The following is a 57,671-nucleotide window of genomic DNA, read 5'->3' as shown; positions in this document are numbered from 1 at the left end:
GTACATTAAGCTTCAATGAATTCAATACTGCATTCATAAGAGCCCATTTCAAAAATCCTACAAACCCAAGGCCTGTTCTCATAGATAGTACACAGCTTTGTTTCTCGATCAACACAGATACACCAACCATCATCTAAACGTTTCATAGTTTCCCCACCCCATTGATCGCGCTTAATAAACCGTTCAGGCACACCTGTATCGGTAATTAACATGACCTCTAACTGACAACAAGCAGCTTTACATTTAGAGCAGGTTAAATCAGGGCTATTCACTTCTTTTATTGGGATCGGGTTGGTCATTTTTTCACAATTAGTTAACATCAAAGTGCTAAGCCTATAGGGCTACGTATGTAAAAGATAGTTTGATGTTTATTTTTTACTTTAAACACTCTGATTTTACGTTAAACATTCTGATTTTATATTATGCAACGATATTTTTAGTCGAAAGATCCTCTGTATTCAAGGCTAACCCTTTTTTTACAAAACCTGAAAAGTGCGCGAGTGTTTTTTCTGCCAATGACGGTAACTGTTCAAATTCAATATTATCCATTAAGTTTTTAACTTCTAACCCCAATTCTGTGTCACCTTCAATACTTAAACGGCGTTGAAAGAACAAAGTATCAGGATCTTCTTTTCTACCTGCCACTAAAATTAAATCATTCACAGTTGCGGTAAAAGAGACATCTGTCTGCGGTGCATTTTGCTTGATAATAATATGGTTATTTTTGAAACTTAAATACCAACTCAGATTTAGGTCACTAATGGTCACTTTTAGCCATTTTTGTTGTAAAAATTCAAGGTCCCCATCTTCAATAGCTTCTTTAAACACACAACTCACAATGCTACTTAAACACTTTTGTTGAACTGAAAAAGGTAAAAAACGACTCGGTAATGCTAATAAAGACGGTGTTTTAACTACCAATTGTTGCTGTATTTTATTGCGTAATGGAGTGAACATGGATTTCCTTATTAAATGCTGCCTTTTTCTAGGACAAACAACCATTAATTTTTAATTTGGCTGATTATAAACGTACCTCTAAAAGGACGACTTGGCTTAAATCAATTTAACGGTGATCAATTAGACGATTGTTTGTAAGTAATTTACTCAAAACAGAATAAAACAGGTCAACATAGCTAAATGAATCGTGTTTGCCTGCCCTATATCAATAAAACTATCATCACTTTTTTTACAATAACCCCATTGAAAATTACTAAAGGAAATAACATGGAGCTTTTATGCCCAGCAGGTAGTTTGCCCGCATTAAAAACCGCTATCGATTGTGGTGCTGATGCCGTCTATGTGGGATTAAAAGATGATACCAACGCGCGTCATTTTGCTGGTTTAAATTTTAACGATAAAAAGTTGGCTAAAGGGGCGCAGTATGTTCAAGACCATAACAAACATTTACATGTTGCCATTAATACTTTTGCGCACCCAGGTGAACAAAAACGATGGTTTAATGCTGTCGACAAATGTGTTGATTTAGGCGCAAATGCCGCCATTATTGCTGATATTGCGACGTTGGATTATGCGGTTAATAAATACCCTGAATTAGAGTTACATTTATCGGTACAAGCATCAGCCACTAACACCGCTGCCATCGATTTTTATCAAAAAAACTTTAATATCAAACGCGTTGTTCTGCCAAGAGTGTTATCCATTCATCAAGTAAAACAGTTATCACGTAATACCGATGTTGATTTAGAAGTGTTTGCCTTTGGTAGTTTATGCATTATGGCGGAAGGTCGTTGCTATTTATCCTCCTACTTTACCGGTGAATCACCTAATACGGTGGGTGCATGTTCTCCTGCTAAATATGTTCGCTGGCAAGAAACGGATAACGGCTTAGAGTCTCGTTTAAATAACATTTTAATAGATCGTTACCAAAGCAACGAAAAAGCCGGTTACCCAACCTTATGTAAAGGTAAATTTATCGTAGATGATCAGCTTTACCACGCACTAGAGGAACCCACCAGCCTTAATACTTTATCGATGATCCCTGAATTAATGGAAACCGGTATCACCTCAGTCAAAATTGAAGGCCGTCAACGTAGCCCTGCTTATGTTGAACAAATTACGCGCGTTTGGCGAGCCGCTATTGATAGCTATCAACAAGCTCCGCAACGTTACCAAGTTAAAAAAGATTGGGATGCGGTATTAGCGAATGTTTCAGAGGGCAGCCAAACAACTTTAGGTGCCTACCATCGTGACTGGCAATAGTGTGCTAACGGTTTAAAACAGGGAAATTTATGAAATTATCATTAGGGCCTTTATTATATTACTGGCCAAAACAAACCACTGAAGATTTTTATCAACAAGCACTAAACAGTGATGCAGATATCATTTATTTGGGTGAAACTGTGTGTAGTAAACGTCGCGAGTTAAAAGCACGTGATTGGATAAGCCTAGCTAAAGCCTTAAATAATCAGGGTAAAGAAATCGTATTATCAAGTATGGCGCTTTTAGAGGCGCCTTCTGAAGTAAAAGTATTAAAGCAACTTTGTGAAAATGGTGAACTTTCCGTTGAAGCAAACGATATTGGTGGGATTCAATTATTATCTGAAAAGAAAGTCCCCTTTGTTTGTGGTCCTGCCATTAATTGTTATAACGCACATGTGCTTAAATTATTTGTTAACCAAGGAATGCAACGTTGGGTTATGCCAGTAGAGCTTTCCCGTGACTGGCTACAAAAAGCATTAACTGATGCACAAGCGATGGGGATCCGCGAACTTTTTGAAGTGGAGGTCTTTGCCCACGGCCATATACCGCTCGCTTATTCTGCACGTTGCTTTACTGCTCGCTCAGAAAACAAAGCTAAAGATGACTGTGAGTTATGTTGTATTAAGTACCCGCAAGGTCGTATTACAAGTACCCAAGAAGGGCAACAAGTCTTTGTTTTAAATGGGATACAAACACAATCAGGTTATTGTTATAACTTATTAAATGATGTTGAAAGCATGAAAGGATTAGTGGATGTTATACGCGTTAGCCCAAGCTCGTTGGATAGCTTAACAACTGTACAGCAGTTTAAGCAGCAAATCCTAGGCGACCAGCAAATAATTAAACACGATAATTTACAATGTAATGGCTATTGGCATCAAATCGCAGGCCTTTCTTTACAGCAATAAGTATTCAACCAGAGTCCTCAGATTAGCCGTTATATATTAGTCGCCGCATTGCTGTGGCGGCTCTATGATGACATAGCTAATTAATGATACTCATGGTTTTTACATGCGCAAAAACGTTACTGCCGATAGCGAGATTAAGTTTGTTAAATGAGCGTAAGGTTATATAAGCATAGATAAATTGTGAGTTAATTTTTAACGTTAATATCACCGCTTTTTGTTGATCTTGAGAGAAATCTATCACCTGTGCGGCGATACAATTTAATAAGGAACTCCCCACAATCGGCTTAAGTGCAACGATCACATCTCGACTATTAATTTTCACCTGTATTTGCGTTGTTAATGGTGCTTGGTCAGCTGATATAAATAAGGTTTGTCCATCTAAACAGCCCTTTATCAACCCTTCGTCTGAATCGAATTTTTTAACTAATACGTTTAAAATCAAGCCTTGATGAGCAAACTTAATCAATGACAATTCACTGTCTAAAAACAGTTGTTGCGGCTCACCGATTGCTTCTATTTGGCCATTATTAACCAATACCATTTGTTTACTCAGATAAAATAGCTCATGTTCTGAGTGAGTAATATACAAAATCGGAATACGTTCACTAATTTGTTTAATAAAGGGTAATAACAGCTGTTTGCTACTTGCGTCTAATGATGAAAGAGGTTCATCCATCACCAGTAATTGCGGGTTAGTTAATAACGCACGCGCAATAGCGATACGTTGCTTTTGGCCTCCGGAAAGTTGTGTCGTCTGGTGATTTAGCAATTCCTTAAAGCCTAACTTTTCAGCCAGTTCTTGAATAGTAAAGGTACTGTTTTCGGATTTATTAACCGCCAGTTGTAAGTTTTGTTGTACATTTAAATGCGGGAATAATCTAGGCTCTTGAAAAACCACACCAATGTTTCTTTTCTCCACCGCCACCAGCAATGGTTTGTAAACCGCACTTTTAGACCTAGCATTATTGCTTTCAGGTTGATTCAACCAAATCTGTTGTTGAAAATGGATCTGCCCTGTGCATTGTTCTAAACCAATTAAGCAACGTAATAAGGTTGTTTTACCCGCACCTGAATCACCAAAAATAGCACACACACCGGATAAAATTAGCTCACCTTTAAAGTGCAATGTTCTGGTCTTATGGCTTGTTGCGCTGTTAATTTTGAAAGTTTTTTGAATATCGAACTTAAGCATTTAACACCCGTTGCTGACGCTTTTGTAAGAAACCATAAATGACCACCAGCAGTGACATTGAAAATACTAATAAAATAAATGAAAGTTGATGTGCAGAGCTATATTGTAAAGATTCCACATGGTCAAATAATAAGATAGATAAGACCTGTGTTTCCCCTGGAATGTTCCCGCCAATCATCAATACCACGCCAAATTCGCCAATGGTATGTGCAAAGCCCAATGCACCTGCAATAATAAAGCTAGGTAATAACATCGGGAAAATTATTTTGTATAACCGTTCATACTTTCCATAACCAAGGGTGGAACTAACTTCTAAATAGGTCTTATCGAGGTGAACAAAAGCACTTTGTAATGGTTGTACTACAAAGGGAAGTGAATATATCACTGAAGCGATAACTAAACCTGTAAATGAAAAAGCCAATGAGGTTTCATTAAAACTCAGCCACCACTGCCCTAAAAAATGTTCCGGCGAAAAGGCGATTAACAGATAAAAGCCAAGTACCGTTGGCGGCAAGATTAAGGGTAATGCCACCAACGACTCAATTAAAGGACGTAACTTTGCTTTGCTGCGTGCTAACCACCAAGCTAATGGCGGTGCCATTATCATCAACAAAATAGTGGTGAGTCCTGCTAACTTTAAAGTCAGCCAAATCGCTTGATAATCACCTGCGCTGAGCATCAATTATAACCTTGTTGTGCAACTTGCTTTTGTATCGTAGAGGACAGTAAAAATTGCTTAAACAACTCCGCTTGCTGACTTTTTTGATCATTGATGATCACACCGTATTGGGTAATAGGTTGGTGCCACTGCGGAGGAATCAATACATAATGTGTTTGCTGTTTTTGAATTACCGCGGCGTAAGATACTAAACCCGCGGCAACACTTTTAGAAGCAACAAACTGAAAAGCTTGATTAATATTATTACCTTTAACGTAAGGTTGCGTTTGCCATTTTTTAGTAAAATTTAGTGCTTGCTGGGCTGCGATGCCATAGGGGGCAAACTTAGGGTTAGCAATAGCAAGCCTATCTTGATAAGTCATAAAATCATCTAGCGTAGGTTGATGGTTAAGTGCTGGTTGCCAAAACACTAACCGTCCTTGAGCATAAATGAAACCAAGGTGCTGCGCTGTTTTATTCGCTTCAACCAATAATTGTACATGTTTTTGATCCGCCGATAAAAACAGGTCAAAGGGAGCGCCACGTAATATTTGTTGGTAAAGGGTCGCGGTGGAAGCACTGGAAATATTAACCTCAATCGCAAACTGTTCGGTGAACTGTCGAGCAATATCTAACGCGGCGACTTTAAAGTTACTAGCAACGGCAATATTTAAGGGTTCAAGATTAAGCGCTTTAATATTTTTAGCCGGTTTTTGATTATTCAGTGACTCAAGCGGCTTTACTTCTATCACAGCAGCTATCACATTTGCGGTTATTAATGAGCTAACAAGCAACATCACAAAACATAAAAAACGCTTATTTAATCTCTTTAACATTTATTTCCACCTTGGTATTACGTTTATATGTTATGCCACTTATAACTTCAATCTACTTTCAACAGTCTTAGGTTAAGTTTGAAAGACAGCTCACTAACTTGCGACTTAACTTTGCCACTTCGTCAGTGCATGTTGATCGTGTTCTCTTGCATCTACCCATTTAGTTTCACCGTTTGCCATGGTTTCTTTTTTCCAAAATGGAGCCTGTGTTTTTAAATAATCCATAATGAATTCACAAGCTGCGAAAGCATCGCCACGATGTTGGCTTGCAATACCAACAAACACAATTTGATCAGAAATAGTCAACTGCCCCACGCGGTGGATAATGGTAAAGTCAATGATATTCCAACGCTGCTGTGCTTGCTGAACAATATCCTGTAAACATTTTTCTGTCATCCCTGGATAATGCTCTAATGCGAGATCACTGACATCTTGACCTTCGTTAATATCTCGAACCAATCCAGTAAATGTTACGATAGCTCCTATTTTAGTGGTGCTTTTTAAGCGGTCGTACTCAACCTGTTGGTTAAAATCTAACTCCTGAACACTGATCATTTAACCTCCTGTAACGGGAGGAAAATAAGCCACTTCATCACCATCTTTTAAAGGTACGTCATTAGCTACCATCGCTTGGTTAACCGCTTTTAAACAAGGTTGGCTAGTTAAAATAGACGCCCATTCTGTTTTATGGTTTAGCAAGTGAGTAAATAATTGCTTAGTATCTTCAGCATTTTTTGCATCAACTTGTAATTCTCTAACACCTAGCTGTTCACTTAACTTGGCAAAAAATAGTACTTTAATCATCCTAGTTCCCTATTCCACGGCTTTGAAGTGGCCTGATTTCCCACCTGTTTTCTCTAATAATTTCACTGCGGAAATAACCATATCTTTTTGAATTGCTTTACACATGTCATAAATAGTTAATGCAGCAACTGAAGCGGCGGTTAGTGCTTCCATTTCAACGCCGGTTTTGCCAGATAATTTACATAAGCTTTCAATACGTACTCGATTCATCTCTGTTTCTGCTGTGATATTTACTTCCACTTTTGTTAATGCCAATGGGTGGCAAAGTGGTATTAAATCAGAGGTTTTTTTAGCAGCCATAATACCTGCTATACGGGCAGTCGCAAATACATCACCTTTATGGTGTTGACCATTAACAATCAAGGCAAGTGTTTCCGGTGACATATCCACATAAGCTTCGGCAATAGCTTGACGGACGGTCACTTCTTTTGCAGTAACATCAACCATATTCGCTTTGCCGTCTTGGTTAATGTGAGTAAAGGTTGCAGACATTATTTAGCTCCTAAATGCGGCATAAAGTTACATGGTTTATGCTGTGCGTTGATTTGCTCGACAATGATTTTTGTCCATGCCGTTTTACATGCCCCAGTTGAACCTGGCATACAAAAAATAACAGTATTATTAGCAAACCCAGCTAATGCACGACTTTGAATCGTTGAAGAACCAATTTCTTGGTAAGACACAGCGCGAAATAACTCACCAAAGCCTTCCACTTGTTTATCAAATAATACGGATACAGCTTCAGGCGTAGTATCACGAGCAGTGAATCCTGTTCCCCCCGTGATCATGATCACTTCGGTCTTATCATCTGCTATCCATTGCGAAACAACTGCCCGAATTTTATAAGGGTCATCAATCACTATTTGTTTATCTGTTAATTGGTGTCCAGCTGCCTTTAGCGCCTCAACTAAGTAACCACCTGAAGTATCTGTCGATTCGTTACGAGTATCTGAAACGGTTAATACTGCAATGTTAGCAGGCGTGAATTCTTTGCTTGAAAGATGGCTCATGTTAATCCTTATAATTTTTAAATGGTTGCTTTGTTCTGGGTAAATCAGAATAGCATTTGTCATAGTAGCTATCACACTCATTAATAGGCTTATTTTATCAAAAAATAACTGCATTAATGTTGTCTGTACCGATTTATTAAACCCTATTTTTTCTAAAATCGGTGTCACTGTAGTTTGTTTTTGTTGTATCAAATTGAGGAGTATTAGTGCTCAAATAACTTTTTAAAACTGTGTAAGACGACTTTTAAAGTGCTGTAAAACGACTACTTAAACTTGTCCGTCTGCATCTTACTATAGGTTGCCAAACAACGCTGCCATTGCTCCGGCGTGTTGGTATTTTCAAACCTAAATAGGTCAACTTGCTGTTGACTTATTGCCTCTATATTTAACGTTTCAATTAAACGATATAAAGAACGCTGTTTTTTATCTACAGCGCTGAGTGCCTGATCTAAATAGGTTAATAATGTATCATTCAGCGATAATAACATTGGAAACGTCGTTTCTTTGTAATATACGCCTTGTTTACCTGTAATAGATTGATTTGTAAATTGCTTTATAAAATGTTGCAGTAATTTTTTACAATCTTCTACCGCTAATAACGGCATATCCACTGGCATAATAAATAATGCATCATATTTTTTACTTTGTTGCGTGTTGCAATATTCTTGAGAGGAATGCTCTGATCTACTATGCAGAGAGTGATCAACCGATGCCCCCCCCTGCTTTTGTTCACTAAGTTGTGTCGCGCAAGCTGCTATGCCTGCAATGGGCCCCAACTCAGATTGTGTATCTACGATACAATTAAACCCTTGGTAATCACCGCTAACGTAACAATCCTCAAAACCTGCAATCTGCAATAAATTAACTGCACGCGATAATAATGTATGATCTTCAATAGTGAGTTTGGCTTTGTCCTGCCCCATTCTAGATGATTGCCCACCCGCTAATACGATACCCGCTATGTTCACATTGGTTCCTAATGGTGTTGTGTTTATAAAATCGATTTTGCCTAGCAACTATTATCCTTGTAACTATAATGCGATTCTAGGATGCGGATCTAGGCAATAAAAAAGGAGCTTAAAGCTCCTTTTTTATATTAGTATAACGTCTAATTTACCAGCCTTCTATGCCTTTCATATCAGGTAATTGATGCGCAATACCCTTGTGACAATCAACACAGGTTTTGTCGCCTGAAGCAAGTGCTGTTGAATGTTGACTCACACTACGTTTACCTTGTTCACTGAAATCCATATATTCAAACTGATGACAGTTACGACATTCCTGTGAGTTATTTTCTTTCATCCTTTGCCATTCGCGATTAGCTAAATGCGCACGCCGAGCTTTAAATTTTTCATCTGTATCAATGGTGCCCATTGCAAATGCAACCAACTCTTTAGATGCCTGTACTTTACGAACAATTTTATCTGTCCAATTATGTGGTACATGACAGTCTGAACAAATAGCACGTACACCAGAGCGATTTGAATAATGGATAGTTTCACGGATCTCTTTAACAATCGGAGCATGGCAACCAGAACAAAATGCTTCGGTATTAGTTGCTTCCATGCCGGTATTAAAACCACCCCAGAAGATGATCCCACCTAAAAAGCCAATCACTAGAATAAATCCAAATGAGGCGGTCGAAGGTGATTTCATGATCACCCATAAACGCTTTAATAGTTTAAGCATAATTTGTGCTCCCGCTTAGCGTAATGAATCTACCGGTGTGAATGTATTATCAACCAGAGGCTTAGCATCTGCTTGTGTCACATGACACTGTAAACAAAAGTAACGGCGAGGTGAAACATCAGACAATGTTGTACCTTCACGAGTAATAAAGTGAGTCACACTGACTTTAGTCGCTCCCATCGCACCTGCATTTTTAAAGCTATGACATGATAAACATTTGTTGGCATTTAAATTCACTTGATAACCACGAATAGAGTGTGGAATCATTGGTGGTTGCTGAACATAGTTACGATCCATAAGATGCTGTTCTCTTGGCACTTTTTTAAGTGCTTCCGATTGATTAACGTCTGATATTTCAACTAAACCACGTAGAGATGGCACACCACCATTATTTGACATAACAACATCATCGGCACTGTAAACACTAGGTACAGATAATGCGATCACTGATGCAGTAAAAATCGCTGTGATAAATTTTTTCATTGCTTTTCTCCATCTTGTTATATTTTTATAACAAAGAGTCCATTTAATAGAGTACATGTGTTGCTTACGCTACTTGCATCATCCAAGTAGCGCTCTTTTATTAGCGTTGCTTAATTACGCTTTTTTAGTAACTTTTACAGCACATTTTTTGTAATCGGTTTGTTTTGATAACGGATCAGTTGCATCAAGGGTTAACTTATTAGTTAACTGTTTGGCATCAAACCATGGCATAAATACCAACCCTTTTGGTGGACGGTTACGTCCTCGTGTTTCAACACGAGAGGTTAATTCACCACGTCTTGAAGCCATCACAATTTCATCTCCACGACGTAAACCACGTTGTTGTGCATCATCTGGGTGCATAAACACAACAGCATCAGGAAAGGCTTTATATAACTCAGGTACACGTCGAGTCATTGAACCTGAATGCCAATGCTCTAGTACACGACCAGTGCTTAACCATAAATCGTACTCTTCATCTGGAGACTCGGCTGCTGGTTCATAGGGTAATGCAAAGATAATCGCTCGTTTATCTTTATGGCCATAAAACTGATACTCAGTTCCTTTTTCTACGTAAGGATCAGAACCTTCACGGAAACGCCATTTCGTTTCTTTGCCATCAACCACTGGCCAGCGTAAACCACGTACTTCATGGTATCTGTCGTATGGTGCTAAATCATGACCGTGGCCACGACCAAAGCTTGCGTACTCTTCAAACAGCCCTTTTTGTACATAGAAACCAAAGTGACGCGCTTCGTCATTTAGTTGCTCGTCTTTCACTTCATCTAGACCAAATGCATCGACTTGACCATTACGGTAAAGTACGTCGTACATAGTTTTGCCTTTCACTTCAGGCATTTTTGCAATCAGGTCAGCATCCCATACTTCTTCAATTTTGAAGCGTTTAGCAAACTCCATAATTTGCCATAAATCTGATTTTGCACCTTCAGGTGACTTAACCTGTTGATGCCAAACTTGAGTTCGACGCTCAGCATTACCATAAGCACCTTCTTTTTCTACCCACATTGCCGTTGGTAAAATTAAGTCACCTAATTGTGCAGTCACGGTTGGATAAGGGTCAGATACCACAATAAAGTTATCAGGATTACGGTAACCCGGAATCACTTCTTCATTAATATTTGCAGCAGCTTGTACGTTGTTATTACACATTACCCAGTAAGCATTTAATTTACCGTCTTTTAACATACGGTTTTGTAAAGCAGCATGATAACCAGGTTTTGCTTCAATAGTGCCTTCTGGTAATTTCCAAATTTTTTCTGCTATTGCACGATGTTTAGGGTTTTTAACTACTAAATCGGCAGGTAAACGATGCGAGAAAGTACCTACTTCACGAGCAGTACCACAAGCAGAAGGTTGGCCCGTTAAAGAGAATGGACCTGAACCAGGTTGAGAAATTTTACCGGTTAATAAATGGATGTTGTACATCAAGTTATTAGCCCATACACCACGCGTATGTTGATTGAATCCCATGGTCCAGTAAGAGGTCACTTTAATTTTAGGATCTGCGTAAATCTTAGCTAATTTAATGAGTTTATCAGCTGGGACACCTGACATTTTTTCTGCATATTCGACATCAAATTCAGACACATATTCAGCAAACTCATCAAAGGTCATTGGTGTTGAAGCACCAGAATCCGGATTTTTAGCAGCTTGTTGTAATGGGTGTTCTGGGCGTAAACCATAACCAATATCGGTTGTTCCTTTACGGAAGTTAGTATGTTTGCTAACAAAGTCTTTATTTACCGCATCATTTTGAATAATGTAATTAGCAATGAAGTTTAATATTGCAAGGTCAGTTTGTGGCGTGAAAATCATACCATTATCAGCTAATTCAAATGAACGATGTGTGTAAGTAGATAACACATGTACGCTTACATCTGGGTTGCTTAAACGACGGTCAGCTAAACGAGACCATAGGATCGGATGCATTTCTGCCATATTCGATCCCCACAATACAAATGCATCCGCATTTTCTAAGTCATCATAACACCCCATTGGCTCATCGATGCCGAAAGTACGCATAAAGCCACCTACCGCAGAAGCCATACAATGACGTGCATTTGGATCAAGGTTATTAGTTCTAAAACCCGCTTTCATTAATTTACTAGCAGCGTAACCTTCCATTACAGTCCACTGACCAGAACCAAACATCCCTACTGCTGTAGGGCCTGTTTTTTTCAAGGCATCTTTGAATTTCACTGCCATAATATCAAAAGCAACATCCCAAGAAACAGGTTCAAATTCACCATTTTTATCGTAAATACCATTGGTCATACGTAATAGTGGCGTTGTTAAACGGTCTTTACCGTACATGATTTTAGAAAGGAAATAACCTTTCACACAATTAAGGCCTTTATTCACTGGGGACTCAGGGTCACCTTGTGTTGCCACCACTTTACCTTCCTGTGTACCGACTAAAACACTACAGCCTGTTCCACAAAAGCGACATGGCGCTTTTTCCCATTTGATTTTAGTTGCATCCTTGCTGGCTATAATATTACTAGCTGATACGGGTAATGCTATGCCTGCAACTGCAGCAGCTGAGGCTGCCGCTTGTGCTTTCATAAACTCACGTCTGGTAAATTTCATTGTATTTCCTCGCTGTTATTTTGCGTAGATTTTTCAAACTCGTGGTAAACAAGACTAGTGTGCACTACACCATCAATGTCATTAATTTGGTCAATGCATTCCATTATTTGGCGTTGATTAGCCGCTTCAATAATGACAATCGCTTTTCCATGCTCTGTCACTGTTACTAACTCCGCTCTAGGCATCGTTTTGATGCTATTAGTTAAGTCTAGTATTTGTTCAGATTTAACATGCACAATTAAGCTCGATACATGCAACTCTTCTTCTTTCATTTATGTTCCTTAATGCTAATGGCGCTGGTTGGACAAGGAGAAAAGCACGCGCCACAGCCATTACATAGCTCTAAATCAATTTCAGGTACTGCGTTGATCCCAATTTGAAAGCTCAAAGCTTGTTCGGGGCAACTTTCACCACAACTGCGGCAGTAAACGTTTTGGTTTGCTAAACAACTGTCTGCGATCATTGCTTTTTTATGCCAAGGTATTTCTGTTGTTACGGTAAAAATATCTTCTTGACAAGCATCGGCACATTGTCCACAAAACGTACATTCGCCGAGTGAAAAATCTATCACTGGGAAACCTGCATCACCTTGCACTATGATTTTTTCAGGACAACTGGTTATACAGTTTTTGCACTGAGTGCAGTTATTTACAAATTGTTGGTTGTCTTCAATCCAGGGCATTAAATTGTTAATCACCAAATCTGATTGTCGACGAAATAAATTACGTTTGTTTATATCAATGTCAGGCATGGTTAAACTAATTGTTAAATTAATGTGAATGAAATATTCAACTAACTTTAGCAGAAGTATTATAAAAAAAGAGGTTATCTGAAGTGTGTTTGATATGGATCAAGAGATTTATGAAGGTTTGAGACATCCCCCGCAAAATGCGGAGAATATTTAATCAAGTCAAGAACTAACCGCCTATTGAAGCTAAGTGTGGAGTGCCTCCTGAAAGTCCTAAATCAAGAAAATGCGATGATTTTTTCAGCTGTAAAGCAGCAACGATGGTCTCTTTCAGTTGCTCCTTGTCATCACTATTTTGTAACAAATGACGAAGGTCAACTCCCTCTTCACCAAACAAGCATAAATGTAATCGGCCAACAGATGACACGCGTAAACGGTTACAATTATCACAAAAATCTTTGCTATAGGGCATGATCAAACCTATTTCACCCTTATAATCTGGATGAGTAAAAACTTCTGCTGGACCATCGTTTGCGTAGCGAATTTTTTGTATCCATTGTTGGCTTAATAAGGCCTCTTTAATACTTTGACCGGATAAATGATAACGATTAAAAAACTCAGTATTATCTTCGGTCTGCATTAATTCAATGAAGCGCAGTTGAATCGGCTGATCTTTGATCCATTCTATGAAGGTGTTGAGATCGGTATCATTCAAGCCTTTCATCAAAACACTATTTACTTTAACTTGCTTAAACCCTGCGCCTGCACAAGCTTCAACCCCTTCCATTACTTTATGAAAGATATTTTTACCGGTAATAAGATTAAACGTATTCGCATCAAGACTATCCACACTCACGTTGATCGCACTTAGGCCGGCTTCAAACCATTCCACTGCATGTTTACTTAAATTAAAACCGTTAGTAGTGGTGGCTACTTTTTTGATCCCATCGGTATTAGCCACTTGCTTGATAATGTTAGCAAAATCTTTACGCAAACTTGGCTCTCCACCGGTAATTCTTACTTTGGTAGTGCCTAGTTCTGCAAAGGCATTGATTAAGTTTTTAATTTCACCTTCTGATAAAAATTGTTTTTGATGAGTTCGTTGGTAGCCATCGGGCAAACAATAATTACATTTAAAATTACATTCATCGGTGATCGACAACCGTAAATATTCAAATTTACGGTGATATTTATCTATTAATTGCATGGTCAGTTCCTTTCCAAACACGGGAGGCAAACCCATTTCTAAGTTTACCCTTCTTAACCATTTATGGGTTAAGCGGCTTGTCTAACATATTTACCAAAAGTTATGGTAAACTTAGTGAAACAAGCTCGGAGCTAAATTAAATAAGATGACATCACCCTCCCTATCAAGGAGACTCTATCAACTCGTTACCTATTATTCTTAACTATGTATGAAGATTAATCTACTATTTCATTCACTTTCTATCACAAGAGTGATTTCAACATTCTCTGTACTGCTACTTATTATAGCAGGAACGCATACGCTTATTTTTATTACAACGTCTCACAGCCAAGCGAATAACAAAGAAGCTATCACTAATCTGGTGAAGCTTAAACACAAAGCCATTCAATTTCTACATGCAGATTCATTGGACCGCGATTTAATCCACCGCTCTCTTAATAGTTTTTCCCCTTTATTAGCGAATAAACTATTGGAGAATAAGTATTTTGATGTCAATGCGATTCATTTTTCGAACATTAACCTACGTGCAGAGCTAGTTACTCTACAACACCAGTTATATCAACTTTCAGAGCAAGAATTGCATGCTCAGTTAAACAATGTTGTTGAAAACGCAGAGCTTACTATTCATCAATATCAGCAACTACTAGAAAAAGAATCATCGGTTATTTTAGTCTCAGAAATCGTTGTTTTCTTGCTTATTTCATTAAGTGCCCTATTCCTACTTATTTATTGCCGACGTTACATCGTTGCGCCAATTAACCAGCTAGAAGCTAATGTTAACTCGATATCAAACCATCACTTTAATGTCGAATTCTCTGATCATGATAATGAAATTGGTGCGCTTTCAACCGGCCTTCAAAGTATGTCAGCAGAACTTGAATCTTTGATTAACGCGATGCAGAAAAAAGTATTTGATAAAAAAACAGAATTAGAAAAAGCCAATGAAACGATTCAATTCTTGTTCACTATTTCGCAGCAACTTAGTACCGTTAAGCTAACCCACTCAATTATTCGTGATGCCTTAAATGCGCTCGCTAAACAAACCAACTTAACGAAGTTATGTTTGGAGTTAGAGAATGGAATTGAAATTGACAGCGATATTGGGTGTGCCACAGAAACAGGTAATAATAAACGTATTCCTATCAATATTAACGGTAGCCCATACGGTTATTTAAACTATATTAATGGCATTAACGACAGTGAAGATAACTCCATCATTAATAGTTTCAGTAGTTTACTTGCTCGCGCCTTGTACCAAGAAGAATACAGTTTACAAGAACAAAAACTATTATTAGTCGAAGAGCGTGGTGTTATTGCACGAGAATTGCACGACTCTATTGCGCAAGCTCTATCTTTCCTGAAAATTCAATGTACTGTTTTACGTCGACAATTAGAGGCCAGCGCTGACAAAGAGAATCAAGGTGCAAAAACATCTGTTAACAATATCGAAGAGGCAGTAACGGAAGCCTATGTTCAGTTGCGTTCATTACTCTCTACTTTCCGCTTAAACATTGGTGTGTCTGACTTTAAAGAAGCCGTCGTTATAATGATTTCACAACTACAAAAACAAACGACCGCCAAGATCAAGATGGGAAAATTCGATTCTAATTTCCAAACTCACGCGAATCAACACATCCATATGCTACAGATAGTCAGAGAAGCGATGATCAATGCAATGAAACATGCTGATTGTAATAACATTGTGATCAACTGTGTGGCTGAAGAAAAGCAAGTCGTTATTACCGTGCGCGATGATGGCATTGGTATTGAAGATAAACCGGGTAAAAATAATCACTACGGTATTGAAATAATGAATCAACGTGCAGAAGAACTTAATGCTGTTTTACAAATAAAAAACCTAACGATTGGCACCGAAGTCAAACTTACCTTCAAAATTTGAGCAAATATTTACAATTGTTTATACCTATGATTATAAATCACTTATAATTCACATACCTGTTATTAACCAAGGTATATGATTAATGCTCAGGTTCAAGTGTTTAAGCAAATAATCATAGACAGACTTAATGTAAAAACTCAGGTTCAATACCTGCTTGTTTTATATTGTGTATAGGCATTTATGACTCGCAAATAATTTTTTTTCATTTTGATTGATAACAGTTATACCCCCACTCACCGTTTACATTTATACTTGTGAGCAATTGTAAGTTAATCATGACCAATTAAAGGAATCACAAATGAACAATGTATCTACAGTTATTGTTGTTGATGACCACCCACTTATGCGCAAAGGCATCACTCAACTACTCAGTATTGACCCAAATTTTGTGGTAATTGATGAAGCAACAAACGGAATTGAAGCCGTCAGTATGGTCAAAAAACAACATCCCGATATGGTGTTATTAGATCTAAACATGAAGGCTGTGTCTGGTTTAGAAACACTTAAAGCATTACGTAATGATGGCATCACAAGTAAAATTGTCATGCTTACTGTTTCTGATGCTAAACAAGATGTTATTTCGTTAATTAATCATGGTGCTGATGGCTATCTTTTAAAAGATACCGACCCTGAACGTTTACTTGAGAATTTATATGATATTAAACAAGGTAAATTAGTAGTCAGTGACGATTTACGCCCTTACCTAGATTGCTTGGATCAAGAAAACAACATTCGAGATAAACTTTCTTCGCTTACGCGCCGAGAGAGCCAAATAATGCAAGAAATTTCACGTGGCTTAAGTAACAAAGAAATTTCTGAAAACCTGAATATTTCAGAAGGTACGGTTAAAGTTCATGTTAAAAGTTTGCTTAAAAAACTAGGCATTAAGTCACGTGTTGAAGCCGCGGTATTATTCTTAGAACAACCTAAGTAACCCCTTTGCATCAGAGCTTATAAGCTCAATATAACGTGAAAAAATGACTCCTTTGTTGTAATTCCACAGCTAAATAACCTTTATTTTGGTAGACTCCCGAAATAAAGGTTTTTTGTTTTTAATTGCCATTTATTTTTGTTTATTCATTGCGCCGAGAAGACTACCTATATTTATGCTTTCAGACTCACTAAAAAAAGAAATTAGAGCTAATTATGAACTCATAACAAAAGCTCTGCCTCAATTTAAAGCACGTAAAGCTCAAAATTATTTAGTGGCTGAAATCGCTAAAGTGTTAGCAGGTAACTATGATAAGTCACGACGTATTTTGGTGGCTGAAGCCGGCACTGGAATAGGTAAGTCTTTAGCTTACATATTGGCAGGGTTACCGGTGGCCTTAAGGCTGAATAAGAAACTAGTTATCTCTACTGCAACGGTTACCTTACAAGAACAATTAATCAGTAAAGATTTACCGTTTTTTCTACGCCACAGTGATTTTAAATTCACCTTCACTTTAGCAAAGGGTCGACAACGCTACTGTTGCGAGCATAAGCTACTCAACCAACAACAAGATGAGTCTCAACAAACACTCCTGTTTACTGAAAAACCGCAACCGGGTGATAGTGAATTATTAAGCAAAATGCGTAACGCATATTTAGATGGCAAATGGAATGGGGATCAAGATAGCTGGGCAACACCTATCCCTCGTCGTATTTGGCAACAAATCGTGTCCGATAAACACAGCTGTAAAAAAGCCTTATCAAATCACCGACAATGCCCATTTCATCGAGCACGGGACAATATCAATAAAGCCGATGTAATTGTGGTTAACCACGCTTTGTTACTAGCTGACTTGGAATTAGGAGGAGGCGTTATTTTACCTGAGCCCGATGCCTGTTTCTATGTACTTGATGAAGCTCATCATTTACCCAAAATATCACGCGACTTTTCCAGCGCAAGCGTGAATATCAAAACGAGTCAAGATTGGCTAAAAAAAATCAAGCAAGTCAGCACACATATTAATCGTGTTGTGCACCGCCAAACGACCATTACCCCCGGCCTAACTATGTTAGAAAGTGCTAATGAAATGGTTAATGATTTACAAGCAATTGAACTATATTTTCGTCATAACCCGCTTAATTACAATAAGTCTAATCAATATCGCTTTCCAATGGGTGAAGTCCCTGAAGGTATTGTGAATGCACTGATTAATTTAAAAGAAGAGACCAAAAAGTGTTTAAGTGCAGTCAATAAACTCTCTACCATCACATCCGAAGAGTTGAAAGACGCTAATATAAAGTTATCCGATGCAGAACCTATTTTGATTGAAACAGGTTTCTATATTCAACGTTTAGAGAACTTGCTTGCGCTGTGGAAAATGCTATTAAAAGATCGAGCGACGCATCAAGCCCCCATTGCAGCATGGGTAAACAATGAAAATGACGGGTTTACCCTTTGCGCAAGTCCACTTGAAGTCGGTGGTTTGTTAGAATATATGCTCTGGTCTCAAGCGGCAGGTATTATTTTATGCTCCGCGACATTAACATCATTAAACAGTTTTGATTATTTTATGCGTCAATCTGGTTTGAAAAATAATGATGGTACACAATACCTACGTCTTAAGTCTCCATTCGATTATCCTGCGATCCCTCTCAATATTGCCAATATGAAAAAGGATCCCACTGAATCTGGTTTTGATAACGAATTAATCGATAACATTGCGCAACGTATACAAGAAAAACAAGCTAATTTAGTCTTATTCGCTTCTTATTGGCAAATGAACTTAGTGGCGGATAAGTTACGCCGAAAATTTCCTAAAGCGTTATTAGTACAGGGTGAAACGTCTCGCACAAAAATGATCAGCAGCCATAAAAAGAACTGCGATCAGGGATTGACCAGTATCCTATTTGGTACAGGCAGTTTGGCAGAGGGTTTAGACTTGCCAGGGCATTACCTGACCAATTTAATCATTACCAAGCTACCCTTTGCAGTACCAGACTCACCCGTTGAAGAGGCGCATGCAGAATGGATCACGTCAAAAGGAGGTAATCCATTTATGCAAATTACCATACCAGAGGCCAGTAAAAAATTGATACAATCCTGTGGGCGTTTAATTCGTAAAGAAACAGACACAGGACAAATTACCTTATTAGATAAACGCGTAATAACCAAACGTTATGGCAAAAGTTTAATTGATGCCCTTCCCCCTTTTGCTTTAAATGTAGAGAAATAAAATGACAGAGTTTGTATTAGATCCCAATAGCTGGGTGCTATTGGCATTAGTTGGTTTGATAGCCGGCTTTATCGATGCAGTAGTAGGCGGAGGCGGTATGCTCACTGTACCGACATTATTGAGTGTTGGTTTACCACCCCACCTGACGTTAGGAACTAATAAATTATCTGCATGTTTTGCCTCTGGTACGGCGGCCTATACCTATTTCCGTAAAGAACTTTTTAATCCCGAATTTTGGAAACATACCTTTTATAGTACGTTAATTGGCGCCATGTTTGGGACCATTTTAGTAAACTATATTTCCACGGAGTTTCTGAATAAATTTTTGCCTTTAGTGATTTTAACAGTCGCTATTTATACTTTATTTAACCGAGTAAAAGAAATTGATAATGCAACGCTTCCTGAAAACACTCCTTTATTAAGGATTATTCAGCGTATTCAAGGCTTTGTTTTAGGTTTTTATGATGGTGTTTCTGGCCCTGGCACGGGGGCATTTTGGGTTATCTCTAATATGCACTTATACCGTCTGAATATTCTATTATCCAGTGGTTTAGCTAAAGCAATGAACTTCACTAGTAATTTTGTTTCCTTATTAACCTTTATCTATTTTGGTCAAGTTGACTGGTTTATCGGATTAACAATGGGTGCTTGCTTAATGCTAGGTGCTTTTATCGGTGCACATTCAGCCATTTATTTTGGTGCAAAATTTATCCGCCCTGTCTTTATTATCATTGTGCTAATTATGGCAATTAACCTTGGGTATAACGCATGGTTCAGTCAGTAGATTTAAAGCACTTAAGCGCCTTATCCGAACAACTTGCAACGCTTAGTTTACGTTGTCGAGAGTGGGATAATAAAATTACTTTATCGGAAAATAAGTCATTTCGTTTTGAAGTACATTTATTTAATACGAGTAGCTTAACCCTGTCTGGTTACTGTCAACAAATCCAGACGACCTTTGAACATTTAAAACACGTTATTACTAAAGAGATGGGTAATACAATCATCAATTATGAATGTGAAAAGCTCATCAATCAATTTTCAGCTTTATTGAATATCGTGAATCAGTTGGATGCGGGTAAAGCTGAAGGTTTATATAAACGCTATTCAACACAACAAGAAAAAGTATATCAACAGTTGCAACGTCAATATCAATATGAAAAAAGGCTATTGGCGATGATTAATGAAGAAAATAGCCTTTACCAACAAGCAAACACTGCCAATAATAAAGAAATTCATAAATCACGAGTGAGTGCACTCAAAGAACGTTATCAAAAGTGTAACGAGTTTACGCAAGCATTAGAATTTAAGATGGAAGCTTTAGACAATGACGAATAATGACAGTACGATTGATTCAGGATTAGTATCTGCGCCTTTAGAGATTAAACTGGCTGTAGATTTGATTCAATTATTAGAAGACAACAACCTGCCGTTAGAGGCGACTATTAAAGCTTTGGAAATAACCTTACGAGACTTTAAAAATAAGCAGCTTACGCAACTTAAAGCCCCCAAAAGTAAAAGCCTAAACGCTAAAACATCGTTGTAGATACAGACAATTATTTTGTAAGCTTAGTAGATCCTACCGTTACAACTAATTTCTAAGCGTAGTAAATCGAACCATTACAACCAATCTAAAAAAAGGACATCAAATGATGTCCTTTTCTTTTAGCGATTCGCAGCAAGGCTAGGCATTAGACTTTACGCCAAGTTGTACCATTAGGGCCATCTTCAAGCACCACATTTAATGCCGCTAACTTATCACGAGCATCATCAGCACTTGGCCAATCTTTATTTGCCCTTGCCGTATTACGTTGTAAAATTAATGCTTCTATCTCAGCAACTTGTTGATCATTTTCATGATCTTTTCCCACACCTTGTAAAAACTGATCTGGATTTTGACTTAACAAACCTAACACATTAGCAAACTTGACCAGCATGCTCCCCAAAAGAACCGCTTTTTTAGGATCAGTTGCTTTAACACGATTCAACTCTTTGGCTAAATCAAATAATACTGCCAACGCTTCAGGTGTATTAAAGTCATCATCCATCGCTTTCACAAAGCCTTGATAGAACTTACTGTCTTTAATTGCTTGATCAATCTCAATATCACTGATAGCTACATCACGTATAGCAGTATATAAACGCTCTAAGCTAGCTCTTGCTTGTTTCAAATTATCTTCTGAATAATTAAGTTGGCTACGGTAGTGCCCAGAGATTAAAAAGTAACGAACAGATTCACTATCATAGACATCTAATACATCTTTGATAGTGAAAAAGTTATTTAAAGACTTAGACATTTTGACTTTATCAACTTGCACCATACCCGAATGCATCCAAGTATTAACGTATTCACCGTGATGTGCACAACATGACTGCGCAATTTCATTTTCATGATGCGGGAAACTTAAATCCGACCCACCGCCATGAATATCGAACACTTCACCAAGATGTTTTCTATTCATTGCTGAACATTCAATGTGCCAACCTGGGCGACCTTCTCCCCATGGTGATGACCATGATGGTTCGCCACTTTTCGCCATTTTCCATAGCACAAAATCTAATGGGTCATGTTTACTATCTTCAACTTCAACACGAGAACCGGCCTGCAACATTTCAAGATTTTGACCGCTTAATTGGCCATATTCTGGGAATGATGAGACAGAAAAAAGCACATCACCAGAGTCAGAAACATAGGCATGATTTTTTGCTATCAGTGTTGATATCATTTCGATCACTTCAGGCATGTGATCCGTTACTCGTGGTTCAATATCGGGTCTGATCATATTCAATGCATCAAAGTCCGCATGCATTGCATCAGTAAAACGAGCCGTTAATTGGTCACAAGTCTCGCCGTTTTCATTGGCACGTTTAATAATTTTGTCGTCTACATCTGTAATGTTACGGATAAAAGTTAAGTCGTAACCACTAAAACGTAAGTAGCGAGCCACGGTATCAAAAGCAACAAATGTGCGACCATGTCCTATATGACAGTAATCATAGATGGTAACACCACACACATACATTCCCACTTTGCCTGCGACAAGGGGTTTAAATTCTTCTTTAGTTCGAGTTAAGGTGTTGTAGATTTTTAACATTTTCCATCCAATGCGATTACTGTAAAAACGCCTATTCTAACCTGACCAAGTGACAAATTCATCCTTTGTATTTAATGAATTAACGAGTTGAGGTATGATAATGCTCTTTTTGAAGATAGGATTTAACAATGATTACTTTACATACAAATTTTGGCGACATCACATTAGAAATGAATGAAGAGAAAGCACCTAAAACAGTGGCTAATTTCATTAAATATGCAACAAGTGGTCATTACGATAACACCATTTTTCACCGTGTTATTGATGGTTTCATGATTCAAGGGGGTGGTTTTGCACCGGGCATGGAAGAGAAAGACAGCCAAAAGCCTATTAAAAACGAAGCAAATAACGGCTTATCAAACGTAAAATATTCAGTAGCAATGGCGCGTACTATGGAACCGCATTCAGCTTCTGCACAATTTTTTATCAATGTCGGCGATAACAAATTTTTAGATTTTAAATCAGAAACAACTGATGGTTGGGGATACTGTGTATTCGCTAAAGTAGTCGCTGGTGAAGATGTAGTAGATAAAATCAAAGGCGTAGCAACAGGTAATGCACATTATGTTCATCAAGATGTGCCACTAGATGACGTTGTGATCACTAACGTTACCGTAGCGTAACTGATTATGCGCACTTTATTCATTGCAGACTTACATCTCAGCGAAAATCATCGTCATATAAGCGATGCCTTTTTTGCTTTTCTTGAAAAAGAAGCAGCTAATGCTGAAACACTTTATATCCTTGGTGATATGTTTGAGGTGTGGATAGGAGATGATGAACATACTCCTTTAATGGATGAAGTTGCGCAGAAATTAACAGCTTATGCTAAAAAAAATAACACTCAAATTTTCTATATTCACGGTAACCGAGACTTTATGATTGGCAAACGTTATGCACAGCAGTCTTCAATGACTTTATTACCAGAGCATACCGAAATAGATTTATACGGAACTAAAACATTAATTATGCACGGTGATACTTTGTGTTTGTTTGATAAAAACTATCAACGTATGCGTAAAGTGATCCATAACCCTGTAATGCAATTTATTTTTAATTGCTTACCACTCAAGCTGCGCAAGCGTATTGGTTGGAAGATCCGCACTGCGAGCCAATCTAAAAAAGTATATAAAAATACGAATATGATGGGCGTGACAGAGCAAGAAGTGCATCGTTTGATGACATTACATCAAGTACAACGTTTAATTCATGGCCATACGCACCAAGCTTTTGTACATGATTTGACTGTTAATGATAAGGCTGGGCAACGCTTTGATGTGGGAGACTGGTACAACAACTTAAGTTTTGTTGATGCCAACCCAGATAATATTAACCTAGTTGTGTTACCCATTGATTATTATCAGCAATAAAAATACAGTTCGCATTCGCTCGGTACTATTTGGTACTAGGTAAGTACGAGTAGTGACTAGATAGGTATGATATGCGAAGTGTTTAATACAGCTAATTATTTAATGCTATCGATTATTTAATACCTTAATCATTGGCATTAAGTTAACCACACTCCCATACGTTAATTACACAATCGTCACCTTTAAATACTGCTCTTGGCAGAATCATTGTCTATACAAAAACGCAGATAAAAATGGTAAGCACTGAAGCCATAGAGTGTTAAGCCAAGAAAGTTATCTGTCTTTTAATAAACGGCGTAACACTTTGCCCACGTTATTTTTTGGTAGCTCGCTCACTATTTCTATCAATTTAGGCTGTTTATATCGCGTTAATTGACCTTCACAATGGTGTTTAATCATTTCAACGGTGACTTTGTAATCATCTAACACCACAAACAGTTTCACGCTCTCACCAGACTGCTCATCATTAACTCCTACGACAGCAGCCTCTGAGACCCCTTGCATTTGTACCACAGTATCTTCTATTTCATTAGGGTAAACATTAAAGCCTGACACTAATATCATGTCTTTTTTACGGTCAACTAAACGTAATAAACCTTGTTCATCAAATAGACCAATATCACCACTTTTAAACCAGCCATCATTAAACGCTAACGCAGTTTCTTCCTCATTTTGCCAATAGTGCGGCATGACTTGAGGCCCTTTAATTTCTATTTCACCCGGGCTGTTATAATCTTCGATAACGCTATTATTATCATCGACTAAGCGTAAATCAGTTCCAGGCATAGGTAACCCAATTGAACCATCATGCGCTGTCACATTATAAGAGTTGACACTTACCATAGGAGCACACTCCGTTAATCCATAGCCCTCAATGACCGTACTGCCTGTAACTTCTTTCCACAAATTAGCGACTTTAGTTTGTGTTGCCATGCCCCCTGCGATAGTTATTTTTAGCGAAGAAAAGTCTACGTCATTAATTTTAGGATGATGTAGTAACGCGTTGAATAATGTATTCAATGCAGTAAAGAAGGTAAATTTATACTTACTTAAGGTTTTTATAAAAGTATCGAGATCACGAGGATTAGTGATCAATAAATTAGTGCCACCTTTTTTAATAAAAAATAGACAATTAACCGTCAGCGCAAATGCATGATAAAGAGGTAATGCAGTGACCATTATTTCGCTTTCTTGATCAACAGTTAAACCAAATACAGCGTCTGCCTGCGCTAAACTCGCCGCCATATTACGCTGAGTCATTACCGCCCCTTTTGAAACACCTGTAGTTCCTCCCGTATATTGTATCAGTGCGATATCATCTAAATTAATCACAGGACGAATGTATTGCCCTTTATCACCCTCTTTAAGTGCATTACGATAACTTTTTGCACTAGGCAACTGATACTTGGGTACCATTCGTTTGACATAGGAAACAATAAAGTTAACGAACTTTCTCTTTAATAAAGGTAATGCATCACCAATTTTAGTTAGCACCACATGCTTGATTTGAGTTTGTTTCACAATACTCTGTAGCGTTTGTGCATAATTAGACACAATAAAAATAGCTTTTGCGCCTGAGTCATTAAGCTGATGCTTTAATTCTGATGCGGTATACAGTGGGTTTATATTGACGACCACCAACCCCGCTCTTAAAACGCCTAATAAAATAATAGGGTATTGCAATAGATTTGGCATCATGATCGCGACACGGTCCCCCTTCGCAAGTTGCGAAGTTTGTTGCAGATAGACTGCAATTTTCCTTGATTGAAGGTCTAACTCTGCATAGGTCAGCGTTTCATCCATATTGATAAAAGCAATATGTTCTGGATGTTGTTGAAATGTTTGTTCAAACATATCAACTAAATTAATCAATGAGCTTTCATCTATTTCACTGTTAATACCTTCAGGGTATTTATCTAGCCATGGTTTAAACATAAAAATTCCTTTTAAAAACAAAAAAACCGACTATAAAAGTCGGTTTTATTATTAACACCAAACAGTTACCTATAGATTAGCGTAATCTAACGTAATGTGGCTAGCTTCTATCAAAAATGCGTCAAGGGGCTCAAAATCATCCGGAATATCGTCTAAAGACGTGACCTCTTTTAACCCGGCACGCTTTAGTCGCTCATTAGTGCGCTGTAAATTTTCAGCTTCTTTTACTTCGCGTTCATTAACACGTACGTTTTCAACTAGCGAAATACTGGTTTTATCTTTATCGGCACGATAATCTGCAATATCGTCAGCCAAATAATTAAACTCAATTTCTTTTTTGATGCGTAATTGATGAGCTTCTATTAATTGTTTAATTCCTTTATCTAAATCAGCGACTTTTCGATATTTAGCAGAACGAATATTATCCCAAGGTAATGCATTTTTTTCTAAACTTTCACCTGTATCTTGTGGGTCAATACCGCTTGGGAAAGCAATGTCAGGGATAACCCCTTTATTTTGTGTGCTGCCACCATTAATACGATAAAATTTAGCAATGGTATATTGTACTGAACCGACTGCATCTTGGTTGGTATCGTAGTAACGTGCGATACGACGATGTTGTTGCACAGTACCTTTACCAAAGCTTTGTTCACCTATAATAATGGCACGGCCATAATCCTGTAGTGCAGCGGCAAATATTTCTGATGCAGAAGCACTATTACGATTGATTAATACCGTCAAAGGACCATTATAAGCGATATTGTCATCATCATCGGCTTGCACAGCAATTTGCTGACGGCTATCTCTCACTTGAACAACTGGACCTGTTTTAATAAATAAACCTGTTAATAGTGTTGCTTCACTTAATGCTCCACCACCGTTATTACGAAGATCAATCACAATCCCTTTTACATCTTTTTTAGCTAAGATGTCTAATTCACGTTCTACGTCTTCACTGAGTTTGATGTAAAAACTTGGAATGGTAATGACACCAATATTTTCGCCATTAATCACTTGTACAGATGATTTTGCCTCTCTGTCTTCAAGGTGAATTTTTTCACGCACAATTTCGATAACTTTATTAATATCGCCGGCTTTACCCGACAAAATTTGTAACTTAACCTTGGTGCCTTTCGGACCTTTAATAAGCTCAACAATATCATCTAAACGCCAGCCCACAACATCTATGATTTTTTCGCCTTCTTGACCAACACCAATGATTTTATCATCTTTAGCCAATTGTTTTGACTTATCAGCTGGACCACCAGGAACTAAACTCCGGATCACTGTGTAATCATCTTCAAGTTGTAAAACCGCACCAATCCCTTCAAGAGAAAGATTCATTTCCATTTTAAAACGTTCAGCATTACGTGGCGATAAGTAACTAGTGTGAGGCTCTATTGTGTGTGCATAGGCATTCATGAAAGCTTGGAATACATCTTCACTTTCAGTTTGAGTTAAATGTTTGAGTGCATAAGTATAACGTTTAGTTAATAACGTTTTAATTTCAGGCCATTTTTTATCAGCTAATTTTAACGTTAATGCATCAGATTTAACTCGCGCATGCCATAGTTTATCTAACGCTTGCTTATCTTTTGCCCATTGAGCTTTACTACGGTCATATTGATATTCTTCTTCAGTATCAAAAGTAATCTCTTTATCTAGTAACGACAAAGCGTAGGTAAAACGTTCAAAACGTCGCGTTAAGTTAAGTTGGTAGATTTTGTAGGCAGGTTCAAGTTGACCAAATTTAAGATTATCATCAAATGAATATTGATAAGCTTTAATCGCATCAATATCACTTTGCATGAAGATCTGTTTATTGTAATCAAGCTGTTCAATATAACGATTGAACACTTTTTCAGACAACTGGTCATCTAAAGGCATATATTTATAATGAGAGCGACTAAATAAATCGCTCACTCGTTTCGCCACTTTTGCATGCTGAGACTCTTGATGCAATTGCGGGATATCTTTTAAATCTACATTTGAGGAAGAAGCAAAAGCAACTCCGATAAAAATGATTTGGGATAGAATTAATGCATGACGAAAGAGTTTATTCATTAAAATACCTTTTATACGATTAAATGCTTAGCTTTAACTTTTACAACCATTCCTGAGTCTAGTTGCACTTGAACTTCTTCTTTTAAAATTTCAACAACGGTTGCCGAAACAGGCGATTTTCCTAAAAGAACTTTGACTGATTGCGATACTTTAAGTTCATTATGATTAGCTTCTTTATACTGACTTAAGTCAATCTCAGGTTTTTTAACTGCTTTTTTAGGCGCTTCTTTTTTACGACTTGGCACAGTCACTTTTTTAGCAGCACGAGCTGGTGCTTTATTGGCGTCTGTTTTTTTCTTGTTCGCAAATGCTTTTTCTTTACTTTCTTTTAGCGACAATTGCGCGTGGTCAGCATGCTCTTGAGAAACTTCATCCCCTTCAACACCATCTAAATCGACACGTTTTGCACCTGCTTTTACACAGTGTAAGTAACGCCAACTCATTGTGTATTGACGTAACGCACCACGAAGCTGTGTTTTACTGACGCGAGTTTCATTCTCTAGACGAGTTGCTAGTTCTTGAAACACACCAATTTTTAATGGTTTTGCAGGCTCAGCACTAGCGATGAAGCAAGCTGGAAACTGTTCCGTTAAGAAGGCAATGATTTGTTTGTTATTTGTAAACTTTTCTGTGTTTTCCATGTAAAACCTAATATTTAAAAACGATGTTGAAAGATATCCAGAGTAAATCTCTGATAATCAGTAAGAAAATTATTCGCTAGTATAGAGGTGCGTTTATTAAATGTGAAACTAATTATCACCTCAGTATGCCTATTCCGACCATTTTTTGCCATTTATCATCAATACTCAATATTTCCAGCCTTCAGCTACACCTTTTTTACAAAAACAAGTAGAATGCCCGCTTTCCTTTTGTGGGAATGTCCAAATTTTATATTGAAGAGGCTTAGATGAAACCAGAATTATTATCCCCTGCAGGTAGTTTAAAGAACATGCGTTACGCTTTTGCCTATGGGGCCGATGCTGTTTATGCAGGTCAACCTCGTTACTCTTTACGAGTTAGAAATAATGAATTCAATCTTGAAAAGCTTCAAATAGGCATCAATGAAGCCCATGCACAGGGTAAAAAATTATATGTAGTGTGCAATATTCAACCACATAACTCTAAACTAAAAACATTTATCCGCGATATGAAACCCGTGGTTGATTTAAAACCCGACGCATTAATCATGTCTGACCCGGGTTTAATCATGATGGTACGTGAAGTTTTTCCTGACATGCCAATTCATTTGAGTGTGCAAGCGAATGCAGTTAACTGGGCCACGGTAAAGTTTTGGTACCAACAAGGTATTGAACGCGTAATTTTGTCGCGTGAACTTTCTCTGGATGAAATTGAAGATATTCGCTTCCATTGCCCTGAAATTGAAATCGAAGTATTTGTTCATGGTGCACTATGTATGGCTTATTCTGGCCGTTGTTTGTTGTCAGGCTACATTAACAAACGCGATCCCAACCAAGGTACATGCACAAACTCTTGTCGCTGGAAATACGATGCCCATGAAGCGACGGAAAATGAAACCGGTGATATTGTTGCTATCCATAAACCTGAGCCAACGTTAGGTAGTGGCGAGACCACGGATCAAATTTTCTTATTACAAGAAGAAGGAAGACCGAATGAATATATGCCTGCTTTTGAAGATGAGCATGGTACTTATATTATGAACTCTAAAGACCTTCGTGCGATTCAGCATGTCGAACGTCTTTTAAAAATGGGTGTACACTCTTTAAAAATAGAAGGTCGCACTAAAAGTTTCTATTATTGTGCTCGTACCGCTCAGGTATACCGTAAAGCGATGGATGACGCTATTGCAGGTCGTCCTTTTGACCCATCATTAATGAGTTCATTAGAAAACCTGGCTCATCGAGGTTACACCGAAGGTTTCTTAAGCCGTCATACTCATGACCAATACCAAAATTATGATTACGGTTATTCAATCAGTGAGACTCAGCAGTTTGTTGGTGAAATTACTGGACGTAATCAACAAGGCCTTGCTGAAATAAATGTAAAAAATAAGTTTTTAGTCGGAGACAAACTAGAGCTAATGACACCGCAGGGTAACCTCAACTTTAAGTTAGAAGAGTTACATAACCGTAAAGGTGAATTAGTCGATGTGGCACCGGGTTCAGGCCATGTCCTATATATTCCAGTACCAAAAGAGATAGATTTAAGCCACGGTTTACTGATGAGAAACTTGACTCAGGGTACTGACACTCGTAACCCGCATAGTAAATAACATGGCTTTATTAATAGAAGACAGTTGCATCAACTGTGATATGTGCGATCCAGAATGTCCTAATGAAGCAATCACCTTTGGGGCTGAAATATATGAAATCAATCCAGATTTATGTACTGAATGTGTGGGTTTTTATGAACAGGCAACCTGCGTCGCAGTTTGCCCTATCAACTGTATCATTATCGATCCTAAGCATGTTGAAACAGAGCAACAGCTGCTGGATAAATTTGCAAATTTACACGTTAATCAATGAGTTCATTCGCGGCTAAATTTACACAGGGTAATATTCCTGAGCATATATTAAAAATGGCGCTGACTAATGCGGTGGCCTTAAGCGTGTTTTTTGTTGTTGATTTGATTAATATCTATTTTATTAGTTTATTAAATCAACCTCACTTGGTTGCTGCCATTGCCTATGCAGCAGCCCTGTTATTTTTTACCACCTCATTGACCATTGCTATGGTCATTGCGAACTCCGCTGTCGTTGCCAAGTTAATAGGTCAAGGCCAGCAGCAGCAGCAAGCCAAACAAGCTTCAATGAGCTGTTACCTAATAACCTTATTAATTAGTTCTCTAATTACCCTTACTGTTTTTTTTAATGCTAACCACCTATTAACATTAATAGGTGCCAATGGTATTGCTTTAGATGCAGCCAGTGCTTATTTAAAAATAACCATTTTTTCTTTTCCACTGATTGCCATGGCAATGCAGATCACAGCTACATTACGGTCATTAGGTAAACCTAAATTAGGTATGTATTGCACCCTAGCAGGTGGTATATGTAATATTATTCTCGATCCTCTGTTTATCTTTTACTTTAAGTTAAATATTGAAGGGGCAGCCATTGCAGCAATCGTTGCGAGAAGCGTGATGTTATTGATTGCCACCTTTTATCTAATTGTGGTTTGTGGTTTTATTAGTCGCATTACTTTTGTTGATTTTATCAAGCACATGAGAAATATTAGTGCAGTTGCTATTCCTGCTGCATTAACACAAATCGCCACACCACTGAGTCATTTGTATATTACTTATGAAATGGCTAAATTTGGCGGTAGTTTTGTTGCTGGCTGGGCAATCATTAGTCGTTTGATCCCCGTCGCTTTTGTGATGTTGTTTGCAATGCCTGGCGCAATCGGCCCTATCATCAGCCAAAACTTGGGTGCAAGGCAGTTTAAACGCGTCAAAACAACTTTAAATCAATCACTTAACTTTATTATTAAATATGTCTTTGTTTTAGCATTAACCCTGTCACTAATGCAAGAATACCTTGTCACTTTATTTAATGCTGGCCCAGATACTGGAATGTTAATCCGCTTTTTTTGTCAATATGTCAGCGTTAGCTTTATATTTGTTGCAATGAATTTAGTCGCGATGTCTTTTCTGAATAATGTTGGTCGGCCTAAAATGGCCACCTTATTGAATCTTGGAAAAATGTCTTTAGGAACGGTTCCTTTTGTGAGTATCGGTGCCTATTATTATGGCGCTCAAGGCATATTGATTGGGCAAGCTTTAGGTAGCATTATATTTGGCTTAGCCGCCATTATATTGTGCTATCGTATTGTCACTAAATTAGAAGTAATTGTTTAATGGTGATGACTTGAAGGTGGTCACTTAAAGGTAATTAATTAAAAATCATTAAGCAAAATAAAATGATTTATAGTGCTTACTCTTTAAGATACAAGGAACTGTAAGCTAAAATTCGACTACCAGCGAGGCATGGGTTGAAGAAATGTTAGGCATAATGATGACCTAATGCATTAAATCGATACTTTATTACTATCTTTAGCAAGAACGAATAGGTTTACGCATATTTAATATGTTAATTAAGCGGCGCTAATGTTAAATTACACACCTCACTCTAATGGAATAGAATAGCTTTATGCGTTTAATATGCTTATTGTTCTTTATCACAACCCTTAGCGGCTGTTATCAAAATAAAGCACTAACACAAAATACTCTTATCTATTGCACTGAAAGTTTACCTACTTCGTTTAATCCTCAAATTAGTCATGATATTGCGAGCCTAGATGCAACCACACATCAAATTTATAGCCGCTTAGTCACCATTGACTCTAAAACCAATAAATTCATTCCTGACTTAGCTGAAAGTTGGCAACGTAGCGATGATAAATTACGTTACCGGTTTACATTGCGCAGCAACATTAGCTTTCACCAAACAGACTTCTTTAAACCAACTCGCTTTTTCAATGCTGATGATGTGTTATTTAGTTTTAATCGCATGCTAGATTACCAACATCCCTATCATATGGTGAATAATCAAGCTGAAAACTATTTTTATAATCATCCTTTCACTAATTTATTATCTGAAATTAATAAGATTGACGATCATACCGTTGAGTTTGTTTTAGTTAAACCCGATGTAACGTTACTTGCAAATCTTGCAGCACATTACGCAGTGATCCATTCTCAGGAATATGCAAATCAGTTGATACAACAAGGCCAGCCAGAGAATTTGGACTTCCAACCGATCGGAACTGGGCCTTTTAAATTTAAAAGTTTTGATAGTAACGGCACTATCCGTTATAAAAAACATGCACTTTATTGGCAATCAATGACCAATATTCAAAACTTAATTTATTTTACTAACCCAAGTGCAACCAAGCGTTACACCAAATTATTATCTGGCGAATGTGATGCAATCTCTTACCCTGCAGCGAGCCAATTAGAAGCGTTAAGTAAAAATAAAAATATTACCCTAAACAGTAAATCAACGGAAAACATTGCGTTGTGGGCATTTAATACAAAGCGAGATATTTTAAAGAATTATCAGGTACGCCAAGCACTTTCGCAGGCTATTGATAAAAAAACCATTTTACAGGCTGTTTATTTTCAAAGTGCAATACAAACGGATACGTTATTAAGTAAACAGTCATGGGCATTAAAACCTCGATTTGAAAACGATCAATACGACCCAGATAAAGCACGACAAAACTTAACATTATTAAATTACGATTTTTCTAAAACGTTAACGATTTTATTGCCTGATAGTTCCGATGTATTTAATCCTAACTTCCATAAAACAGCGGAATTAATCCAAGCTAACTTAGGTGATATTGGTATTAAAACAGATATTATCAATTTAAGTGGTGCGGCTTTAAAAGCACGTTTAAGAAGTGGTGATTACGATACCTATTTAACCGGCATTAATGTGCATATTAACGACCCTGATAGTATTTTTAGACCGCTTTTAAGCTGTAATTCGACCGCAGAAACGGGCAACAGCAGCCATTGGTGCTCACCAAAAATACAAGTATTGTTAGACCAGTCATTAACAGAGTCTAATTTTGCACAACGTATTAAAAACTATTATCAGATTCAAGACGAAATTTATAAGCAACGCCCTTACCTGCCTATTGCACATGTATTAAGGTTGGATGCTATTTCGAAATCAATTTTAAATGTTGAAGTCAATCCATTAACTGGTATTAATTTCCAAAATGCCATTAAACAAGATTTGAATTAATATGCTGTCATTTTTACTAAGACGTTTGAACCTATTATTAATTACTGCGTTGATATTAACTATCATCGCCTTTGCTGTGGACCGTATTGTCTCGGTCAACGCTGACGCAGTAGTAAGCCATAATGGATACATCAGCCAATATTTTTCTTATCTATGGAATATTCTTAATGGTAATTTAGGGCACTCTTCGGTGGATAACCAAGCGCTGCTTGATCGTGGTCTAATCTTTTTTGCTTCGACATTAGAACTTTGTTTCACAGCTTTAATCTTCTCCAGCATTATCGCCATTCCACTCGGTTTATTGGCGGGTTTATTCAGAAATACACGCTTAGATTATGGAATCATGACAATTGCCATTATTGGACTCGCTTTACCTGTTTTTTGGGTGGGCGTAATGGCGGTATTATTACCCAGTGTGTGGGGCCAAGTTTTACCCGTTGATGGAAACTTAAGTTTAATTTATGAAGTACCCGTTGTGACTGGATTTTTGTTAATTGATACATTAATGGTTACCGAACAGTACGAGCTATTTGCATTTATAGACCGTGTTGCACATTTAATTCTGCCTGCATTAGTTTTATCATTTTTCTTAATCACTGAAATTGTACGTTTAACCCGTCATTCCATGACCATGGTGATGCGCAGTAATTATATACAAGCCGCCTATGCAAAAGGTTTTTCTCGAACAAAAATCGTTTTTGCACATGCATTAAAAAATGCACTGCCCCCTATTATTCCGCAATTACGGCTGCAATTAAGCACCATCATATCTTTTGCGATGACCATTGAAATTGTATTTAACTTAAATGGTATTGGAAAATGGTTATTTATTTCATTGAAAACAGGTGATTATTTAGTATTACCTGCTGGTATATTAATTATTAGCGGATTTATTTTATCATTCAGTATTTTCATAGAAATTCTCATGGTTATTATTAGTCCATTAAGACGAGGTTCCTTATATGCTGATAAATAACGGCTTTAATGAAGATAAAATTCAATCACCACTAGGTTATATTTGGTCCATTTTTAAAACCAAAACTATTGCAGTAGTCGCTATGTGGTTAATTATTGTTTTGATTATTGTCTCGCTATTTGCCCCTTGGTTTGTGCCACATTCTCCCTTGGCACAAAACCCAGAGAGCATGTTATTACCTCCGTATTGGGTCGAGGGAGGAGATATTAACCATATTTTGGGAACCGATGATTTAGGTCGAGACTCACTCTCTCGTTTATTTCATGGACTACAACTTACTTTAGGTGGCGCACTACTCATTACGCTATTGGTCGGTATAATTGGAATGCTTATCGGGGCTGCTGCGGCCCTTACAAAAGGTGTTAAAGCAAGTGTTTTACATCACTTGTTAGATGCTTTGTTAGCGATTCCAACATTACTTTCTGCATTAATACTGATCACTATCTTTGGACCAAGTTATACAAACTGTTTGATTGCTATATCTCTTTCATTGTTACCGCAATTCATACGTTCTAGTTTTTTGGCCATTGAACAAGAACTAAGTAAACAATATATTGTTGCGATACAACTAGATGGTGCAACAAAAACACGCTTATTTAGATACGGAATTTTGCCTAATATTTTAGAGCCAACCATTACTATTATTAACCGTTTATTTACCATGGCTATTATCGAAATTGCTACACTAGGTTTTTTAGGTTTTGGTGCTCAATTACCCCAAACTGAATTAGGCTCTATCATCGCCAGTAGTATGGAACTAATTTATCTTTCTCCTTGGTTGGTTACTTTCCCAGGGATTGCTATTTTCACAGTAATTATTATCGTAAATGTACTTTCAGAAGGTTTACGGCACGCAGTACTCGAAGGTGAAGAATAATGGCTTTATTAGATATCAGAAACCTAAGCATTGATATTGATACTGCACAGGGAAAAATTCGCGTTATCGATAAAGCCTCATTAAATATAGTGGATGGTTCAATCCATGGTTTGATTGGTGAGTCAGGGTCAGGTAAAACCCTGATCGCTAAAGCTATATTAGGTTTACATAACAGTAACTGGACGGTTACGGCTGACCGTATGTTTCTAGGCAAGACAGATTTAGCAAAACTCACGCATAAAGAACGACGTCAAATCCTAGGTAAAGAGATTTCAGTTATTTTTCAAGAGCCCAGCTCTTACCTAGATCCAAGTCAAAAAATACGCGTTCAAATTGAATCGGTTTTACCCAAAAAAACTTGGCAACAACGCTTTCGTTTGATATTGACCAAGATTAAAAAAGTAAACGTACAATCACGACGCTTACAAATAAAAGAGTTGTTGCACAAAGTAGGTATTCAGAACGATGTGGCAGTATTAAATTGTTTCCCACACCAACTTTCGGAAGGTGTTTGCCAGAAAGTGATGATTGCTATGGCAATTGCTAATAATCCACGTTTGATTATTGCCGATGAGCCAACCACTGCAATGGAAGCGGTTACCCAATCACAAATATTTCGCTTGCTGTACAAACTTAACCAATTAAATAATACGACTCTGCTTATATTGAGTAATAATTTTGCCAATACTAGTAACATATCCGATTACATGACCTTAGTTTATTGTGGACAAACGGTTGAATCAGGATCTTATAAGCAAATAATGGGCAGTGCAATGCACCCCTATACACAATCGATGTTAAAAACATTGATCAATAATGTGCAATTTAATGAGCATAAAGCGCAACTGTACACATTACCCGGTAATATTCCTTCTTCTAACCAATTACCGATCGGTTGCCGACTGGGGCCTAGATGCCCTAGAGCACAAAAGATATGTGTTGAAAACCCTACTTTAACGACTAAAAAAGGCCATAGTTTCCGATGTCACTATCCAACCAAAGTGAGCTAAATGTGCAGCCGTTATTAAAAGTAACGGATCTGTGTAAAAGCTTTAAACATGCAACGGGTATTCTCAGTAGTCGTGAGCAACTCGCTTTCGGACCTGTCAGCTTTACCCTAGAGCCGGGTCAAACATTGGCTGTGGTTGGTGAAAGTGGATCTGGAAAAAGTGCATTGGTCAGGACGATTGGCGGTATGTTAATAGCAAACTCCGGAGATATATACGTAAAAGGACAGCATCTTAGCTCGCTTAACTCTCAGCAACGTTGTTTGTCTATACGCATGATTTTTCAAGACCCAAGTAGTTCGTTAAACCCTAAAACGACGGTAGGGAAAATACTACATGCACCTTTACAATTAAATACAGATTTAAATGACAAGCAACGCCATCAACAAATTCTGGAAACCTTGAAATTAGTGGGATTATTACCTGATTATTTAGCTTTTTATCCTAATATGCTTTCCAGTGTTCAAAAACACCAAGTGGCTATCGCTCGTGCCATGATCTTAAATCCTGACATTATTATTGCCGATGAAATTTTGTCTACATTAGATATTTCACTGCGATTTAAAATCGTCAACCTATTGCTAAAGATACAAAAGGCAAAAGGGACTAGCTATATTTTTGTTGCGCATAATATGCACTTAGTCAAACACATGAGTGATCAAATCCTAGTATTACATCAGGGAAAAATTATTGAAAAAGGCACAGCTAAAAGCGTTTGCGAGTCGCCACAGGAAGAACAAACAAAATATTTGTTATTAAGTCACCAGCCAGACTACCGAAAGTAGTATTTATTTGATAAAAAATAAACAAAATACCTCTTTTGGTCTATACTCTCCGGTTTAAAGCATTTCTTTGATTCTATATAAAGCAAGTTCTGTTATAGGATCATCGAAATAGTTTAATATCAAAGATAAGAAAATATAATGATCAGTATTTTATTTCATCTTTATAAAAAAATACTAACAGATATTTACCAATTACCAATTACCATTTATTGATACAAATAATTGCTTAATGCGAGGAGCAGGTTAGTGAACGATTATAAAAAAAGCCTTTGGACCTCTACCTTGATCACTTTATTAATCGCCTTGGCGTTAATCATTGCAACCAAAAGTGCGTTTAATACGCTACTACTTGAGCAACAACAGCTTCCTAAAACACGTGCTCAGCTAGCTTTGTTACCCACAATTACGGCTATGGGTGACCTACAAGAAAGCCTCGATATTAGTCAATTTAGTTATATAAAAATTAATAATAATCGTCTTAATAGCCCACTTGTTTATAGTCAAAAAGCAGTGAATCAGCTTTTCAATAATTTACTGCCCACCCCAATTTCTAGTTTTAACAGCGCGACCGAAAATCAAAGCATTCAATATACAAGTATTCATCCTGAACTATTTGAATTATATCAATCAATTATAGTGCTAATTGTCACCGCACTTATTATCACTTTGCTGTTGTATCATATCATTTCATTTAGACTACTAAAAAAAATAGAAAGTGCCTTGGTCAATGAAATTGTTAATGAAAAATCTAAAATAACTCCCTTTAAAAAAGTAACTATCGAACTAGTTGAACAAAGGCGTCTATTTGATTCTGCCCTACACAGTAAAAAAGAAAAGATCTCTCGATTATCAAAACAAATAAATGTTGATGCTTTGACAGGCTTAAATAATCGTCATGTGTTTAGAAAAGAGCTCACTGAATTTTTATCCGATGAAAGAAACCGTAAACATGCCATCCTATCTATCATTAGACTTTTTGAGTTATCAGTGGTTAACATGCACCGTGGATTTCAACAAGGCGATCAATTTGTTATAAACGTTGCAAACATCATTAACGATATTCTTGATAAATATAAAGATAAAGATATACATCTATTTAGGATTTCAGGGTCTGAATTTGCTTTGATTAGCCATGATATGAGTATTGGAGATGCGCAGCAATTCGCCAATGAACTAAAACTAAAGTTTGATCAATATCAGCTACTTAACAACCTTGAAAATGTAGCTTTTAATGGCATGACTTTAATTTCCTCCAATCAATTGCCAGAACATGTTTTAGCACGAGCCGATATTGCACTCGCAAAGGCTCAAACCAGTGGCATTAATGCATGGGCTTTTGAAGAGAATATTGATAACCAAGCGCTGCAAGTGGGTGAGCAGCATTGGCGATCGATTATTACCGATATCATAAATAATCGCTCATTAACTTTTTTACAACAACCTGTTCAAGCCATTCATCGCAATATGAAAGGGTATCAGGAAATATTTACACGTTTTGTCAGTGAGGATAACAATACCATCCCAACTGATACTGTTTTTTCTATGGCACAACGTACTGATACTATTATTAAACTTGAAAAAGTTATTCTTGAAAAGATAATTTATCGCAGTCGTCTTCGCAAAGAACATAACACTAGATGGGGAATTAACCTTAGCTCTTCAGCGATGCACAATAGTAGTTTTATGGTATGGCTAGAGCGATTATTATTAAGAGAACCTGATGTAGCGAGGTCCTTAGTATTTGAAGTTCCGGAAAGTTTATTAGGTCATAACTTGATTGCTAATAAACGTGTTTTCAATATGCTCAAAAGAGCAGGAAGTCGTTCTGCTATTTGCAATTTTGGCAAAGGGATCAGTTCTTTTCGTTTATTTGAAGAGTTAAAACCTGATTACATTAAACTTGACGCAAGTTTAATTGCTAACCTTGAATCAGATAGTGCAAATCAACAATTTATTCGCATGATCATTGATGTTGCACATCGCATGGAGTGCCAAGTTATCGCTGAAGGTATTGAGCACTTAGAACAAAAACAAATTCTTGAAAGCATGTACATCGATGGGGTCCAAGGTTATTTAATAGCCGAACCGGCTCCATTATAGATGCATTAGCAGTACCTTTACTCTTTGCATCTGCGCCCCTCTTTTTATACAATGCGCCTTGTTTTAATACTCCATTAACAAGGCATACCATGACGCAACAACTCACAGAAAAAGATCAATTCAACCTTAAAAAATTAAATAAAGTGTTGCGTAGACAAACCGGACAAGCCATTGCAGATTATAATATGATTGAAGATGGCGATAAAATCATGGTCTGTTTATCAGGTGGAAAAGACAGCTATACCCTACTGGAAATGCTAAGCCAACTTAAAGCAGTTGCACCTATCAACTTTGATATCATTGCGGTCAACCTAGATCAAAAACAACCTGGTTTTCCTGAGCACATATTACCTCAATATCTTGACTCATTAGGTGTTGATTACAAAATAGTAGAACAAGATACTTACAGTATCGTCAAAGATAAGCTACAACCAGGAAAAACCACTTGCAGCCTTTGCTCGCGCTTACGTCGCGGAATTTTATACAAAACCGCAAAAGAACTTGGTGCAACTAAAATAGCTCTTGGACACCACCGTGATGATATGTTGGCCACCATGATGCTTAACTTATTTTTTGCGGGTAAACTCAAGTCAATGCCAGCTAAATTAGTTTCAGACAATGGTGAACACGTCGTTATTCGCCCGCTTGCTTACTGTAAAGAAAAAGATATTGAAGCGTTTGCTGCGCTACAACAATTCCCTATTATTCCTTGTAATTTATGTGGTTCGCAACCTAACTTACAACGTCAATTGACCAAAGATATGCTCAATGATTGGGAACTAAATTATCCAGGTCGTTTGGAAACCATGTTTACTGCTATGCAAAACGTAGTTCCTTCACATCTAGCAGATACTAGCTTATTTGATTTTAAATCCATCACTAAGGATTCCGGTGTGATTGATGGAGGAGATATTGGCTTTGATAAAGAATCATTTAATCAACCATTCAGTGCTCCAATAGCTGAGCAAGTAACACCTGACAATGAGTTTTATAAACAACATCAAGCAGTGCAAATTACAGAGGTCAATTAATCTCGTTACTCAGCTAAATTAAACGCTTTATTGATTTAACCCAATAAAGCGTTGCCTTTAAGTCAACCTAGCCTTGTATTTAGGGCCGATAAGAGATAATTTACGCCCAGAATCAAAGAATGATCTGATTAATGGGAAACTTATTCACGGTCGCCGGCCTATTTAAGAACATTTAGTTTAAATTTTATTTTCAATATCATTTTTCAATATAATTTTTTTCAATTTAACTTTAATATAACTTTCAATATAAAAAACGGAGTCAAACATGAGAACACCTCTTGTAATGGGTAACTGGAAACTAAACGGTACAAAAGAATCAGTAGCGACATTGATCAAAGGTATCGAAAGTGCAGCAAATGCAGCAACTAATGTTGAAGTTGCGGTATGCCCACCAGCAATTTTTATTGAGCAAGTTGCAAACCTAACAGCAGACAGCCGCATTGAATTTGGTGCACAAGATGTGAGCACAAATGTTGCAGGCGCATTCACAGGTGAAACGTCTCCAGTTATGGTTAAAGAGTTTGGCGCAAAATATAGCCTAGTAGGTCACTCGGAGCGTCGCCAATACCACAACGAAACTGATGCAGTCGTTGCAGCTAAATTTGTTGCGATTCAAGAAAATGGTTTAATACCTGTATTATGTATCGGTGAAACACTTGAAGAACGTGAAACTGATAAAACATTTGCTGTTGTTGAAACTCAACTTAAAGCAGTGATTGAAGTTGCCGGTATCGCAGCGTTAGAAAACTCAGTGATCGCTTACGAACCAGTTTGGGCTATCGGCACAGGTAAAGTTGCAACTTCTGAGCAAGCACAAGAAGTTCATGCTCATATCCGTTCTTGGTTAAAAGCACAAAGTGAAGTTGTTGCTGAGAAAGTACAGATCCTTTACGGCGGTAGTGTTAAAGCAAACAGTGCAAAAGAGCTATTTGCTCAAGCAGACATCGATGGTGGTTTAGTAGGTGGTGCAGCACTTATTATTGAAGAATTTGTAGGTATTATCGAAGGCGCTAAATAAGCACTTCCTAGCACAATATTTTAATACTAATAAGGCACTTTGATAGTGCCTTTTTTCATTTTTAGCTTTCCTATCAAATACAACGCAGTAATACTCTTTTTTAACCCATAACAATAATCGGGCGATTACACGGACTAGTATGACTTGCTGTTGAAAATTTTCTACTATTTCATCATCTCAATAAAAAATACTGCACAAGTAAAAAATCTGATGTTATGATGTTGTTAACAATCATTATTCAACGGAGTAAGTTATGAATTCTTCAATTAACACTAAAGCACAAGGTGTTGGAGTTTCAATTAATAAAGTATTAAAGAATACCTATATGCTATTAGGCATGACATTAGCGTTTAGTGCAGTCACTGCAACTATTGCGACAATGGTAGGTATCGGCCCAATGATGTCACTTGTCTTAATGCTAGTTGGATTTGGTCTTTTATTTGTAGTGTCAAAAACAGCGAATTCTAGCAAGGGGATATTCTGGGTATTCATGTTTACCGGTGTGATGGGTGCGTCACTCGGTAATATGCTAAACCATTACCTAACAATGCCAAACGGCCCTGCTTTAATTATGCAAGCACTTGGTACTACTGCAATTATATTCTTTGCATTATCAGCTTACGTATTAACTAGCCGTAAAGATTTCTCATTTATGGGCGGATTTTTAATGGCAGGTATGATTGCTGTAATTGTTGCAATTATTGCTAATATTTTCCTACAGATCCCACTTTTCCAATTAGTGATCAGTAGTGTTGTAGTCATGATCATGTCTGGTTTTATTCTGTTTGATACTAGCCGTATCATTAACGGTGGTGAAACTAACTACATTAGAGCGACTGTTTCTTTATACTTAAACATCTTTAATATCTTTATCCACTTATTAAGCATTCTTGGTATTTTAGACGATTAATGATCAGTCTCCGATAGTATTTTAGATGCTACTTTAGCTTACTAAATTACTGATATATTCTTAAAAGCGCATTTAATAATGCGCTTTTTTTTACTCATTTTTTAACTTTTATAGCGGTTAATACTTTATTGACCGAGATGACGAGCAATAGGATTTTACACAGCAAAAATAGCCTTACTTAAAACATAGGTTGCTCTAAATAATTATTTATGAAAATGGACGAAAGAAAGGTTTATTAAATTATACCTATTACATTAAATAAGTGATCTAAATTTTACGCAGGAAAAATGACTTAGTTTAAGACGTAAATTTAGCTAAATGGTTGTTCCCTTTACGAAATTTACAACGAAAAAATAAGTTATTTTAACAAGTAAAATAGATCAGTTAATTAGTGTGATTGGTATTATTGCCTGATTACTACATATACGGTTAATAGCTACCGTAAAACTGATGTAGGTGGCATATACGGTTAAATGATTAGATATCTAAGCTATATAGGTGAATGTCTAAATAGCTACATTCTTAAATGGGAATGCTGTGGATTAGATGGCCTGTGATCATCATGATTTTCGGCCATCGAGATAAAGTGGCAAGTGGTTAGTGGCTGTAACCTAACTCTTTTGCAGGCTCAATATTACTCGCGGTCCATGCGGGGTATATCGTTGCAACGATACTCATAACAAAAGCAATCAGTGTAATAATGATCACTTGGTCATAGTTAATTTGTGAAGGTAAATAATCAATAAAATAGATATCTCCGGAAATAAACTTTCGCCCCAAGATATTTTCAACAGCACTAAAGAATTGGCTTAAGTTACTCGCTAAATACATACCGAGTAAAGCCCCTAAGAGGCTACCCATGAGGCCATTAAACGCGCCTTGAACTATAAAAATAGCGCGTAGAGACCACTTCCCCATCCCCATTGTTTTTAAAATAGCAATGTCACTGCGCTTTTCATTCACAGCCATCACCAATGTAGACACAATATTAAAACAAGCAACAGCAACCACTAATAATAAAATAACGTACATCAATGATTTAACCATCTGAATATCTTGATATAAGTACCCTTGGCTTGTGATCCAACTTTTAATATACATATACACAGGAATACTGTACGCCACCTCTCGTGAGAGCACCTGTGCCTGTAAGACATCCTCAACTTTAAAGGCAATGCCTGTGGCATGGTTAAGGTTAAGCATTTTTTTAGCCGTGTTGATATGGATAAAACCCAATGTAGTATCAACTTGCCCGCCCATTCTAAAGGTACCCGTTAAAATAAATGTGAACTTGCGTGGCGCTTTAAGTTTCGTTGACCCAATTTGGGGCAATAATAATGACACCGACTGCCCGACCTCAATGCCTAGTTGTTTGGCAACCGGCTCACCTAAAATGAGACTGTTTTCATTTGCGCTTAATAACTCCCAACCTCCTTGTTTAATATACTGCTCTATCGCGGTCACTTGCGTTTCACTTTCAGGCGTTATGGCGCGCATTTGCAACGCTTTCATATTAATATCTTTTTGCAACAGGGCATTCATCACTATGTAAGGGCTTGCACCTAATACACCTTTATGTGCTCTTATTTTAGAAAGAATAGCCGATTCATCTTTAAACTCTCCTTTGACCACCTCTAATTCTGCATGCGGGACCACAGTTAACAATTGATCCCTTAATGCTTTTTCAAAGCCATTCATCGCTGAAAGACCAACAATTAAGACAGCAACACCTAAGATAATGCCAAATATAGAGGCCATTGAAATGAAGGAAACAAACTTATTTTTATGTTTTGCTTTGCTATAACGTAACCCAATAAATAATGGTAAAGGTCTAAACATTACGGAGTGTCCTGTAAAATACCGTTAGCCATGTATAATTGGCGGTGCAATTTATTAGCTAACTGTTGGTCATGTGTCACCACAATAAAAGCGGTACCAAGTTCACTATTTAATTCTCGTAACAACTGATAAACAGACTCTGCACTTTTTGCATCTAAATTTCCGGTAGGCTCGTCTGCCAATACGAGAGAAGGTTTATTAATTAATGCGCGTGCTATTGCAACACGTTGCCTTTCACCGCCAGATAATTCAGCAGGTCGATGTTGAATGCGTTTGCTTAGCCCCACTCGTTCTAATAATGCCGTTGCTTTTTGTTGCGCAACTTTAACTGGCTCACCAGCAATTAATAACGGCATAGCAACATTTTCTAATGCAGTGAACTCTGATAATAAGTGATGAAATTGATAAACAAAACCTAGCTCCTGGTTACGCCACTTAGCTTGTTGCTTTGAAGATAGTTTATGGATGTTATTGTCATTAAAAGTGACCTCTCCAGTAGTCGGTGCATCGAGTGCACCAAGCAAATGCAATAGTGTGCTTTTACCTGAACCAGAAGTACCAACAATCGCGAGTAACTCTCCTTTTTCCACGGTCAAATTAACACCTTGCAACACAGTCGTGGCTAGGCGCCCTTCTTGATAAACTTTACTTAAGTTCTGACAAACTATAATTGAATCATTCATATCTTAATGCCTCGACTGGGCTCACTGTACCGGCTCTATAAGCAGGATATAAAGTGGCTAATAAACTTAACAACATAGCACCAAGCATAATTGATACTATTTGTAATGGTTCGTGTATAACGGGTAAGAGTCGAGTGCCACCGGAAGCATTCGCTAATAAATGTAATCCTAAAAATGACATCACTTCATTAATGTAGGTACTTAATAACAAACCTATACCTGTTCCTAATAATGCACCAAGAATACCACTGAAAGCACCTTGAATAATAAAAATAAGGTTGATCGTAGACGATTGAATACCTAGGGTTTTTAATATGGCGACTTCGGCACTTTTATCCGTTACCACCATCACCGATGACGATAAAATATTAAATGCAGCGACCGCGATAATTAAACACAATAATAACCAAATCATGTTCCTTTCCATTTTAACTGCAGCAAATAGTTCACCATGTGTACTGCGCCAATCTAATAATATTTCATCTTTTTCCAGTACAGGAGGATGCCAATCTTCAACAGCAAAGGGTTCGGTAAAATAAAAACGCAGATCCGTCACTTGATCTTTTTGAATTCGAATTAAACGCGCCGCATCTTGGACATGCATTAAGACCAGATATTTATCAACGTCAGAGCCTACATCAAATAAACCAACCACGGTAAAATTACGCTGGCTAGGAACTTGTCCTATTGGCGTGTAACGAGCCCCTCTGGTGGAAATAACACGTACTTTATCACCAATACCCACATTTAATTGCTTTGCTAATTGGTCGCCAATAATGATGTTATACTCACTAGGTTTCAACAGTTCAAGGCCACCCATAAAGATATTATCTTTGACTATTTTACTGTTATATTTTTGCGGATAGATTCCTTCTAACTTAACACCTTGTAAAGCCGTTGTACTTTGCAATATCGCTTCAGCATTAATCATCGGCTCAATAGCAATGACTAATGGATCTTCAGGAATAACATCAACACGTTGTTGCCAATGATCAATGGTTAATGCTTGATTACTAAGTTTCGCCTGTGGGATCGCGCCAAGAATACGTTGTTTTAATTCTCCTTCGAAACCATTCATGACTGACAACACGGTGACTAATGCTAATACGCCTAAAATAATGCCACCGGTTGAAAATATTGAAACAAACGATACAAATTGATTATTACGTTTAGATTTTGTATACCGTAAACCGATAAATACACTTAAAGGATAAAACATAATTGCCTTTTAATAGTTGTTTATGATGACACACTTATAATTAAAACGGGGATAAGTAAAGTGAGTCAATGCCGTACTGTGTACGGGTTTTTAAGTTAAATTATCTAGCAATAATTTGTAATTGCTAGACTGATTGCCTTTCATAAGGTAAAGCTATCGGCAATCTAGATAACATTGCTAACAAGATAACATTACGAACAAGATATTTAATAGATAACTGCGATCTCTGTAACCAGAATTAAGGTTAAATATAGACATATCCCATTGATTACATTTTAATAGTCGCCATTCTAATGTATCTTTATTCGCTAAGACAGACAAAACTCTTACAAAATATACCGTTCAGACTTCAAGGTATAAAGTCAGCATGGCAAACTAGCGCCAACTTGATAGGCATAAAATTGAGTTTTCGAGAGATTAACTAGGTTAACCCTCTCTCGATAGAATAATTAAGAAACATCATTCTTTGATAGTTATTCTACATAGCGATTTTATAACAACTTGGATTAGTATTATTTTCCTTGCCCAGACTGGCTCGAATTCAAATGCCAATTCAATGTTGTAATAATAAAAAGGGAATACCATTATCTTATATTACGCTCGTGCCTGCCAAAGCATCTTGAGGTAAGATGGGTATAATTTCACTCACACTCAATAATGACTTGGTTAGCAGACATGGATAATAACGAATATTTTTTAGTGCAACACACACTCTCTATTAACTTGCACCCTGTTAATGAAACTCAGTTACCCATTGACCAAAATGCCTTTGAAGAAGAGATACCAGGTCCATTTAGAATGGCCAGTGATCTCGCTCAAGCAGATGTGAGTATGCTAGCCCCTTTAAAACTCAATAGTGAAAATACGCAAGCACTTTGGCATTTTTTACAGGCCCAAAATCAAAAAATAAACACCCTATTAAGTTATGTATTAACACAGCAGGATGAACAACAGGCGCGTCATCAAAGCCTTAAATTCAGTGCAGGTAGTCTCATTATTGCAGGCAATGACAAATGGGCTGTGGGTGACAATGTCAGGTTAAAAATATTTTTACCTGAAGAATCTGCTGCCATATACTGTTATGCCTGTGTTTCGGATAGCTCTGAAAGTGAATGTGTTTTTACCTACACCTTTATTCGAGAACAAGATCGAGAGTTATTAATTAGAGCCAGCTTACACGTGCAATCACAACAACTTAAAAATCGAGCAAAACAGCGTGAATTAAATAGTTAATAACTGAAAATAGTCATTAAGAATCTGTTTAATAACGCAACAATCATCAGAAAAAATAATAAAGAAAAATCAATAATATGAAAAATTTACTCGAGATACCGCCTTTAAAATCATCTACTGATACACAACAATTTGGCAATTTAGTAGGCAGTAGCCAAAGTTTTGTCATTAATCAATGTGCTCAAGCGAACCCACAAAAATCTCCTTTAGTTGTGATCGTTAATGACACACCGAGTGCTATTAAGTTACACCAAGAATTACTTTATTTTGCAGAAAAAAAATACGACGTAAATTTATTTCCTGATTGGGAAACGTTGCCCTATGACCATTTTTCACCACATCAAGACATTATATCCACACGTATAGAAACCTTATATCAATTACCATCCATGAAAGATGGCATATTAATCGTTCCGATCACGACGTTATTATTAAGATTAGCGCCACCCAGTTATTTAAAACAACACACTTTAGTGGTTAAAACTGCACAAAAACTAGAGTTACAATTACTTCGCGAGCAATTACAAGAAGCGGGTTATTATGCAGTTGATCAAGTAAGAGAACATGGTGAGTTTTGTGCTCGAGGCTCTTTGTTAGACGTTTATCCGATGGCCAGTGACACGCCTTATCGTATTGATTTTTTTGATGACGAAGTTGATTCGATACGCCCGTTTGATACAGAAACGCAACGCTCGCTGCCCACTATTAAACAGATAAAATTATTGCCTGCGCATGAATTTGCAACGGATAAAGAAGCAATCAGCCAGTTTAAATCGGCCTATAGCGATAAGTTTCCAGCAAAGATATGTACTAGTGCCGATTCTATCTACCAACAAATTTCGCAAACCAATTTGCCCGCCGGGATCGAGTATTATTTACCGTTATTTTTTAATGAAACAGCCACTTTATTTGATTATTTTCCTAAACAAACACGTTTATGTGTTGTCGGAGATATACAAAAAGCGATGGATGATTTTTGGAAAACCATTGCACATCGTTTTGAAGAACGCGGAGTAGATTTACTACGTCCATTATTGCAGCCAATTGAGCTATACCTTCGCCAAGAGCAATGCTTTCAACAGATCAATGCTTTTCCTAAATATCAATTACAGCCAACCTCATTTGCATTACCGAAAGCAGGGAAAACCAATCTGCCTTTCACCACGTTACCGGATATTAAAATTCACCATAAAGCCAAAGCACCACTGGCAAACATTGAACAGTTTATTAAACAGTTTGCCGGTAAGGTCGTATTAAGTGTTGAATCATCAGGACGAAAAGAAGCTTTATTAGAACTATTACACCCGCTCAAGCTTGCTATTAAATCAGTCTCAAGCATCTCCGAATGCATCAAAAGTAAAAGCAAAGTCTTCATCACAGTCAGTCGCGTTGAACATAGCTTTTTAATCATAGACAGTGAATTTGCATTTATTACTGAAACGGAATTACTTGGTAATAAAATAACCCAACGTAGGCGTCAAAACCAAGATAAACAAAATGAAGAAAACTCTGAACATATAGTACGTAATTTAGCAGAGTTAGAAGTAGGCCAACCTGTTGTGCATATTGACCATGGTGTTGCACGTTATTTGGGCCTTCAAACCATTGAAGTGGCAGGTAATGTTAATGAGTTTGTGACCCTTGAATATTTACGTGGAGACAAACTTTATGTACCGGTTACTTCATTGCATTTAATCGGGCGTTATAGCGGTAGTGATGTAGAAACAGCGCCTATAAGTAAATTAGGTAACGATACTTGGGCCAAAGCGAAAAAACGTGCAGCTGAAAAAGTACGTGACGTCGCCGCTGAATTATTAGAAATTTACGCTCAACGTGCAGCAAAAAAAGGTTACAAATACCAATTAAATAAAGCTAATTATGCGGCCTTCAGTGATGATTTCCCCTTTGAAGAAACCCATGACCAAGCACTGTCCATCAATGCTGTTATATCGGATATGTGTTCATCGCAACCCATGGATAGGCTAGTCTGTGGTGATGTAGGTTTTGGTAAAACTGAAGTAGCAATGCGCGCGGCATTCATGGCAACGGACAATGCGAGACAAGTGGCTTTATTAGTCCCCACCACCCTACTTGCGCAACAGCATTTCGAAAATTTCCGAGATAGATTCGCTAATTGGCCAGTAAGAGTCGAAGTATTATCTCGCTTTAAAACAGCTAAAGAACAAAAACAAATTTTACAAGAAGCTGCCGATGGTAAAATCGATATATTAATAGGTACCCATAAGCTATTGAGTGATGGCATTAAGTTTGCTGACCTAGGGTTATTAATTATCGATGAAGAACATCGCTTTGGCGTCCGCCAAAAAGAAAAGATTAAACGACTACGTGCACAAATCGATATTCTCACCCTGACCGCAACGCCGATCCCGCGTACTTTAAATATGTCCATGAATGGCATGCGTGATTTGTCGATTATCGCGTCACCACCAGCGAAACGATTAGCAGTAAAAACATTCGTGCAGCAACGCAGCGATCAGACGATCAGTGATGCTATCACACGTGAAATTATGCGCGGTGGTCAAGTGTACTTTTTACACAATAATGTAGAAACCATCGCCAAAGCCACAGCTGATTTACAACAGTTATTACCACAAGCTAGAATTTCAACGGCGCACGGTCAAATGAACGAGCAACAACTTGAGCGAGTGATGTCAGATTTTTACCATCAACGCCAAAATGTATTAGTGTGTACCACTATTATCGAAACAGGTATCGATATTCCAACGGCAAATACGATCATTATAAACCGTGCAGATCACTTAGGTTTAGCGCAATTACACCAATTACGTGGTCGTGTAGGTCGTTCACATCATCAAGCTTACGCCTATTTATTAACCCCAACGCCAAAATTAATGACCAAAGATGCAAAAAAACGTTTACAGGCAATTGGTTCATTAGATACGTTAGGAGCAGGATTCACACTAGCAACACACGATTTAGAAATACGTGGTGCAGGTGAGTTATTAGGTGATGAGCAATCCGGACAAATTACCAGTATTGGTTTTAACTTGTATATGGACATGCTTAATCAAGCAGTAGAAGCTTTACGTAATGGACAAGAACCTAGCTTAGAGCACCTATTAGCGACACAAGCAGAAGTAGAACTGCGTATACCTGCGCTCATTCCAGATGATTATATTGCCGATGTGAATACACGTTTATCGTTATATAAACGCATTGCCAATAGTAAGAATAATAATGAATTAAATGAAATCCAAGTTGAACTTATTGACCGATTTGGCTTATTACCAGATGCGACTAAAAACTTAATAGCAGTCACCTCCATTAAGCAACGTTGTTCAAAACTTGGCATTGCAAGAATTGAAGCACATGCACTTGGTGGTGCTGTTACGTTTACCGAGCATACCAAAGTGGATCCAATGTTTCTTGTTTCACTACTGCAAACACAATCAAATACCTTTAAACTAGACGGACCCAGTAAATTAAAATTCACAATGTCGCTAGAAAGTAGTGCAGAACGCATAAATTGGTTGAAACAATTACTTGATAGCTTTAAATTACACCTTGTCAAATAAATCTCATAAAAGGACAACCTTTTGAATTTTCGCTCTACTTTATTATTAGTCGTCGCATCACTATGTTCACTTAACATACAAGCAGCTAGTGGCCGCTGGTTTGATGTTGAAATACTCGTTTTTAAACGTAATGTTGACGTTCAAAAACTCAGTGAGCAATTAGATCAAAATAATGTTTACTTAAAAAAACGAGATCGCCTTGAGGTGTTAAAAGCTAAACAAGCAACAAACTGCTTGGGTGATAACCCGTGTTTACATGAACAAAACCCAGTTCAAATTACAGATGCAGAAATGGTCAATGGCGGGCATCGATTACAGCGATTGAGCAGTAATCATCTTAGACTTAAAGCACATTTGAATAGACTTAAAAACCATCAATTATTTAAGCCCTTATTGCATGTTGCATGGCGTATGCCAGTACAAAGTAAACAAAACGCAGTGCCTATTCACCTTTTTGCTGGTGAGAACTATGCATTAGATATCTATAAAGAAGAAATCATTGCGCAAAAAAGACAAGAAGCGACAAACGCAGCAAAAGCACAACTTAATAAGCCCCAGCAAACAGATCCTCTTCTCATTGCAGCAACTGATAAATTAGATGTATTGGATGAGTTACAAAAAGATAATGCGATGAGGGACTTATATGAAATAGATGGCAATTTCTTGCTATATGTTCAACGTTACTTAGAAATTGAGAGCCAATTAATTGTGCGTACCGAAACGCAAAAAGAAGTGTCATCTTCAACATCTGTATTAGCCAACCCACAATTGGAAACGGATATTTCTGGTACAGCGGATGACGCCGTTCAAGTTGTAAATCAGGCAGTGCCACAACAACGTGTTAAAACAAAAACGGTGGTGACCGAAGCCTTATTTGACCAAACTAGACGTTTACGCAGCGGTGAAATTCATTACTTAGACCACCCTCTTTTTGGCATGATTGTACAAATTCGAAAAATTAGATAACCCCAATACTGAAGGGTAAAATAAAAAAGGAAGCTAATTAGCTTCCTTTTTTATACTCAATGATGCCTATTTAATTAACTGAGAATTTATAACGTCCTACCTTCCCATAATTGTTTGGCTTTTTGTAATGCATCATCTTGAGAAGAGTCAGGCTGCATCTGCTTCAAAACCATTGCAATAGTGGTGATCACTGCAGCATCGCCATAGGCATCATCAATCTCTTTATTCCATACTTTTAATAGATACTGTGCAGATACCTCAGTATGCGCACCGGTGAAATCTTCTAAATAAGTAGGCCAATCTTGTTCAATATATTGTGCTTTACCATCGACTTGAATAACACCACAAGCAAGCGTTGAAACACGAGGATTAACCTCACTTTCTCCGCCTTCACCTTTAAAGGCTATAATACTATGCTCATTATTTAACAGCGCAGCTTGTGCATGTATTTTTTCGTAACTTTTATGAAATACACCATGAATACTATAGGGAGCATTACTTGGGTTAACACTACGCGCCACCGTATTAAGAGGAGTACGCAAACCAACTTGCTCTCTTAATGCTAATAACTCAATTAATTCAGGGCAATAGGCAGATAAAGGAACATAGACTAAGGAGTCATTTTGCAAAGCCAGTTGTGCCATTTCAGGTGTATCTGCAATAGTGATATTCAAAACAGGACAAGCGGACTCAACTTGATATTTCACCAAGTCAACGCTCATATGTCCATGTAATAAAATCTTAACACCATTAGCGGCTAATACTTTTGCCGCTAGCAATAACCAAGGTGGCTGTCTTTTTTTACCAGCAAAACATGGCCAATCCAGATCCGCGGATAACCCCTGCCATGCACATGGCACTTTTTTACGTAACGCGGCAATATAACCCGCAGCTTCTTCAGGGGTTTCACAGCGGACACGTTGTAACATTAACAATACGGCTAATTGTAATAAACTTGCCCTACCTTCTAAATAATCAGTCAATGCTTGTTGTGCTTCATCCATCGTTAATGAACGACGCCCTTTTTCACCACGACCGGTTAATTTTATATATTCGCTAAACATTATGATCCTTTTTAATCTATGGCCGTATAACCAAAACTAAGTTTAAACAATAACTAAAAATGCTCTTTTCAGGATAAGCAAAACACTCACTGCACTGTATGGTAATTAATATAACGTTATGAATATAACGTTATGAATTTAACTACAGGAACACTTTCATTATCTAGAATTTAGGTTAAATATATCGATGTAGTTGCGATACCAAACAATCAACAACCGCAACAGGATTAGATAACATTAATTTTTCTCGTCCATGTACACCGTAACTCACACCTAAACTTTTAACACCTGCATTAGCAGCCATATCTAAGTCGTAACTCGAGTCACCTATCATTAATGCTTGTGATGGGCTGAAATCCAATTGTTTTAATAATGAATGAATCATTAAAGGATCGGGTTTTGAGTTCGATTCATCGGCACATATCGTTGCAGCGAATAAATGTTCAGTATTTGTCTTTTGCATTATGCGGTTAAGGCCATTACGTCCCTTTCCAGTCGCAACCGCAAGAATATACCCCTGTGCTTTCAGGTTAGTTAATAATTCTGCGATTCCGTCATAAAAAGGAGTATCTATATGATGCATTGTATTATATTGCTCTCGATAAGCCTCAACCAGTAATTCTTGCTGTGTTAACAATAACGAGGGAAACAACTGCTGCATTGCTTTTAGTAAGCTTAAACCAATAATATTCTTAACTGCCTGTTCAGTAGGTGCAATTTGTTGCTGATTTTTTGCAGCTTGTTGCATGCACAAGACTATTTTGTCGATGGAATCCATTAAGGTACCATCCCAGTCAAAAATAATTAATGGATGTTTCATATTAGCTTCGCTGTAATTTACCTAATAATTCCTCTAAACGCGGGCAAAGAGGCGCACTCACGGTCATCCGTTTTTCTAACACAGGGTGAAAGAAAGTAATATGTGCCGCATGTAAAAAGAGTCTGTTTAACCCTAAATCTTTCATCAAACTATCGAACTGCTTATCACCATAGCGCTCATCACAGGCAATATTATGACCTTTACATGCACTATGTACACGTATTTGATGGGTTCTTCCTGTCACCGGGCTGGCTTCAATCAAGGTTGCACCTTCATAACGTTGAATAATTTTAAAATGTGTTTCTGAGGCTTTACCCAGTGGGCTAACTTTGACCACTGAATCTTGTGCATTTTTTAATAATGGCTCGCGTACTAGGCGGTCTTTTTTATCCCACTGCCCTTTAACTAAAGCAAAGTACTGTTTTTTCATTGTTTTTTGACGAAGCTGCTCGTGTAGCGCACGTAACATACTGCGTTTTTTGGCGATTAATAAGCAACCCGAAGTTGCTTTATCCAAACGGTGCACCAATTCTAAAAAGCGAGCATCAGGTCTTAAGGCGCGTAATCCTTCGATGGCACCAAAATCTAGACCACTGCCACCATGAACCGCAAGTCCAGAAGGTTTATTGAGTATGATTAAACCATCATCTTCATAAACAATCTCTGACTCTAGATTTTTAATGCTGTTAAGTTTAGGGGACGGTAACGCATTTTCCGGATCTACTTTTACTGGTGGGATACGAACACTATCGCCTACCTGTAGTTTATAATCGGGTTTGATGCGTTTTTTATTAACACGAACTTCTCCCTTGCGTACAATTCTATAGATCATGCTCTTAGGCACGCCCTTAAGATGTAAGCGAAGAAAGTTATCGATACGTTGTTGTGCATTTTCTTGAGCAATGTCAATAATGCGTACTGAGTGATTTATCTGTTCCATTCGTTAAGTTTATCACGCCTAATCACATAATATGTAAAAACTTTGTTGCTTGTAAGTAGATATAAATGCGACAATAACAAAGTTAATGCCTCGTGATTTTAGGATTTTAAAAGCGCTAGTAGGCATAGCATTTTACGAAAGCAAATCAAATGATTAGAATGTAACGCTGCAGTGTTAAATTATTTTTGATTTAACACTTTTTTGTATCCGCTTTGTAACGCACCTCAGAATACTTCCAGTCGAGAGATTGTATAACCAGACATGAGGTCAAGCATGCAAAAACAGTTAGTACATATAAAAATAACGAAAAAAATAAAACAAGAGTTCACAAATGAAAAGAATGTTAATCAACGCAACTCAAGCAGAAGAGTTACGTGTCGCCCTCGTTGACGGGCAAAAACTGTACGATCTTGATATCGAAAGTCCAGGTCACGAACAAAAGAAAGCAAACATTTATAAAGGTAAAATCACACGTGTTGAAGCAAGTTTAGAAGCAGCATTTGTAGACTACGGCGCTGACCGCCATGGTTTTTTACCACTTAAAGAAATTGCTCGAAACTACTTTCCAGAAGGATATTCATTCAAAGGCCGCCCTAACATCAAAGATGTTATTAAAGAAGGCCAAGAAGTTATTATTCAAATCGAAAAAGAAGAACGTGGTAATAAAGGTGCAGCACTCACTACCTTTATTAGTTTAGCAGGTAGCTATTTAGTTCTAATGCCAAATAACCCTAGAGCTGGCGGAATTTCACGTCGCATAGAAGGTGATGAGCGTACTGAATTAAAAGCAGCATTATCTGACCTTAAATTACCAAATGGTATGGGTTTGATTGTCCGCACTGCAGGCGTAGGTAAATCGGCTGAGGAATTAGAATGGGATTTAAACGTTCTGGTTAATCACTGGCAGGCCATCGACCAAGCTTCTAAAACTAAAGCAGCTCCTTTTTTAATCCATCGTGAAAGTAACGTTATTGTTCGTTCTATTCGTGATTATCTTCGCCGTGATATTGGCGAGATTGTGATTGACCATGCTAAGACTTTTGAATTAGCAAAAAATCATATTGAAATGATCCGTCCTGATTACGTTAATCGCCTTAAACTATATCAAGGTGAGATCCCTCTCTTTACACATTACCAAGTTGAAAGCCAAATTGAATCAGCTTTCCAACGTGAAGTTCGTTTACCTTCTGGTGGCTCAATTGTTATTGACCCAACTGAAGCACTAACTTCTATCGATATCAACTCTGCGCGTGCAACACGTGGTGGCGATATCGAAGAAACGGCGTTTAATACCAACTTAGAAGCCGCTGAAGAAATTGCTCGTCAATTACGTTTACGTGACCTGGGTGGTTTAGTGGTGATCGATTTCATCGATATGACACCTGCTCGCCATCAACGTGAAGTTGAAAACAGAATGCGTGAATCTGTACGTCAAGATAGAGCGCGAATTCAATTAGGTCGTATTTCACGTTTTGGTCTAATGGAAATGTCTCGTCAACGTATTCGTCCTTCTTTAGGTGAATCTGCATCGCGTGTTTGTCCACGCTGTCATGGCCAAGGTACAATTCGTGATAATGACTCTTTATCACTTGCAATCCTACGTTTGATTGAAGAGGAAGGTCTTAAAGAAAATACGGCTCAAATTCAGGCACGTGTACCGGTTGCCGTAGCTGCTTATTTATTAAATGAAAAACGAAAATCAGTTGCTAAAATCGAAAATCGTCATAATTGTGAAGTTTACATCATACCTGACGCAAATCTGCTGACGCCTCATTTTGAAGTGAAGCGTACGCGTAAAGACGGTAAAGAAGACATCAATTACGATGCACTTGAAAAACAGCATACAGTCTACATTCCTAATATCGCTCAGATAGAAAGTAATGAAATTGAGGAACCTTTATTAACTGGCTTTAGTGCGCCAAATAAAGAAACTGCAGCTGTTGAGACTAAAGTTGCTCCACAAGCTGTGGTTGCTCCGACGACTTCTATATTCACTAAAATAGTGCAATCTATTGCAAAATTCTTCAGTGATGATTCAAAAAAAGAAGCAGAAGTAAAACCAGAGACGTCTCCTCAACCGGAAGAGAAAAAAGAGCAACCTCGTAATACGCGTAACCCACGTAATACTAAAGGTAATCAGAATCGTACCCGTAACCCTCGTAACGACCGCACTGATCGTAACGATAAAACAACGGATAATAGTACTGAACGCCGCAGTAATCGTAAGTCGCCAGATCGCAAAGCAACACAGCAGACTAAAAAATACGAAAGCGAAGCAAAACCGGTTCAAGAGAACAACGACAAAGATAATAACCAAGAAGTTATCGTCGCACGCCGTAAGCGCCGTAACATGCGTAAAAAAGTTCGTGTTCAACAGCCTGAAAATACGGTCGAGACCAACAAGGTAGAAAGCGCAGATATTGCTGATGCAAAAGTTGAAACAAATCATCAACCAGCAGCAGTAGAAACGAAAAAACCGAAAGCTAAGGTTAAAAAATCTCCTGAAGAAACTAAGCAAACTCAAGTAACAGAAACACCTGCTGCTAATGATGCTAAAGACTCAAAAGAGAACGAAACTTCAGAGCAAGCTAATCAAGAAGCTCATACGCCTGTTACTATTCCTAGCCGTCGCTCACGTTACTTGCGTAACAATGGACAACGTAATAACAAACGTAACCAAGAGAATGCAGATGAAGTAGCAGTAACCAGTCGCTACCCTGAATCAGACGATCAAGCAGTTGAAGAAAATTCAGTACAAGCTACTGTTCCTGTTGCCGAAAATGTTAATAACATTGCGGATAAGCAAGCACCTCAACAGGAAGCTGAACAACTACAAAAAAGTATTCAACAAGTGCCTGTAACAGCCGCTGAAAAGATCTTACCGATTGCAAAAAAATCTGCAGCTGTTAAATCAGAAATAGCTGAGCAGTTAGCAACAACGCCTAGCGAACAGCCAGTAGTTGAAAAAACCGATGCCGTTGATACTGTAGAAGTTGAAACTGCAAAGGTTGAAGCTCCTAAAGCTGAGGAAACTAACGTTGATGAAACTAAGGTTGAAGCAACTAAGGTTGATGAAAC

52 protein-coding genes and 1 riboswitch are annotated in these 57,671 nt (G+C 37.6%); of the genes, 26 read left to right on the top strand and 26 right to left on the bottom strand.

All coding sequences use genetic code 11. From position 1 onward, the window contains the following. Positions 1-5: 5 nt before the first annotated feature. Complete coding sequence (locus H5084_RS13435; RefSeq protein WP_028870379.1) at positions 6-299, bottom strand: YkgJ family cysteine cluster protein; 294 nt, start codon at positions 297-299, stop codon at positions 6-8. A gap of 121 nt (positions 300-420) precedes the next feature. Then, on the bottom strand, positions 421-957 hold the full coding sequence (locus tag H5084_RS13430) for an SCP2 domain-containing protein (RefSeq protein ID WP_028870380.1): 537 nt from the start codon (positions 955-957) through the stop codon (positions 421-423). A gap of 267 nt (positions 958-1,224) precedes the next feature. On the opposite strand from H5084_RS13430, the gene H5084_RS13425 reads away from it, so the two are divergent. Together H5084_RS13425 and H5084_RS13420 are read left to right on the top strand one after the other, a co-directional pair. After that, on the top strand, positions 1,225-2,220 hold the full coding sequence (locus H5084_RS13425; RefSeq protein WP_028870381.1) for a peptidase U32 family protein: 996 nt from the start codon (positions 1,225-1,227) through the stop codon (positions 2,218-2,220). Positions 2,221-2,249: 29 nt separating this feature from the next. Then, on the top strand, positions 2,250-3,128 hold the full coding sequence (locus tag H5084_RS13420; RefSeq protein ID WP_182690796.1) for a U32 family peptidase: 879 nt from the start codon (positions 2,250-2,252) through the stop codon (positions 3,126-3,128). Positions 3,129-3,204: 76 nt separating this feature from the next. Here the strand turns inward: H5084_RS13420 and modC are convergent, their stop codons facing one another. The 14 genes from modC to moaA form a co-directional block, all read right to left on the bottom strand. Continuing rightward, positions 3,205-4,320, bottom strand: coding sequence for a molybdenum ABC transporter ATP-binding protein (modC, locus tag H5084_RS13415; protein ID WP_182690795.1), 1,116 nt, complete (start codon positions 4,318-4,320; stop codon positions 3,205-3,207). Then, positions 4,313-4,999: a molybdate ABC transporter permease subunit gene (gene modB, locus H5084_RS13410; RefSeq protein ID WP_028870384.1), complete on the bottom strand. Its 687-nt coding sequence runs from the start codon at positions 4,997-4,999 to the stop codon at positions 4,313-4,315. Before modB ends, modC begins: the two co-directional genes overlap by 8 nt. After that, complete coding sequence (modA, locus tag H5084_RS13405) at positions 4,999-5,814, bottom strand: molybdate ABC transporter substrate-binding protein (protein WP_182690794.1); 816 nt, start codon at positions 5,812-5,814, stop codon at positions 4,999-5,001. Before modA ends, modB begins: the two co-directional genes overlap by 1 nt. A 105-nt stretch (positions 5,815-5,919) precedes the next feature. Continuing rightward, positions 5,920-6,369: a molybdopterin synthase catalytic subunit MoaE gene (gene moaE / locus H5084_RS13400; protein WP_182690793.1), complete on the bottom strand. Its 450-nt coding sequence runs from the start codon at positions 6,367-6,369 to the stop codon at positions 5,920-5,922. Further along, entirely contained in the window at positions 6,370-6,618 is a 249-nt protein-coding gene (locus H5084_RS13395) for a MoaD/ThiS family protein (protein ID WP_028870386.1), read from the bottom strand. Positions 6,619-6,627: 9 nt separating this feature from the next. Further along, complete coding sequence (moaC, locus tag H5084_RS13390; RefSeq protein WP_182690792.1) at positions 6,628-7,110, bottom strand: cyclic pyranopterin monophosphate synthase MoaC; 483 nt, start codon at positions 7,108-7,110, stop codon at positions 6,628-6,630. Further along, positions 7,110-7,628, bottom strand: coding sequence for a molybdenum cofactor biosynthesis protein B (gene moaB / locus H5084_RS13385; protein WP_028870388.1), 519 nt, complete (start codon positions 7,626-7,628; stop codon positions 7,110-7,112). The genes moaC and moaB overlap by 1 nt, the downstream gene beginning before the upstream one ends. Before the next feature lie 263 nt (positions 7,629-7,891). Then, on the bottom strand, positions 7,892-8,644 hold the full coding sequence (locus H5084_RS13380) for a molybdenum cofactor guanylyltransferase (RefSeq protein ID WP_259396801.1): 753 nt from the start codon (positions 8,642-8,644) through the stop codon (positions 7,892-7,894). A 97-nt stretch (positions 8,645-8,741) separates the two neighbouring features. Further along, entirely contained in the window at positions 8,742-9,317 is a 576-nt protein-coding gene (locus H5084_RS13375; RefSeq protein WP_028870390.1) for a NapC/NirT family cytochrome c, read from the bottom strand. A 15-nt stretch (positions 9,318-9,332) separates the two neighbouring features. Then, on the bottom strand, positions 9,333-9,800 hold the full coding sequence (locus H5084_RS13370) for a nitrate reductase cytochrome c-type subunit (protein WP_028870391.1): 468 nt from the start codon (positions 9,798-9,800) through the stop codon (positions 9,333-9,335). A gap of 114 nt (positions 9,801-9,914) precedes the next feature. Beyond that, positions 9,915-12,410 carry a nitrate reductase catalytic subunit NapA gene (napA, locus tag H5084_RS13365; RefSeq protein WP_182690791.1) on the bottom strand — a complete coding sequence of 832 codons (2,496 nt, stop codon included), beginning with the start codon at positions 12,408-12,410 and terminating at the stop codon, positions 9,915-9,917. Continuing rightward, positions 12,407-12,682, bottom strand: a complete 276-nt coding sequence (locus H5084_RS13360) for a chaperone NapD (RefSeq protein WP_028870393.1) — start codon at positions 12,680-12,682, stop codon at positions 12,407-12,409. Before H5084_RS13360 ends, napA begins: the two co-directional genes overlap by 4 nt. Next, positions 12,679-13,161 carry a ferredoxin-type protein NapF gene (napF, locus tag H5084_RS13355; protein ID WP_182690790.1) on the bottom strand — a complete coding sequence of 161 codons (483 nt, stop codon included), beginning with the start codon at positions 13,159-13,161 and terminating at the stop codon, positions 12,679-12,681. Before napF ends, H5084_RS13360 begins: the two co-directional genes overlap by 4 nt. A 166-nt stretch (positions 13,162-13,327) precedes the next feature. Further along, positions 13,328-14,305, bottom strand: coding sequence for a GTP 3',8-cyclase MoaA (gene moaA / locus H5084_RS13350; RefSeq protein WP_028867581.1), 978 nt, complete (start codon positions 14,303-14,305; stop codon positions 13,328-13,330). Next, positions 14,296-14,448, bottom strand: a riboswitch (molybdenum cofactor riboswitch). (Overlaps the previous gene by 10 nt.) A 65-nt stretch (positions 14,449-14,513) precedes the next feature. Between moaA and H5084_RS13345 the strand changes: the two genes are divergently transcribed. The 6 genes from H5084_RS13345 to H5084_RS13320 all read left to right on the top strand — a co-directional run bounded on the left by H5084_RS13345 (position 14,514) and on the right by H5084_RS13320 (position 20,915). Next, a complete protein-coding gene (locus tag H5084_RS13345) occupies positions 14,514-16,205 on the top strand; it encodes a histidine kinase (RefSeq protein ID WP_182690789.1) in 1,692 nt (563 codons plus the stop codon). Between the two features lie 298 nt (positions 16,206-16,503). After that, a complete protein-coding gene (gene narL, locus H5084_RS13340) occupies positions 16,504-17,139 on the top strand; it encodes a two-component system response regulator NarL (RefSeq protein ID WP_028867583.1) in 636 nt (211 codons plus the stop codon). A 172-nt stretch (positions 17,140-17,311) separates the two neighbouring features. After that, positions 17,312-19,369, top strand: a complete 2,058-nt coding sequence (dinG, locus tag H5084_RS13335) for an ATP-dependent DNA helicase DinG (protein WP_028867584.1) — start codon at positions 17,312-17,314, stop codon at positions 19,367-19,369. A 1-nt stretch (position 19,370) separates the two neighbouring features. Further along, a complete protein-coding gene (locus tag H5084_RS13330) occupies positions 19,371-20,153 on the top strand; it encodes a TSUP family transporter (RefSeq protein WP_182690788.1) in 783 nt (260 codons plus the stop codon). Continuing rightward, positions 20,138-20,707 (top strand): primosomal replication protein, encoded by a 570-nt coding sequence (locus H5084_RS13325; RefSeq protein ID WP_182690787.1) that lies wholly within the window; start codon positions 20,138-20,140, stop codon positions 20,705-20,707. The genes H5084_RS13330 and H5084_RS13325 overlap by 16 nt, the downstream gene beginning before the upstream one ends. Further along, positions 20,697-20,915 carry a DUF2496 domain-containing protein gene (locus H5084_RS13320; RefSeq protein ID WP_182690786.1) on the top strand — a complete coding sequence of 73 codons (219 nt, stop codon included), beginning with the start codon at positions 20,697-20,699 and terminating at the stop codon, positions 20,913-20,915. Before H5084_RS13325 ends, H5084_RS13320 begins: the two co-directional genes overlap by 11 nt. Positions 20,916-21,060: 145 nt before the next feature. Here H5084_RS13320 and cysS read toward each other — a convergent pair whose 3' ends face one another. Continuing rightward, positions 21,061-22,464 (bottom strand): cysteine--tRNA ligase, encoded by a 1,404-nt coding sequence (cysS, locus tag H5084_RS13315; RefSeq protein WP_182690785.1) that lies wholly within the window; start codon positions 22,462-22,464, stop codon positions 21,061-21,063. A gap of 128 nt (positions 22,465-22,592) precedes the next feature. Between cysS and H5084_RS13310 the strand changes: the two genes are divergently transcribed. Together H5084_RS13310 and H5084_RS13305 are read left to right on the top strand one after the other, a co-directional pair. Beyond that, the gene (locus H5084_RS13310) at positions 22,593-23,087 is read left to right on the top strand and encodes a peptidylprolyl isomerase (RefSeq protein WP_182690784.1); all 495 of its coding nucleotides are present in this window, start codon (positions 22,593-22,595) and stop codon (positions 23,085-23,087) included. A 6-nt stretch (positions 23,088-23,093) separates the two neighbouring features. Then, the gene (locus tag H5084_RS13305) at positions 23,094-23,834 is read left to right on the top strand and encodes a UDP-2,3-diacylglucosamine diphosphatase (protein WP_028867590.1); all 741 of its coding nucleotides are present in this window, start codon (positions 23,094-23,096) and stop codon (positions 23,832-23,834) included. Positions 23,835-24,107: 273 nt separating this feature from the next. Here the strand turns inward: H5084_RS13305 and H5084_RS13300 are convergent, their stop codons facing one another. The 3 genes from H5084_RS13300 to proQ all read right to left on the bottom strand — a co-directional run bounded on the left by H5084_RS13300 (position 24,108) and on the right by proQ (position 28,474). Next, on the bottom strand, positions 24,108-25,769 hold the full coding sequence (locus H5084_RS13300; RefSeq protein ID WP_182690783.1) for an AMP-binding protein: 1,662 nt from the start codon (positions 25,767-25,769) through the stop codon (positions 24,108-24,110). 69 nt (positions 25,770-25,838) lie between these two features. Next, entirely contained in the window at positions 25,839-27,833 is a 1,995-nt protein-coding gene (prc, locus tag H5084_RS13295) for a carboxy terminal-processing peptidase (protein ID WP_182690782.1), read from the bottom strand. A gap of 11 nt (positions 27,834-27,844) precedes the next feature. Beyond that, positions 27,845-28,474, bottom strand: coding sequence for an RNA chaperone ProQ (gene proQ, locus H5084_RS13290; protein ID WP_028867593.1), 630 nt, complete (start codon positions 28,472-28,474; stop codon positions 27,845-27,847). Between the two features lie 266 nt (positions 28,475-28,740). On the opposite strand from proQ, the gene yegQ reads away from it, so the two are divergent. The 12 genes from yegQ (at position 28,741) to H5084_RS13230 (ending at position 42,272) form a co-directional block, all read left to right on the top strand. After that, complete coding sequence (gene yegQ, locus H5084_RS13285) at positions 28,741-30,084, top strand: tRNA 5-hydroxyuridine modification protein YegQ (RefSeq protein WP_182690781.1); 1,344 nt, start codon at positions 28,741-28,743, stop codon at positions 30,082-30,084. 1 nt (position 30,085) lies between these two features. Then, a complete protein-coding gene (locus H5084_RS13280) occupies positions 30,086-30,337 on the top strand; it encodes a YfhL family 4Fe-4S dicluster ferredoxin (protein ID WP_182690780.1) in 252 nt (83 codons plus the stop codon). Beyond that, a complete protein-coding gene (locus H5084_RS13275) occupies positions 30,334-31,671 on the top strand; it encodes an MATE family efflux transporter (protein WP_182690779.1) in 1,338 nt (445 codons plus the stop codon). Before H5084_RS13280 ends, H5084_RS13275 begins: the two co-directional genes overlap by 4 nt. 292 nt (positions 31,672-31,963) lie before the next feature. Continuing rightward, positions 31,964-33,568, top strand: a complete 1,605-nt coding sequence (locus H5084_RS13270) for an ABC transporter substrate-binding protein (RefSeq protein WP_182690778.1) — start codon at positions 31,964-31,966, stop codon at positions 33,566-33,568. A gap of 1 nt (position 33,569) precedes the next feature. Beyond that, complete coding sequence (locus tag H5084_RS13265; protein WP_028867598.1) at positions 33,570-34,544, top strand: ABC transporter permease subunit; 975 nt, start codon at positions 33,570-33,572, stop codon at positions 34,542-34,544. Next, complete coding sequence (locus H5084_RS13260; RefSeq protein ID WP_028867599.1) at positions 34,531-35,421, top strand: ABC transporter permease subunit; 891 nt, start codon at positions 34,531-34,533, stop codon at positions 35,419-35,421. The genes H5084_RS13265 and H5084_RS13260 overlap by 14 nt, the downstream gene beginning before the upstream one ends. Next, complete coding sequence (locus tag H5084_RS13255) at positions 35,421-36,431, top strand: oligopeptide/dipeptide ABC transporter ATP-binding protein (RefSeq protein WP_028867600.1); 1,011 nt, start codon at positions 35,421-35,423, stop codon at positions 36,429-36,431. The genes H5084_RS13260 and H5084_RS13255 overlap by 1 nt, the downstream gene beginning before the upstream one ends. Then, on the top strand, positions 36,404-37,213 hold the full coding sequence (locus H5084_RS13250) for an ATP-binding cassette domain-containing protein (protein ID WP_051368961.1): 810 nt from the start codon (positions 36,404-36,406) through the stop codon (positions 37,211-37,213). The genes H5084_RS13255 and H5084_RS13250 overlap by 28 nt, the downstream gene beginning before the upstream one ends. Before the next feature lie 246 nt (positions 37,214-37,459). Then, the gene (locus H5084_RS13245; RefSeq protein ID WP_182690777.1) at positions 37,460-39,313 is read left to right on the top strand and encodes an EAL domain-containing protein; all 1,854 of its coding nucleotides are present in this window, start codon (positions 37,460-37,462) and stop codon (positions 39,311-39,313) included. Positions 39,314-39,402: 89 nt separating this feature from the next. Beyond that, positions 39,403-40,344 (top strand): tRNA 2-thiocytidine(32) synthetase TtcA, encoded by a 942-nt coding sequence (gene ttcA, locus H5084_RS13240; RefSeq protein ID WP_182690776.1) that lies wholly within the window; start codon positions 39,403-39,405, stop codon positions 40,342-40,344. A 265-nt stretch (positions 40,345-40,609) separates the two neighbouring features. Then, positions 40,610-41,362 (top strand): triose-phosphate isomerase, encoded by a 753-nt coding sequence (tpiA, locus tag H5084_RS13235; RefSeq protein ID WP_182690775.1) that lies wholly within the window; start codon positions 40,610-40,612, stop codon positions 41,360-41,362. A 253-nt stretch (positions 41,363-41,615) separates the two neighbouring features. Continuing rightward, the gene (locus tag H5084_RS13230; RefSeq protein WP_028867605.1) at positions 41,616-42,272 is read left to right on the top strand and encodes a Bax inhibitor-1/YccA family protein; all 657 of its coding nucleotides are present in this window, start codon (positions 41,616-41,618) and stop codon (positions 42,270-42,272) included. A gap of 597 nt (positions 42,273-42,869) precedes the next feature. Here H5084_RS13230 and lolE read toward each other — a convergent pair. Genes lolE through H5084_RS13215 form a run of 3 tightly spaced genes read right to left on the bottom strand, consistent with a single transcriptional unit; the run spans position 42,870 to position 46,013 of the window. After that, positions 42,870-44,111 (bottom strand): lipoprotein-releasing ABC transporter permease subunit LolE, encoded by a 1,242-nt coding sequence (lolE, locus tag H5084_RS13225; protein WP_182690774.1) that lies wholly within the window; start codon positions 44,109-44,111, stop codon positions 42,870-42,872. Then, the gene (gene lolD / locus H5084_RS13220) at positions 44,111-44,794 is read right to left on the bottom strand and encodes a lipoprotein-releasing ABC transporter ATP-binding protein LolD (RefSeq protein WP_028867607.1); all 684 of its coding nucleotides are present in this window, start codon (positions 44,792-44,794) and stop codon (positions 44,111-44,113) included. The genes lolE and lolD overlap by 1 nt, the downstream gene beginning before the upstream one ends. Continuing rightward, a complete protein-coding gene (locus H5084_RS13215; protein ID WP_182690773.1) occupies positions 44,787-46,013 on the bottom strand; it encodes a lipoprotein-releasing ABC transporter permease subunit in 1,227 nt (408 codons plus the stop codon). The genes lolD and H5084_RS13215 overlap by 8 nt, the downstream gene beginning before the upstream one ends. 675 nt (positions 46,014-46,688) lie before the next feature. Here H5084_RS13215 and H5084_RS13210 point away from each other — a divergent pair. The 3 genes from H5084_RS13210 to H5084_RS13200 all read left to right on the top strand — a co-directional run bounded on the left by H5084_RS13210 (position 46,689) and on the right by H5084_RS13200 (position 51,769). After that, positions 46,689-47,246, top strand: a complete 558-nt coding sequence (locus tag H5084_RS13210) for a PilZ domain-containing protein (RefSeq protein WP_037070876.1) — start codon at positions 46,689-46,691, stop codon at positions 47,244-47,246. 77 nt (positions 47,247-47,323) lie between these two features. Next, the gene (gene mfd / locus H5084_RS13205) at positions 47,324-50,803 is read left to right on the top strand and encodes a transcription-repair coupling factor (protein WP_182690772.1); all 3,480 of its coding nucleotides are present in this window, start codon (positions 47,324-47,326) and stop codon (positions 50,801-50,803) included. 21 nt (positions 50,804-50,824) lie between these two features. Then, positions 50,825-51,769 carry a CsiV family protein gene (locus H5084_RS13200; RefSeq protein WP_182690771.1) on the top strand — a complete coding sequence of 315 codons (945 nt, stop codon included), beginning with the start codon at positions 50,825-50,827 and terminating at the stop codon, positions 51,767-51,769. An 86-nt stretch (positions 51,770-51,855) separates the two neighbouring features. Here the strand turns inward: H5084_RS13200 and H5084_RS13195 are convergent, their stop codons facing one another. The 3 genes from H5084_RS13195 to rluC all read right to left on the bottom strand — a co-directional run bounded on the left by H5084_RS13195 (position 51,856) and on the right by rluC (position 54,593). After that, complete coding sequence (locus H5084_RS13195; RefSeq protein WP_182690770.1) at positions 51,856-52,833, bottom strand: glycosyl transferase family protein; 978 nt, start codon at positions 52,831-52,833, stop codon at positions 51,856-51,858. Between the two features lie 175 nt (positions 52,834-53,008). After that, positions 53,009-53,653 (bottom strand): HAD-IA family hydrolase, encoded by a 645-nt coding sequence (locus H5084_RS13190; protein WP_182690769.1) that lies wholly within the window; start codon positions 53,651-53,653, stop codon positions 53,009-53,011. A 1-nt stretch (position 53,654) separates the two neighbouring features. Then, positions 53,655-54,593: a 23S rRNA pseudouridine(955/2504/2580) synthase RluC gene (gene rluC / locus H5084_RS13185; protein ID WP_182690768.1), complete on the bottom strand. Its 939-nt coding sequence runs from the start codon at positions 54,591-54,593 to the stop codon at positions 53,655-53,657. Between the two features lie 331 nt (positions 54,594-54,924). On the opposite strand from rluC, the gene rne reads away from it, so the two are divergent. Continuing rightward, positions 54,925-57,671, top strand: a 2,747-nt coding sequence (gene rne, locus H5084_RS13180; protein WP_182690767.1) for a ribonuclease E, incomplete at its 3' end; no start/stop codon positions are given.

Origin of the sequence: Psychromonas sp. SR45-3 (genome assembly GCF_014163575.1) — a bacterium.
In the GTDB taxonomy this organism is placed as follows: domain Bacteria; phylum Pseudomonadota; class Gammaproteobacteria; order Enterobacterales; family Psychromonadaceae; genus Psychromonas; species Psychromonas arctica.
The sequence above is the reverse complement of the archived record's forward strand: the minus strand, read 5'-3'. Positions and strand labels throughout refer to the sequence as shown.

Coding starts and splice junctions, on each gene's coding strand:
- H5084_RS13255 (WP_028867600.1), top strand. CDS start 35,421: ATGGCTTTATTAGATATCAGAAACCTAAGCATTGATATTGATACTGCA.
- yegQ (WP_182690781.1), top strand. CDS start 28,741: ATGAAACCAGAATTATTATCCCCTGCAGGTAGTTTAAAGAACATGCGT.
- lolE (WP_182690774.1), bottom strand. CDS start 44,111: ATGTTTAGACCTTTACCATTATTTATTGGGTTACGTTATAGCAAAGCA.
- napA (WP_182690791.1), bottom strand. CDS start 12,410: ATGAAATTTACCAGACGTGAGTTTATGAAAGCACAAGCGGCAGCCTCA.
- H5084_RS13275 (WP_182690779.1), top strand. CDS start 30,334: ATGAGTTCATTCGCGGCTAAATTTACACAGGGTAATATTCCTGAGCAT.
- mfd (WP_182690772.1), top strand. CDS start 47,324: ATGAAAAATTTACTCGAGATACCGCCTTTAAAATCATCTACTGATACA.
- modC (WP_182690795.1), bottom strand. CDS start 4,320: ATGCTTAAGTTCGATATTCAAAAAACTTTCAAAATTAACAGCGCAACA.
- H5084_RS13270 (WP_182690778.1), top strand. CDS start 31,964: ATGCGTTTAATATGCTTATTGTTCTTTATCACAACCCTTAGCGGCTGT.
- H5084_RS13430 (WP_028870380.1), bottom strand. CDS start 957: ATGTTCACTCCATTACGCAATAAAATACAGCAACAATTGGTAGTTAAA.
- H5084_RS13250 (WP_051368961.1), top strand. CDS start 36,404: ATGTCACTATCCAACCAAAGTGAGCTAAATGTGCAGCCGTTATTAAAA.
- H5084_RS13325 (WP_182690787.1), top strand. CDS start 20,138: ATGGTTCAGTCAGTAGATTTAAAGCACTTAAGCGCCTTATCCGAACAA.
- modA (WP_182690794.1), bottom strand. CDS start 5,814: ATGTTAAAGAGATTAAATAAGCGTTTTTTATGTTTTGTGATGTTGCTT.
- tpiA (WP_182690775.1), top strand. CDS start 40,610: ATGAGAACACCTCTTGTAATGGGTAACTGGAAACTAAACGGTACAAAA.
- H5084_RS13305 (WP_028867590.1), top strand. CDS start 23,094: ATGCGCACTTTATTCATTGCAGACTTACATCTCAGCGAAAATCATCGT.
- dinG (WP_028867584.1), top strand. CDS start 17,312: ATGCTTTCAGACTCACTAAAAAAAGAAATTAGAGCTAATTATGAACTC.
- H5084_RS13195 (WP_182690770.1), bottom strand. CDS start 52,833: ATGTTTAGCGAATATATAAAATTAACCGGTCGTGGTGAAAAAGGGCGT.
- H5084_RS13280 (WP_182690780.1), top strand. CDS start 30,086: ATGGCTTTATTAATAGAAGACAGTTGCATCAACTGTGATATGTGCGAT.
- modB (WP_028870384.1), bottom strand. CDS start 4,999: ATGCTCAGCGCAGGTGATTATCAAGCGATTTGGCTGACTTTAAAGTTA.
- napF (WP_182690790.1), bottom strand. CDS start 13,161: ATGCCTGACATTGATATAAACAAACGTAATTTATTTCGTCGACAATCA.
- moaE (WP_182690793.1), bottom strand. CDS start 6,369: ATGATCAGTGTTCAGGAGTTAGATTTTAACCAACAGGTTGAGTACGAC.
- H5084_RS13260 (WP_028867599.1), top strand. CDS start 34,531: ATGCTGATAAATAACGGCTTTAATGAAGATAAAATTCAATCACCACTA.
- moaA (WP_028867581.1), bottom strand. CDS start 14,305: ATGCAATTAATAGATAAATATCACCGTAAATTTGAATATTTACGGTTG.
- H5084_RS13435 (WP_028870379.1), bottom strand. CDS start 299: ATGACCAACCCGATCCCAATAAAAGAAGTGAATAGCCCTGATTTAACC.
- H5084_RS13425 (WP_028870381.1), top strand. CDS start 1,225: ATGGAGCTTTTATGCCCAGCAGGTAGTTTGCCCGCATTAAAAACCGCT.
- H5084_RS13360 (WP_028870393.1), bottom strand. CDS start 12,682: ATGAAAGAAGAAGAGTTGCATGTATCGAGCTTAATTGTGCATGTTAAA.
- lolD (WP_028867607.1), bottom strand. CDS start 44,794: ATGAATGATTCAATTATAGTTTGTCAGAACTTAAGTAAAGTTTATCAA.
- H5084_RS13265 (WP_028867598.1), top strand. CDS start 33,570: ATGCTGTCATTTTTACTAAGACGTTTGAACCTATTATTAATTACTGCG.
- H5084_RS13330 (WP_182690788.1), top strand. CDS start 19,371: ATGACAGAGTTTGTATTAGATCCCAATAGCTGGGTGCTATTGGCATTA.
- H5084_RS13210 (WP_037070876.1), top strand. CDS start 46,689: ATGGATAATAACGAATATTTTTTAGTGCAACACACACTCTCTATTAAC.
- proQ (WP_028867593.1), bottom strand. CDS start 28,474: ATGGAAAACACAGAAAAGTTTACAAATAACAAACAAATCATTGCCTTC.
- H5084_RS13310 (WP_182690784.1), top strand. CDS start 22,593: ATGATTACTTTACATACAAATTTTGGCGACATCACATTAGAAATGAAT.
- H5084_RS13345 (WP_182690789.1), top strand. CDS start 14,514: ATGAAGATTAATCTACTATTTCATTCACTTTCTATCACAAGAGTGATT.
- H5084_RS13395 (WP_028870386.1), bottom strand. CDS start 6,618: ATGATTAAAGTACTATTTTTTGCCAAGTTAAGTGAACAGCTAGGTGTT.
- H5084_RS13375 (WP_028870390.1), bottom strand. CDS start 9,317: ATGCTTAAACTATTAAAGCGTTTATGGGTGATCATGAAATCACCTTCG.
- H5084_RS13190 (WP_182690769.1), bottom strand. CDS start 53,653: ATGAAACATCCATTAATTATTTTTGACTGGGATGGTACCTTAATGGAT.
- moaC (WP_182690792.1), bottom strand. CDS start 7,110: ATGTCTGCAACCTTTACTCACATTAACCAAGACGGCAAAGCGAATATG.
- H5084_RS13300 (WP_182690783.1), bottom strand. CDS start 25,769: ATGTTTAAACCATGGCTAGATAAATACCCTGAAGGTATTAACAGTGAA.
- ttcA (WP_182690776.1), top strand. CDS start 39,403: ATGACGCAACAACTCACAGAAAAAGATCAATTCAACCTTAAAAAATTA.
- H5084_RS13320 (WP_182690786.1), top strand. CDS start 20,697: ATGACGAATAATGACAGTACGATTGATTCAGGATTAGTATCTGCGCCT.
- H5084_RS13215 (WP_182690773.1), bottom strand. CDS start 46,013: ATGTTTTATCCTTTAAGTGTATTTATCGGTTTACGGTATACAAAATCT.
- cysS (WP_182690785.1), bottom strand. CDS start 22,464: ATGTTAAAAATCTACAACACCTTAACTCGAACTAAAGAAGAATTTAAA.
- prc (WP_182690782.1), bottom strand. CDS start 27,833: ATGAATAAACTCTTTCGTCATGCATTAATTCTATCCCAAATCATTTTT.
- moaB (WP_028870388.1), bottom strand. CDS start 7,628: ATGAGCCATCTTTCAAGCAAAGAATTCACGCCTGCTAACATTGCAGTA.
- rluC (WP_182690768.1), bottom strand. CDS start 54,593: ATGGAACAGATAAATCACTCAGTACGCATTATTGACATTGCTCAAGAA.
- H5084_RS13370 (WP_028870391.1), bottom strand. CDS start 9,800: ATGAAAAAATTTATCACAGCGATTTTTACTGCATCAGTGATCGCATTA.
- H5084_RS13230 (WP_028867605.1), top strand. CDS start 41,616: ATGAATTCTTCAATTAACACTAAAGCACAAGGTGTTGGAGTTTCAATT.
- H5084_RS13420 (WP_182690796.1), top strand. CDS start 2,250: ATGAAATTATCATTAGGGCCTTTATTATATTACTGGCCAAAACAAACC.
- narL (WP_028867583.1), top strand. CDS start 16,504: ATGAACAATGTATCTACAGTTATTGTTGTTGATGACCACCCACTTATG.